General features: G+C 63.7%; 59 protein-coding genes and 2 pseudogenes (1 of these 61 running past the window's edge). 28 read left to right on the top strand and 33 right to left on the bottom strand.

The features are described 5' to 3' along the window. Positions 1 to 256: the 3' portion of a DUF922 domain-containing Zn-dependent protease gene (locus NKJ91_RS22565; protein WP_352457340.1), read on the top strand. The gene continues 335 nt to the left of window position 1, outside the view; the window shows 256 of its 591 coding nt (coding positions 336-591); its start codon lies beyond the left edge, outside the window; it ends in the stop codon at positions 254 to 256. 43 nt (positions 257 to 299) lie between these two features. Here the strand turns inward: NKJ91_RS22565 and NKJ91_RS22560 are convergent, their stop codons facing one another. Continuing rightward, positions 300 to 1043, bottom strand: a complete 744-nt coding sequence (locus NKJ91_RS22560) for an SDR family oxidoreductase (RefSeq protein ID WP_352457339.1) — start codon at positions 1041 to 1043, stop codon at positions 300 to 302. Positions 1044 to 1386: 343 nt separating this feature from the next. Here NKJ91_RS22560 and NKJ91_RS22555 point away from each other — a divergent pair, with 343 nt between their 5' ends. The 8 genes and pseudogenes from NKJ91_RS22555 to NKJ91_RS22520 all read left to right on the top strand — a co-directional run bounded on the left by NKJ91_RS22555 (position 1387) and on the right by NKJ91_RS22520 (position 8752). Next, on the top strand, positions 1387 to 2010 hold the full coding sequence (locus NKJ91_RS22555) for an NAD(P)H-dependent oxidoreductase (protein ID WP_352457338.1): 624 nt from the start codon (positions 1387 to 1389) through the stop codon (positions 2008 to 2010). A gap of 134 nt (positions 2011 to 2144) precedes the next feature. Then, positions 2145 to 4154, top strand: coding sequence for a tetratricopeptide repeat protein (locus tag NKJ91_RS22550; RefSeq protein WP_352457337.1), 2010 nt, complete (start codon positions 2145 to 2147; stop codon positions 4152 to 4154). Between the two features lie 99 nt (positions 4155 to 4253). Then, positions 4254 to 4586, top strand: coding sequence for an ArsR/SmtB family transcription factor (locus NKJ91_RS22545; RefSeq protein WP_352457336.1), 333 nt, complete (start codon positions 4254 to 4256; stop codon positions 4584 to 4586). A 12-nt stretch (positions 4587 to 4598) separates the two neighbouring features. Beyond that, on the top strand, positions 4599 to 5285 hold the full coding sequence (locus NKJ91_RS22540) for an aquaporin (RefSeq protein ID WP_352457335.1): 687 nt from the start codon (positions 4599 to 4601) through the stop codon (positions 5283 to 5285). Continuing rightward, on the top strand, positions 5282 to 5704 hold the full coding sequence (arsC, locus tag NKJ91_RS22535; RefSeq protein WP_352457334.1) for an arsenate reductase (glutaredoxin): 423 nt from the start codon (positions 5282 to 5284) through the stop codon (positions 5702 to 5704). Before NKJ91_RS22540 ends, arsC begins: the two co-directional genes overlap by 4 nt. 69 nt (positions 5705 to 5773) lie before the next feature. Further along, on the top strand, positions 5774 to 6106 hold the full coding sequence (locus NKJ91_RS22530; RefSeq protein ID WP_352457333.1) for an ArsR/SmtB family transcription factor: 333 nt from the start codon (positions 5774 to 5776) through the stop codon (positions 6104 to 6106). Between the two features lie 50 nt (positions 6107 to 6156). Further along, entirely contained in the window at positions 6157 to 7533 is a 1377-nt protein-coding gene (locus NKJ91_RS22525; RefSeq protein WP_502903628.1) for an NAD(P)-binding domain-containing protein, read from the top strand. Beyond that, a pseudogene (locus NKJ91_RS22520) lies at positions 7530 to 8752 on the top strand (MFS transporter). Before NKJ91_RS22525 ends, NKJ91_RS22520 begins: the two are co-directional and overlap by 4 nt. A gap of 24 nt (positions 8753 to 8776) precedes the next feature. Here the strand turns inward: NKJ91_RS22520 and NKJ91_RS22510 are convergent. Further along, complete coding sequence (locus NKJ91_RS22510; protein WP_031213090.1) at positions 8777 to 9001, bottom strand: hypothetical protein; 225 nt, start codon at positions 8999 to 9001, stop codon at positions 8777 to 8779. Between the two features lie 230 nt (positions 9002 to 9231). Further along, the gene (locus NKJ91_RS22505; protein WP_023680367.1) at positions 9232 to 9597 is read right to left on the bottom strand and encodes a VOC family protein; all 366 of its coding nucleotides are present in this window, start codon (positions 9595 to 9597) and stop codon (positions 9232 to 9234) included. Positions 9598 to 9741: 144 nt separating this feature from the next. Between NKJ91_RS22505 and NKJ91_RS22500 the strand changes: the two genes are divergently transcribed. Beyond that, positions 9742 to 10053: a hypothetical protein gene (locus tag NKJ91_RS22500; RefSeq protein ID WP_352457329.1), complete on the top strand. Its 312-nt coding sequence runs from the start codon at positions 9742 to 9744 to the stop codon at positions 10051 to 10053. Between the two features lie 44 nt (positions 10054 to 10097). Beyond that, entirely contained in the window at positions 10098 to 10973 is an 876-nt protein-coding gene (locus tag NKJ91_RS22495; RefSeq protein ID WP_352457328.1) for a sigma-70 family RNA polymerase sigma factor, read from the top strand. Positions 10974 to 11161: 188 nt separating this feature from the next. Here the strand turns inward: NKJ91_RS22495 and NKJ91_RS22490 are convergent, their stop codons facing one another. The 6 genes from NKJ91_RS22490 to NKJ91_RS22465 all read right to left on the bottom strand — a co-directional run bounded on the left by NKJ91_RS22490 (position 11162) and on the right by NKJ91_RS22465 (position 16663). Beyond that, positions 11162 to 12319: a sulfite oxidase gene (locus NKJ91_RS22490; RefSeq protein ID WP_352457327.1), complete on the bottom strand. Its 1158-nt coding sequence runs from the start codon at positions 12317 to 12319 to the stop codon at positions 11162 to 11164. 608 nt (positions 12320 to 12927) lie between these two features. Continuing rightward, positions 12928 to 13572, bottom strand: coding sequence for a hypothetical protein (locus NKJ91_RS22485; protein WP_352457326.1), 645 nt, complete (start codon positions 13570 to 13572; stop codon positions 12928 to 12930). 170 nt (positions 13573 to 13742) lie between these two features. After that, positions 13743 to 14984 (bottom strand): DNA polymerase IV, encoded by a 1242-nt coding sequence (gene dinB, locus NKJ91_RS22480; protein WP_352457325.1) that lies wholly within the window; start codon positions 14982 to 14984, stop codon positions 13743 to 13745. A 131-nt stretch (positions 14985 to 15115) separates the two neighbouring features. After that, positions 15116 to 15664: a riboflavin biosynthesis intermediates N-glycosidase gene (gene ybiA / locus NKJ91_RS22475; protein WP_352457324.1), complete on the bottom strand. Its 549-nt coding sequence runs from the start codon at positions 15662 to 15664 to the stop codon at positions 15116 to 15118. Positions 15665 to 15762: 98 nt separating this feature from the next. After that, positions 15763 to 16221 (bottom strand): GNAT family N-acetyltransferase, encoded by a 459-nt coding sequence (locus NKJ91_RS22470; protein WP_352457323.1) that lies wholly within the window; start codon positions 16219 to 16221, stop codon positions 15763 to 15765. 73 nt (positions 16222 to 16294) lie between these two features. Then, positions 16295 to 16663 (bottom strand): hypothetical protein, encoded by a 369-nt coding sequence (locus NKJ91_RS22465; RefSeq protein ID WP_352457322.1) that lies wholly within the window; start codon positions 16661 to 16663, stop codon positions 16295 to 16297. 180 nt (positions 16664 to 16843) lie between these two features. On the opposite strand from NKJ91_RS22465, the gene NKJ91_RS22460 reads away from it, so the two are divergent. Next, on the top strand, positions 16844 to 17149 hold the full coding sequence (locus NKJ91_RS22460) for a hypothetical protein (RefSeq protein ID WP_352457321.1): 306 nt from the start codon (positions 16844 to 16846) through the stop codon (positions 17147 to 17149). 225 nt (positions 17150 to 17374) lie between these two features. Here the strand turns inward: NKJ91_RS22460 and NKJ91_RS22455 are convergent, their stop codons facing one another. After that, on the bottom strand, positions 17375 to 18070 hold the full coding sequence (locus NKJ91_RS22455) for an XRE family transcriptional regulator (RefSeq protein WP_352457320.1): 696 nt from the start codon (positions 18068 to 18070) through the stop codon (positions 17375 to 17377). A gap of 82 nt (positions 18071 to 18152) precedes the next feature. Here NKJ91_RS22455 and NKJ91_RS22450 point away from each other — a divergent pair, with 82 nt between their 5' ends. The 3 genes from NKJ91_RS22450 to NKJ91_RS22440 all read left to right on the top strand — a co-directional run bounded on the left by NKJ91_RS22450 (position 18153) and on the right by NKJ91_RS22440 (position 19912). After that, positions 18153 to 18551 carry a hypothetical protein gene (locus tag NKJ91_RS22450; RefSeq protein WP_352457319.1) on the top strand — a complete coding sequence of 133 codons (399 nt, stop codon included), beginning with the start codon at positions 18153 to 18155 and terminating at the stop codon, positions 18549 to 18551. Positions 18552 to 18620: 69 nt separating this feature from the next. Next, the gene (locus NKJ91_RS22445) at positions 18621 to 19241 is read left to right on the top strand and encodes a GcrA cell cycle regulator (RefSeq protein ID WP_352457318.1); all 621 of its coding nucleotides are present in this window, start codon (positions 18621 to 18623) and stop codon (positions 19239 to 19241) included. 65 nt (positions 19242 to 19306) lie between these two features. Then, a complete protein-coding gene (locus NKJ91_RS22440) occupies positions 19307 to 19912 on the top strand; it encodes a DUF6456 domain-containing protein (RefSeq protein WP_352457317.1) in 606 nt (201 codons plus the stop codon). Between the two features lie 43 nt (positions 19913 to 19955). Here NKJ91_RS22440 and NKJ91_RS22435 read toward each other — a convergent pair whose 3' ends face one another. Both NKJ91_RS22435 and NKJ91_RS22430 read right to left on the bottom strand, forming a co-directional pair. Then, entirely contained in the window at positions 19956 to 20258 is a 303-nt protein-coding gene (locus NKJ91_RS22435) for a hypothetical protein (RefSeq protein ID WP_352457316.1), read from the bottom strand. Between the two features lie 224 nt (positions 20259 to 20482). Beyond that, positions 20483 to 20800 carry a hypothetical protein gene (locus tag NKJ91_RS22430; protein WP_352457315.1) on the bottom strand — a complete coding sequence of 106 codons (318 nt, stop codon included), beginning with the start codon at positions 20798 to 20800 and terminating at the stop codon, positions 20483 to 20485. A 219-nt stretch (positions 20801 to 21019) separates the two neighbouring features. On the opposite strand from NKJ91_RS22430, the gene NKJ91_RS22425 reads away from it, so the two are divergent. Continuing rightward, a complete protein-coding gene (locus tag NKJ91_RS22425; RefSeq protein ID WP_352457314.1) occupies positions 21020 to 21298 on the top strand; it encodes a hypothetical protein in 279 nt (92 codons plus the stop codon). Positions 21299 to 21527: 229 nt separating this feature from the next. Here NKJ91_RS22425 and NKJ91_RS22420 read toward each other — a convergent pair whose 3' ends face one another. The 3 genes from NKJ91_RS22420 to NKJ91_RS22410 form a co-directional block, all read right to left on the bottom strand. Further along, positions 21528 to 23498, bottom strand: coding sequence for an acyltransferase family protein (locus tag NKJ91_RS22420; protein ID WP_352457313.1), 1971 nt, complete (start codon positions 23496 to 23498; stop codon positions 21528 to 21530). Between the two features lie 192 nt (positions 23499 to 23690). Continuing rightward, positions 23691 to 23912 (bottom strand): alkylphosphonate utilization protein, encoded by a 222-nt coding sequence (locus tag NKJ91_RS22415; RefSeq protein ID WP_023675660.1) that lies wholly within the window; start codon positions 23910 to 23912, stop codon positions 23691 to 23693. Between the two features lie 383 nt (positions 23913 to 24295). Next, positions 24296 to 24592: a hypothetical protein gene (locus NKJ91_RS22410; protein WP_023675661.1), complete on the bottom strand. Its 297-nt coding sequence runs from the start codon at positions 24590 to 24592 to the stop codon at positions 24296 to 24298. A gap of 233 nt (positions 24593 to 24825) precedes the next feature. On the opposite strand from NKJ91_RS22410, the gene NKJ91_RS22405 reads away from it, so the two are divergent. Beyond that, complete coding sequence (locus NKJ91_RS22405) at positions 24826 to 26850, top strand: AI-2E family transporter (protein ID WP_502903626.1); 2025 nt, start codon at positions 24826 to 24828, stop codon at positions 26848 to 26850. Positions 26851 to 26974: 124 nt separating this feature from the next. Here the strand turns inward: NKJ91_RS22405 and NKJ91_RS22400 are convergent, their stop codons facing one another. From NKJ91_RS22400 to NKJ91_RS22360, 9 genes are all read right to left on the bottom strand, one after another. Further along, positions 26975 to 27910 (bottom strand): phosphatidate cytidylyltransferase, encoded by a 936-nt coding sequence (locus NKJ91_RS22400; RefSeq protein WP_023675663.1) that lies wholly within the window; start codon positions 27908 to 27910, stop codon positions 26975 to 26977. Between the two features lie 22 nt (positions 27911 to 27932). Next, a complete protein-coding gene (locus NKJ91_RS22395; protein ID WP_031211476.1) occupies positions 27933 to 28595 on the bottom strand; it encodes a lysophospholipid acyltransferase family protein in 663 nt (220 codons plus the stop codon). Between the two features lie 8 nt (positions 28596 to 28603). Then, positions 28604 to 29032, bottom strand: coding sequence for a hypothetical protein (locus NKJ91_RS22390; RefSeq protein ID WP_352457312.1), 429 nt, complete (start codon positions 29030 to 29032; stop codon positions 28604 to 28606). Further along, positions 29029 to 30330 (bottom strand): phosphatase PAP2/dual specificity phosphatase family protein, encoded by a 1302-nt coding sequence (locus NKJ91_RS22385; protein WP_502903627.1) that lies wholly within the window; start codon positions 30328 to 30330, stop codon positions 29029 to 29031. Before NKJ91_RS22385 ends, NKJ91_RS22390 begins: the two co-directional genes overlap by 4 nt. 44 nt (positions 30331 to 30374) lie before the next feature. Next, positions 30375 to 32162, bottom strand: coding sequence for a bifunctional alpha/beta hydrolase/class I SAM-dependent methyltransferase (locus NKJ91_RS22380; protein WP_352457310.1), 1788 nt, complete (start codon positions 32160 to 32162; stop codon positions 30375 to 30377). 26 nt (positions 32163 to 32188) lie between these two features. Continuing rightward, positions 32189 to 32791 (bottom strand): CDP-alcohol phosphatidyltransferase family protein, encoded by a 603-nt coding sequence (locus NKJ91_RS22375; protein WP_352457309.1) that lies wholly within the window; start codon positions 32789 to 32791, stop codon positions 32189 to 32191. Between the two features lie 106 nt (positions 32792 to 32897). Next, entirely contained in the window at positions 32898 to 33578 is a 681-nt protein-coding gene (locus NKJ91_RS22370; protein WP_352457308.1) for a hypothetical protein, read from the bottom strand. A 63-nt stretch (positions 33579 to 33641) separates the two neighbouring features. Beyond that, on the bottom strand, positions 33642 to 34163 hold the full coding sequence (locus tag NKJ91_RS22365; protein WP_352457307.1) for an Hsp20/alpha crystallin family protein: 522 nt from the start codon (positions 34161 to 34163) through the stop codon (positions 33642 to 33644). Between the two features lie 29 nt (positions 34164 to 34192). Continuing rightward, positions 34193 to 34669 (bottom strand): Hsp20 family protein, encoded by a 477-nt coding sequence (locus NKJ91_RS22360; RefSeq protein ID WP_352457306.1) that lies wholly within the window; start codon positions 34667 to 34669, stop codon positions 34193 to 34195. A gap of 349 nt (positions 34670 to 35018) precedes the next feature. On the opposite strand from NKJ91_RS22360, the gene NKJ91_RS22355 reads away from it, so the two are divergent. Both NKJ91_RS22355 and NKJ91_RS22350 read left to right on the top strand, forming a co-directional pair. After that, positions 35019 to 35231 (top strand): hypothetical protein, encoded by a 213-nt coding sequence (locus NKJ91_RS22355; protein ID WP_245274651.1) that lies wholly within the window; start codon positions 35019 to 35021, stop codon positions 35229 to 35231. A gap of 138 nt (positions 35232 to 35369) precedes the next feature. Continuing rightward, a complete protein-coding gene (locus NKJ91_RS22350) occupies positions 35370 to 35639 on the top strand; it encodes a DUF982 domain-containing protein (RefSeq protein WP_352457305.1) in 270 nt (89 codons plus the stop codon). Between the two features lie 109 nt (positions 35640 to 35748). Here NKJ91_RS22350 and NKJ91_RS22345 read toward each other — a convergent pair whose 3' ends face one another. Beyond that, positions 35749 to 36018, bottom strand: coding sequence for an usg protein (locus tag NKJ91_RS22345; protein WP_352457304.1), 270 nt, complete (start codon positions 36016 to 36018; stop codon positions 35749 to 35751). A 338-nt stretch (positions 36019 to 36356) separates the two neighbouring features. On the opposite strand from NKJ91_RS22345, the gene NKJ91_RS22340 reads away from it, so the two are divergent. Beyond that, positions 36357 to 36671: a co-chaperone GroES gene (locus NKJ91_RS22340; RefSeq protein ID WP_352457303.1), complete on the top strand. Its 315-nt coding sequence runs from the start codon at positions 36357 to 36359 to the stop codon at positions 36669 to 36671. A 57-nt stretch (positions 36672 to 36728) separates the two neighbouring features. Further along, the gene (gene groL, locus NKJ91_RS22335) at positions 36729 to 38360 is read left to right on the top strand and encodes a chaperonin GroEL (RefSeq protein WP_352457302.1); all 1632 of its coding nucleotides are present in this window, start codon (positions 36729 to 36731) and stop codon (positions 38358 to 38360) included. 381 nt (positions 38361 to 38741) lie between these two features. On the opposite strand, the gene NKJ91_RS22330 is transcribed toward groL, so the two are convergent. From NKJ91_RS22330 to NKJ91_RS22305, 6 genes are all read right to left on the bottom strand, one after another. Continuing rightward, positions 38742 to 39239 (bottom strand): GNAT family N-acetyltransferase, encoded by a 498-nt coding sequence (locus NKJ91_RS22330; RefSeq protein ID WP_352457301.1) that lies wholly within the window; start codon positions 39237 to 39239, stop codon positions 38742 to 38744. A gap of 90 nt (positions 39240 to 39329) precedes the next feature. Next, entirely contained in the window at positions 39330 to 39698 is a 369-nt protein-coding gene (locus tag NKJ91_RS22325; RefSeq protein WP_352457300.1) for an endonuclease domain-containing protein, read from the bottom strand. A 228-nt stretch (positions 39699 to 39926) separates the two neighbouring features. Further along, on the bottom strand, positions 39927 to 40943 hold the full coding sequence (locus NKJ91_RS22320; protein WP_352453856.1) for an ABC transporter permease: 1017 nt from the start codon (positions 40941 to 40943) through the stop codon (positions 39927 to 39929). Continuing rightward, on the bottom strand, positions 40940 to 42526 hold the full coding sequence (locus NKJ91_RS22315) for a sugar ABC transporter ATP-binding protein (protein ID WP_352457299.1): 1587 nt from the start codon (positions 42524 to 42526) through the stop codon (positions 40940 to 40942). The genes NKJ91_RS22320 and NKJ91_RS22315 overlap by 4 nt, the downstream gene beginning before the upstream one ends. A 216-nt stretch (positions 42527 to 42742) precedes the next feature. Continuing rightward, the gene (locus NKJ91_RS22310) at positions 42743 to 43693 is read right to left on the bottom strand and encodes a substrate-binding domain-containing protein (RefSeq protein ID WP_352457347.1); all 951 of its coding nucleotides are present in this window, start codon (positions 43691 to 43693) and stop codon (positions 42743 to 42745) included. Positions 43694 to 43921: 228 nt separating this feature from the next. Continuing rightward, positions 43922 to 44929, bottom strand: coding sequence for an aldo/keto reductase (locus NKJ91_RS22305; protein WP_352457298.1), 1008 nt, complete (start codon positions 44927 to 44929; stop codon positions 43922 to 43924). 183 nt (positions 44930 to 45112) lie between these two features. Here NKJ91_RS22305 and NKJ91_RS22300 point away from each other — a divergent pair, with 183 nt between their 5' ends. Next, the gene (locus tag NKJ91_RS22300) at positions 45113 to 45337 is read left to right on the top strand and encodes a hypothetical protein (protein ID WP_023675682.1); all 225 of its coding nucleotides are present in this window, start codon (positions 45113 to 45115) and stop codon (positions 45335 to 45337) included. Positions 45338 to 45492: 155 nt separating this feature from the next. Next, positions 45493 to 47994, top strand: a complete 2502-nt coding sequence (gene ligD, locus NKJ91_RS22295) for a DNA ligase D (protein WP_352457297.1) — start codon at positions 45493 to 45495, stop codon at positions 47992 to 47994. An 8-nt stretch (positions 47995 to 48002) separates the two neighbouring features. Here ligD and NKJ91_RS22290 read toward each other — a convergent pair whose 3' ends face one another. Then, positions 48003 to 49190, bottom strand: coding sequence for a Fic family protein (locus tag NKJ91_RS22290; RefSeq protein WP_352457296.1), 1188 nt, complete (start codon positions 49188 to 49190; stop codon positions 48003 to 48005). A gap of 470 nt (positions 49191 to 49660) precedes the next feature. Here NKJ91_RS22290 and ku point away from each other — a divergent pair, with 470 nt between their 5' ends. The 4 genes from ku (at position 49661) to NKJ91_RS22270 (ending at position 53270) form a co-directional block, all read left to right on the top strand. Then, a complete protein-coding gene (gene ku / locus NKJ91_RS22285; protein WP_352457295.1) occupies positions 49661 to 50572 on the top strand; it encodes a non-homologous end joining protein Ku in 912 nt (303 codons plus the stop codon). 59 nt (positions 50573 to 50631) lie between these two features. Further along, a complete protein-coding gene (locus tag NKJ91_RS22280) occupies positions 50632 to 51663 on the top strand; it encodes a tetratricopeptide repeat protein (protein WP_352457346.1) in 1032 nt (343 codons plus the stop codon). A 182-nt stretch (positions 51664 to 51845) separates the two neighbouring features. Then, on the top strand, positions 51846 to 52490 hold the full coding sequence (locus tag NKJ91_RS22275; RefSeq protein ID WP_352457294.1) for an alpha/beta hydrolase family protein: 645 nt from the start codon (positions 51846 to 51848) through the stop codon (positions 52488 to 52490). A 9-nt stretch (positions 52491 to 52499) separates the two neighbouring features. Then, a complete protein-coding gene (locus NKJ91_RS22270; RefSeq protein WP_352457293.1) occupies positions 52500 to 53270 on the top strand; it encodes an exodeoxyribonuclease III in 771 nt (256 codons plus the stop codon). A gap of 39 nt (positions 53271 to 53309) precedes the next feature. On the opposite strand, the gene NKJ91_RS22265 is transcribed toward NKJ91_RS22270, so the two are convergent. Further along, entirely contained in the window at positions 53310 to 53774 is a 465-nt protein-coding gene (locus tag NKJ91_RS22265; RefSeq protein ID WP_352457292.1) for a GFA family protein, read from the bottom strand. 234 nt (positions 53775 to 54008) lie between these two features. Between NKJ91_RS22265 and NKJ91_RS22260 the strand changes: the two are divergent. Next, positions 54009 to 54488: pseudogene (locus NKJ91_RS22260) on the top strand (LysR substrate-binding domain-containing protein); the annotation flags it as partial. Positions 54489 to 54992 lie beyond the last annotated feature (504 nt).

The following is a 54992-nucleotide window of genomic DNA, read 5'->3' as shown; positions in this document are numbered from 1 at the left end:
CGCAGCCGGCCTCGCCGCCCACGAGAAGGTGCACGGCGCCAGCATCGTCGACATGGTGCACGAGATCGAGGCGGCCACCATTGGCCTGACCGTCGCCGATGACCGTGGCTGCAGCAAGATCAGGATCGAAGTGACGAGACGGCTCGCCGGAATCTCGCAGGCACAACGGCAGGCGAGCCGCGATTTCGACCGGGTCGAATTCGGCCCGGGCGGCAAGTTGCGGCAGCTTGTGTTCACGCTGATGATCGGCGGATGATGCTGCAGGGCTGCGGGGGCGCAGGGTACCACCTTTGCGGCCCTCACGCCTGCTCGGTCGGATAGAGCGTCAGGATGTTGACGTTGACCCGTGGCGGCTGGCTCACCGCATACAGGATGGCGGCGGCGATGTCCTCGCTTTCCAGCTGCTCCATGTCGCCCAGCCTTTGCTCGACCGCCTGGCGCACATCGGCGCGCATATTCTGGGTGAACTCGGTCTTGACGGCGCCAGGCTCGATGCAGGTGACGCGGATGCCATCCTTGCCGATCTCGCGGCGCAGCGATTCCGCCATCGCGCTCACCGCGTGCTTGGTGCCGGAATAGACCACCGAAGGGTGGATGTAACGGCCGGTGCCGGACGAGACCACGACGATGTGGCCGGCGCCTTGCCGCTGCATCGACGGCAGTGCCGCATGGATCGGATAAAGCAGGCCCAGGATGTTGACGTCGACCATCCGGCGGTATTCTTCCGGCGTCGTGTTGCGGAACGGCGCGGCGACGCCGACGCCGGCAACCGCAAGCAGCATGTCGAGCCGGCCGTACTCCTGCTGGACCCGCTCGACCATCGCCGTGGCTTGCGTTTCGTCGGTGACGTCGACGGCAATCGGCAGTGCCGCGCTGCCGGTCTCACGGATCCGCCTCGCCAGGTCGTCTAGGCGCTCGGCGCGCCGCGCGGCAATCACCAGCGTGGCGCCCTCGGCCGCCAGCGCCAAGGCGGTGGCCTCGCCGATGCCGGAAGAGGCGCCCGTCACTAAGGCGATCTTGCCGCTCAGTTTTCCTGTGTGCATGTTTTCTCTCCTGACGCTTTGGACACGCCGTGAAGCTAGGGCGCAGGCTTTCGGGCAACAATGCTGATCGAAAACCGAATCCACTGTTGGAGTTCCTGGGCGCAATACGCGGCAGCGCCCGTTTCTCGCAGAGTACCGCAAGGCATGCGGGACAGTGCCCGCCGGCAAGCCCATGTGCGCGCAATTTCCTTTGAGCTGACGAGCGGGCCTTGACGTGACTGGAGCTGTTGCGTCTTGATACGGGGGCTGCGGGGCTTCGCATGAAAACAGCTGATCGACTACGTCTGCGGGTGGCTTGTTTGCATGCGACGCGCTTGCATGCAGTCTCGCGACCGAGCGCAAGATGAAGGTCCTCGTCGTCTATTGCCATCCCTGCACCGACAGCTTCAACGGCGCCGTGCGCGACGCGGTGCTGGAGACGCTTGCCGAAAGCGGCCATCAGGTCCACCTGCTCGACCTCTATGCGACCGGCTTCGATCCAGTCATGCGCACGCGGGAATGGCGCGGTTACCACGACAAGGCGGCGGACCTGCAACCGGTGCACGAACATGCGCAGGAGCTGCTCTGGGCGGAGGCGGTCGTCTTCATCTATCCGACCTGGTGGTATGGCCTGCCGGCGATGCTGAAAGGCTGGCTGGAGCGTGTGCTGGTGCCGGGCTTCGCTTTCGAGATGCCGACGGCACGACGCGGCCCGCGGCCCAAATTGCGGCACATACGCCGGGTGATGGCAATGACCACATGTGGCGCCACGCCGCTGATGTCGTGGATCATGGGACAGCCCGGCCGGCGGACCCTGCTGCGCGGCTTCCGCTCCGTCTGCCATCCGCTGTGCCGGACCAAATTCCTGGCGCTCTACCGGATGGACAGCGTCTCGGCCGCCGGACGCCAGGCGCATCTGCAGCGGGTCAGAAAAGCGGTTGCCGGCCTTGGTCGCGCTGATGCGGTCGCCGCCACAGTGCTTGGCTGATTTGGACCAGGCGAGCCGCCGCTGTCTCCGCCGAATGTCGCGGGCGGGCGTCGGTTTGGCAAAGGTCAAAAAAATCAAGTCTCACCTTGACCCAAGAATGGTTGCAGTGTTGGGTTGCAAAGATCAAGGCCTTCTTGATCAAGCGCACTGCGATGCAAATAAACGACATGATCCGTGAGCCGATGATTCGAAAATGGCATAGGTCTTTTTGTCGGTCGCTGCTGCGTGGGCTCGTGGTCTTGTTTGCCCTGAGCGGCCCAGCTTTGGCTGCCAGCAGCGATTGTGTCGGGGACGACGAGGCCGACACGGCTCGGCGAATTGCCGCTTGTACACTCATGATAGAGGATGTGACGGAGCCCGCCAGCAGCCGTTTGACGGCCTATTTCAAGCGCGGCGTCGCCTGGGCGAGGCAGAATGATTATGATCGCGCCATTGCCGATTTCGATAAGGCGATCAGCCTCGATCCGGAAGATGCCAGTGCTTATTACTACCGAGGCATCACCTGGGCACTCAAGAGCGACGCTGATCGCGCTATCGCCGATTTCGACCAGGCGATCAGCCTCGACCCGAAGAGCGATGCATACCGCATCCGAGGCTCTGCCTGGCTCGACAAAGGCGACAACGACCGAGCTATTGTCGACTACGATCAGGCCATCAGCCTCGAGCCCCGGAATGCCGGAGCTTATGGCGACCGGGGCCTGGCCTGGGCACGCAAGGGCGACAACGACCGCGCTATCGCCGATTTCGGCCAAGCGATCAGCCTCGATCCCCGCGATGGCCGAACTTATAACAACCGAGGTCTCGTGTGGAAAAGGAAGCGGGACTACGACCGTGCCATCGCCGATTATGACCAGGCGATCAGCCTCGATCCGAAGGAAGCCAGCGCCTACGACAATCGGGGCATGGCGTGGCTACTCAAGGGCGACTATGACCATGCCATTTCCGATTTCGGACAGGCGATCAGCCTCGATCCGAATGTCGCCGGAGTCCATCATCATCGAGGCATGGCCTGGTCACTCAGAGGCGATTCTGATTACGCCATTGCCGACTACGATCAGGAAATCAGCCTCAATCCGAAGAACGCCCGTGCCTACCTCGATAGAGGCCTGACTTGGACAATCAAAGGCGATTACAATCGTGCGATCGCCGACTACGACCAAGCGATAAGCCTCGACCCGAAAGACGCCAATGCCTATGGCAATCGAAGCCGGGCCTGGAAATATAAGGGCGACTACGACCGCGCCATCGCCGACGCCGACCAGGCGATCAGTCTCGATCCGGAACGCGCCAGTGCCTTCTACAACAGAGGCAACGTTTGGGCTGACAAAGGCGACTATGACCGCGCCATCGCCGACTTTGACCAGGCGATCGGCCTCGATTCGAAAGACCCCAATGCTTACGACGATCGAGGTACGGCTTGGGCACACAAAGGCGATGACGACCGCGCGATTGCCGACTTCGATCAGGCAATCCTGCTCGACCCGAAACACGCCAGTGCCTACAGGAAGCGCGGCTGGATATGGGACAAGAATGGCGAATACGACCGCGCCCTCGAGGACTATGGCAAAGCAATTGGGCTCGATCCGAAATATGCCCATGCTTATCTCAGCAGAGGTCTCGTCTGGTCAATAAAAGGCGAATACGTACGTGCAACGGCAGATTACGACCAGGCAATCAGCCTCGATCCGACGATTGTCTACGCCTATTTGGGCCGGGGTATCGTCCATTTCTACTCCGGTGCGATGGAGAAAGCCCAAGCCGATTTCGCGCAAGCCGCCACAGTCAAACCAGAGGATGCGTATGTTGCGATCTGGCTCGATTTTGCCGAGCGTCGCAATGGCGCAGCAGGGCATTTGCAGGAAGCGACCAAGAAGCTCGACATGACGCGATGGCCGGCGCCGGCTGTTCGAATGCTGCTTGGCGAGCAGACTCTCGCCGCGACAATTGCAGAAGCCGACGACCCTGATGCGATAAAGAAACGCGGAAACCTGTGCGAGACAAATATGTTCAGCGCCGAGCTGAGCCGACTGCAGGGGCACAGCGATGAAGCTTTGCGGCTCTATCGGCTCGCCGCCAGCGATTGCCCCAAAAACTCCTACGAATTTGTTGCCGCCAACGCAGCCCTGCGCGAGCTGTCGCCTTAGCTGCCGCCGCTACGGACTTCCCCGCCTTCGGTGAGATTTCGTTGCTCAACACAGTCTTCGCGCGTTGACTCTATTCCCCATTTCTGGAAATCTGGAAACATGGATAAGACGCTCGCCCTTTCGGCACTTGCCGCGCTCGGCCAGGAGACCCGGCTGGACGTTTTTCGCCTTTTGGTGCGGGCCGGCGCCGAGGGCGTGGCTGCGGGCGAGATCGCCTCACGGCTCGCCGCGTTCCCGAATACGATGTCGGCCCATCTCAAGATCCTGTCGCATGCCGGCCTGGTGCGGACCGAACGAGAGGGCCGCAGCGTGCGCTACTTCGCCGACATGACCAGGTTTCGCGATCTGCTGGCCTACCTCATGGAGGATTGCTGCAATGGCGCGCCGGAACTTTGCCAGCCTGTCATCCAGGCTGTGACCTGCAACTGCTAGGGGAGGTTCGTCTTGGCCAACCTCTCCCGGCGCCTTGTTGCCGAGGCCCTCGGCACAGCTCTGCTGGTCGCCACCGTGGTCGGTTCCGGCATCATGGCTGACAGGCTGAGCAATGATGTCGCCGTCTCCCTGCTCGGCAACACCTTGCCGACCGGGGCGATCCTGGTCGTGCTCATCACCATATTCAGGCCGATATCCGGAGCGCACTTCAACCCGGCGGTGACGCTGGTATTCGCGCTTCGACGCGAGATCGAAACGAACGCAGCGCTGGCTTACGTCGCCGCCCAGATTGCCGGCGGCATCGCTGGAACATTCCTGGCGCATGCAATGTTCGAATTGCCGATCCTGCAAGTCTCGGCGACGGTGCGGACCGGAAGCGGACAATGGATTGCGGAGCTGGTCGCCGCCTTCGGGCTGGTCTTCACCATCCTCGCCGGCCTGCGTTCCCGTCCGGATTCGATCCCCTGGCTGGTCGGGCTCTATATCACCGCCGCCTACTGGTTCACCGCATCGACATCCTTCGCCAATCCGGCCGTCGCCATCGCCCGTGCGTTCTCCAACACTTTTGCCGGGATCCGCCCCGCCGATCTGCCGGGCTTCATCGGCGCCGAACTTTTGGGCGCGTTGCTCGCCATGGCATTGGCAGGGTGGCTGCTCGCCCAACCGAAACCAGCCGGACAGATGAAAGCTGCGCAATGACCATCACCATCTATCACAACCCCGATTGCGGCACCTCGCGCAACACGCTGGCCATGATCAGGCAGTCCGGCGAGGAGCCTGAGGTGGTCGAATATCTGAAAAATCCGCCGTCGCGCGAAAAGCTCGTCGAGCTGATCGCAGCGATGGGCATGACGCCGCGCCAATTGCTGCGCGAAAAGGGCACGCCCTATGCCGAACCTGGCCTGGGCGAGCCGCAGTGGAGCGACGACGAGATCCTCGATTTCATGCTGGCGCATCCGATCCTGATCAACCGGCCGATCGTGGTGACGCCGCTCGGCACCATGCTCGCCCGACCCTCCGAAGCCGTGCTCGATATCCTGCCCAATCCGGATATCGGCCCGTTCACCAAGGAGGACGGCGAGGTGGTCATCGACGCCAGCGGCAAGCGCGTCGTCTAGATATCGTCTTATTTCGATCTTTGTCGAAATTCTCTTGACGTGCAGCGATTCTGGAAATAGCTTATTTCCATGAAACTCGAAAAAGCAGCCTCGCAACTTGAAGCCCTCGGCAGCCCGACGCGGTTGCAGCTCTATCGGACGCTGGTGCGGGCGGGCGATGAGGGGCTGCCGGTCGGGCGTATCCAGGACAGATTGGGCATCGCTGCCTCGACGCTGTCGCATCACCTCAAGCGGCTGGTCGACACCGGCCTGGTGACACAGGAGCGCCAGGCGACCACGCTGATCTGCCGGGCCAACTATCCCGCCATGAACGGGCTAATCGGATACCTCGCAGACGAATGCTGCGCCGACGCCACGTGTGCGCCGGCATCGGCGGACGCGGCCGCCAAAACGGCGGCATGATTTTTTTGCCATTATAATTCGAAATTACCGGAAGGATGGAAGACATGGAGATGATCGAAAAACTCCCCGTTGCGGTGATCGGCGCCGGGCCGGTCGGTCTGGCGGCAGCGGTCCACCTGATCGCGCGGGGCATTCCTGTCAAAGTCTACGAAGCCGGCAATGCGGTTGCATCCAATCTCAGGGATTGGGGCCATGTCCGTGTGTTCACGCCCTGGCGCTATTGCGTCGATCTGGCGGCTAGAAACCTGCTCGAGGTGCATGGCTGGCGGATGCCTGAGCCCGAGGCATTCCCGACCGCGGACGACCTCGTCGCGGATTATCTCGAGCCTCTGGCAAAGCTTCCGCAATTGTCGCCGTCGATCGAAACCGGCGCCCGCGTCGTCGGCATTTCGCGCTGGGGCGCCGACAAGGTCTCGAGCAAGGAACGCGAAACCCGGCCCTTCATGCTGGTGGTCGAAACCGCCAGCGGCACCAGGCGCGATAGCGTCCGCGCCGTCATCGATGCTTCGGGAACCTGGCAGATGCCGAACCCGCTCGGCGCCGGCGGAATTCATGCCGAAGGCGAAGCCGAGTTTGCCGACCGCATCGCCTACGGCATACCCGATATTCTCGGCCGCGACCGCAGCCTTTATGCCGGCAATACGACGCTGGTCGCCGGCTCCGGCCATTCGGCCGCCAATGCCTTGCTGGATCTCGCCAGCCTGGCGGAGGTGGAGCCCGGCACGGCTTTCATCTGGACGACGCGCGGCACCGACCTGGTGCGCATCTATGGCGGCGGCGATGCCGACCAATTGCCGGCGCGCGGCGAACTCGGCGCCGAAGTGCGGGAACTGGTGGAAAGCGGCGGCGTCAGACTGGTGAAGGGCTTTGCGGCTGTTTCGATCCGCGATGCCGACGGACGGCTGGTCGTCGAAGGCCAGACCAAGGACGGCTTGCAGGCGCTGGGTCCGGTCGACCGTATCATCGCCGCGACCGGACAGCGCCCGGATCTGTCGCTGACCCGTGAGCTTCGGCTCGAGCTCGATCCATGGCTGGAAAGCGTCAAGGCACTGGGACCGTTGATCGATCCCAACGAGCACTCCTGCGGCGACGTGCCGCCGCACGGCCACCGTGAGCTCAGCCATCCAGAGGAAGGGTTCTACACAGTCGGCATCAAGAGCTATGGTCGCGCGCCGACCTTCCTGCTGCTGACCGGCTATGAGCAGGTCCGCTCGGTCGCGGCGGCGATCGCCGGAGACATGGTGGCGGCCGACAATGTCCAGCTCGTGCTGCCCGAGACCGGCGTCTGCACCGTGCCGCGGATCGGCGTGGCCGACAAGGGGTGCTGCGGCGGTCCGGCGCCGGCAGCGGTGGATGCGTGCTGTGTCGCCGACGCCAAGGCGAAGGCGGTCGGCAAAGGCGGCTGTGGCTGCAGCGTCGCGGCATGAGTCTTTCGCCGCCTTCGCCGGCCATCCTGCGCAGCCGCGGCGCGATCATCACCGCGCTTGGCCTGACGCAGATCATGGCGTGGGGTTCTTCCTACTATCTTCCCGCGGTCATCGCGCCGGCAGTCTCCTCCGATACCGGCTGGCCGCTGGCATGGGTTGTCGGCGGCCTGTCCCTCGGCTTGCTCGCGGCAGGATTGATCTCTCCGCGCGTCGGGTCGTCGATCGAGCGGCATGGCGGCCGCAACGTTCTGGCGTTCAGCGCCGGATGCATCGGGCTCGGCCAGATCGGGCTGGCTCTTGCCCCTAATCTTGCGGCCTATATCGCTGCCTGGCTGGTCATCGGCCTGGGCATGGGGGCGGGGCTCTACGATGCCGCTTTCGCAACGCTTGGCCGCCACTATGGCCACGGCGCGCGCTCCGCCATCACCATGCTGACGCTGTTCGGCGGCCTTGCGAGCACCATCTGCTGGCCGATCTCAGCCTTGCTGCTGGGGGAGGTCGGCTGGCGCGGCACCTGCCTGGTCTACGCCGCCTTTCAGCTGGCAATTGCGCTTCCGCTCTATCTGGTGATCCTGCCCCGGGAGCCGCCGCAACCGGCAATCAAACCGGGAGTGAAGGAGGCGGCACCCATTCTCGACAACGAAGCCGATCCGTCGATCATGATCGTTCTGGCCGCGACCCTGACACTCGCCGCGGTGATCTCGTCGACACTGTCGGTGCATCTGCTCACAATCCTGCAAGGCAGCGGCATGGCGCTTGCCGCAGCCGTCGGGTTCGGCGTGCTGGTTGGTCCATCACAGGTGGCGGCCCGCGCGATCGAGATGATGATCGCGCGCTACCACCATCCGATTTTCACCAAGTTTGCCTCGGTTGCATTTGTGGCGATCGGCGTTTCGACGCTCTGGGCCGGCATGCCGATCATCCCGCTGGCGCTCGGTTCTACGGCGCGGGCATCGGCCTCGAATCCATCGCCCGGGGAACGCTGCCGCTCGCGCTGTTCGGCTCGAACGGCTACGCGAGACTGATGGGCCGCCTCGCCATGCCGAGCCTGATCGCCCAGGCGGCGGCACCCTCGGCCGGCGCATTGCTGCTGGATCGCTTCGGCCCGCACGGGACGTTGGCCGCGCTTTCCGGCCTGGCGCTGGCCAACGTCATCCTCGCATGCGGCTTGGGCTGGCGGATGCTCCGCCGGCGGCAATCGCAGGTTCAAACCCGATAGGATTTCGACCTGCGTTCAGCGCCTTCAACTGGAGAGCGGGAGATCTTCCAAGGGATCGACAAGGAAAGACGCGGCGATCAGATCGTCCGCATCGAGGCGCAGTGAGCCTTTGGCGCCGCCCATAATGGCGGCAACCTTTTGAAATGTCTTGATCTCATGCTCGGTAATCTGGGCACTTTGCATTCTGGATTTGAGGTCAGCGACGCGTAGCCCCAAACTGTGGGACATTCCGATTTTACGGTTCGACATGGTAAGATGCTCCTCCCCGGCCCATGTTTGTTTTGCCACCCGCCCTTATTCGTATTTCCTCCGCCTGCCTAAATATGAGGCATCGCGATACAGCGCCCGAACGCCCGATGCAAGGGAAGGTTCCGGCGCGCAGAGGTCACGAAATAATAATACGAAGGAAGTACGGCCGATGGTCCGGCCGGAGGTAGGACTTAGGTACGACGCCCCGCCGGACAGAGGGCTCCGGTGCCTTATCGGCTGGCGAGGACCATGCGGTTGCCTTCGCTGTCGCGAAATTCCGCCACCGTGCGCCCCGGCTGCCACGGCGCCTCATGCGCTTCGGTGATGATCTCGACGCCGCCCGCTTTCATGGCCGCGATCATTGCCCCGACATTTTCGTCGACCAGCACCAATACCGGCTCCGCGCCGGGTGCGTCGTCGGCGCGCCTGACAAAATGCAGGTTCGTCACGGCATGCGGAAATGCCAGCTCGATCCAGCGCCAGCCGCCATCACCCATCTTCTGGTCGGCCATGACCTGGCAGGCGAGATGCCTGGTGTAGAACGCCTTGGCGCGGTCCTGCTCGAACACCGGAAGCTCGGCAAACTGGATATGCATGATCGTCTCTCCTGCTTGATGGCTGCCGCGCAGCCGCCCACGCGGGAAAGACGATGCGGGCAACCGAAAAGATTCTTCGGCAAGGAGAATCTTTTCAGCGCAGCCGGTCGTCCTTCGTTCATACCAACCAGTCAGGAGACGACGATGAACTACGCGCTCATTCGATACGGTGTGAACCAAGCCGACCTGGAAGATAACCGCGCGCTGGTCGAAAAAGTGTTCGAAGCGCTGGGCGAGGCGGCACCGCCGACGGTGCGTTATCTCGTGCTCGAGCTGGACGACGGCTCGTTCGTCCACATCGTCGGCCAGGACGGCGATTCGTCGGCGCTGACCGGGCTTGCGGCCTTCAAGGCGTTTACGGAAAACCACGCCGAGCGCCGTTCGACCCCGGCATTGCGATCGCCTGTCAAAGTCATCGGCAATTACCGTATGCTGGCGGATCAGAAAGCCGGGTAGCGCCTGCCATGCCGCTCGCGCAGAAATGGGACGCTACGCCGAAAATGAACAGGGCGACTTTGGAGGTGATGCTCGTCGGGTTGCGGCCAAGGCTGCATCGCTACTGCGCGCGTATGGCCGGCTCGGTGATCGACGGCGAGGACATCGTCCAGGAGGTCCTGATCAAGGCGCTGCAGGCGATCGACGGGGGTGCGATCGTCGAACGTCCCGAGCAATGGCTGTTTCGCATCGCCCACAATGCCGCGCAGGATCACCTGCGGCGGCGCAATCGGAAAAGGTCGCGCATGACCGAGGCCGACATGAGCGTCATCGAGGATCCCTCCGGCAGCGCCGACAGCCGGCTCGCCGCCCAGACCGGCCTGCGCTCCTTCATGCAGCTTTCGGTGCCGCAGCGCAGCGCTGTGATCCTGGTCGACGTGCTCGGCCTCAGCCTGCATGAGACCTGCGAAGTGACCGGCGCGACGCTCGCCGCCACCAAGGCCGCGCTGCATCGCGGGCGGGCGCAGCTCAAGCTGCTGGCGCTGCAGCCCGAACAGGCGCTGGCGCCGAGGCTCGACGCCGATGACGAGCGCCGGCTGCGGCGCTATGTCGACCTGTTCAACGCGCGCGACTTCGACGCGGTCAGGGCACTGATCGCCGAGGACGTCCGGCTCGATGTCGTCAACCGCGTCCGCCTGCGCGGCAAGGCCGAGGTTTCGACCTATTTCGGCAATTATGCCCGTATCAGCGACTGGACATTGTCGCTCGGCTTCGTCGACGGCAGGCCGGCGATCCTCATCCGCCACCCGCAGGCGGCCGACGGCGCCGTGCGCGGCTTCATGCTGGTCGAGTGGCGGAACGATCAGGTCATCCAGATCCGCGACTTCCGCTACGCGCCCTGGTGCCTGGTCGACGCGGAGATCAGGGCCGTGGAGGGGTGAGGAGAGCGCTGGAAATGGTGCGAAATGGCGATCAGGCAGCCTCCTCCTGTTTGACCCAAACGCAATTGCCACATGGCAGCACGTTCTTGGAGCGGTTCCGGTTCTCTTGGAACCGGTAACTCGCTCTAACTGTCAGTTTTGCCGCATTTATGCGGACGCCAAATGACTCCATTTGGCGGCAGAATCCTCTAGCCGATACGCACGCGGCGCGTCACCTGGCCATTGCTTTCCCAGTATGTGTGTTTCTTGGCTATCAAGGGATCGTCCATCGCCGGTTGAATTTGTCCTGTGGTGCTGACCGCGCGCGAGGTCACCGTGTGTTCTCCAGGAGAGGGATTTGCCCAAGCCAGGGACCAGATTTTCCAAGCGTGTTCTGCCTCCTCACTGTGGTCAATGGTCGCTGGTGTCCAAGGCCCTTGATCGATTTGCACTTCGACCCGGTCGATCGGCGCCCCCCAGGCTGCCCCAACGATGCGGTAATCTGAATCTTTCCGGGTAACCTTCGCAGGCGCGGACTTTATCAGCGCTCGCCCGACTGACGTCTCGGCCCATACGGTCTCGCCGTTGTGGTCCTCCTCCCGGATGGTGACATAGTCACGGGCCATCAGAAGGCTCATGAACCGCGTATCGCGAACCTCGATGCGCTTTAGCCACTTGACGTTGGCGATCCCGTACCAGCCTGGCGCAATGAGCCGTACCGGGAAGCCATTGGGCGCCGGCAAGGCGGCCCCGTTCATTTCATAGCAGAGGAGATTATCGGGGTTCATCGCGTCGGCGAGCGACATGCTACGAGCGAAGTTCTGCTGCATCTTGACGTCGCGTATCGGGACCTCGCCTGTGTCGGTACCGAAAAAGACGACCTCGATGCCCTTCTCCATAACGCCGGCTTCCTCGAGGATCGGGGCGAGCGGCGTCCCTGCCCAGCGAGCATTGCCGATGCCCCCGGTGAAAAAGGGAAACCCGTGGTTGCCCGAGCATTCCACTGTGAAAACGACCTCCTGCCTCGGTCGCGCCCTGATGTCGGCGAGCGTTAACTCCAGGGGCTTCTTAACCAGGCCTCCGATCTCCATCGACCAAGTCTTCTCGTCGATCGTTGGTCGGTTGAAATGCGAGATGCTGAAGAACTTGTCGTTTGGCGTTATCCAGCTATCCAAATCCTCCCAGACAAGCTGCTTCTGGATACCCGCCGGATCGGGATTTTCGGTCGGCTGATCCAGCCACGGAATAACTTCCTCGTTCGGCCGTGTTGGAAAAGCGTAAGCCCGGCGCGAGGTATAGAGAGCAGCAATTGCGGCAAGAGCCGCACTTCCTTGAACAAGAAGTTCTCTGCGCTGAAAATCAGGCATGTTGTTTACCTCCCAGTTGATCCGGAACGGGCTGCAACGTGCCTTAGGCCGTAGCCTGATCACGGATAGGCGACACAATGTGAGGTCTGCCCACCCGGAAGTATCCGGGTAGGTCAGATAATCACCGACGCAAGTCAAGCATGTGAAGCGTTGCACGAAACGCTAGCTCGCGTTTCGCATGCTAAGAGTGCGCCTTTGAGAAGGAACTGTCCACAACTTGGACGGGACATGATGATGATTGCAGCATTCCATACCGATTTCCGGTCCTGCCAAAATCGTTGCTGCTCGGATCGCTGCCGACCGCCCGCTTCTGGGTCATTTCCGGACCTTCGCGGGTTCTCGTTGAACCGGTGTTTCCTGCCGGCCCGTGGGTTGGCCGTGCGGCCGGCACCGCCCTGATCGCTTGGGGCGGCGCAACGCTTTGGTCTGACGACCAGGGCTGCCTCGAATGTCGCATTTGCAGGTGGAGGGCGGGCCCGGGCGGAGGGCGGGCCCGGGCGGCACATCAGAACCAATCTGCATAACGAGGTGGCCAGCAACCAGGCCGCCTGGCTCGGGCGCGGCAGATCATTCACACGTGAACCATTCGCCAACCGAGCGGGGACACCCTAATTGGTGGTGACTTGCGTCACCGCCACGCCGGTTATCCTGCCGTTCCCGGCTGTGTAGGTGAGTGTCTGCGTGACCGTGGCGTCCTTCTGGTCGGGAGACGAAGGAGGATAAGAGGCGGCGAAGCCGAAATGGCCGTAACGATCGGGCTTGGCGGCGCCAAATTTCGCGGCCACGTCGCTCAGCGGCGCTCCGACGCCGGGCGTATCGAGTTCAATAGCTGTCAGGCTGGCAGGCGCGCCGGCGCATCCTTCCGGCACCTTGCCTTCCGGGTTCGGCTGCAGGGCGACGGACAGGACACCGTGGTCGGAGCCGCCCATCTCGCCGGATACGAACCAGAAGATCGACGGCGATCCGCCGGCGTCGGGGCCGGCATAGCAAAGCCAGTGGCGTGAATCTCCGGCGTCACCTTCATCGTGCATCGCTCCGCCGAAGGCTTTTTCGACATCGGCAAGCGTGGTTTCCTCAAGCTTTATCTCCAGCGGCCCAGCCTTGACCTGCTTGAATAGCGGGCTGGCCAGCGGCGAGTTGATATCGCCCAGGGATGGAATCGCCCGGTCCGGGTTGAGCGGCTTGGCCAGCGTCGTTGCATTGGTCACCAGTCCGGCAACGATGAGTGCGAAATATCCGGCGTTCTGTCCCATGCCGATCTCCTGTCGTTCGAAATGAAGGTGCGGAAGGATTTGCGGGCGGGTGCTACCCTGTCTGGCTGATGCCCAAACCGGTGCACGACCAACTGGACCGAAGATAAATTCACAAGTCCGCAGCCTTCAACGTCATTCCGGCGACTTGGCAACCAAAGTGTAATCGAGGCTCACAATTCCTTCTCGGCCAGCTCCCGAAATGCGTCGGGAACCGACCGCTGTAGCCCGAGCGCGACCGAGGCGTAGCCGACCGCCTCCCAGCCGAAGCGGTCGCGGATCTTGTCGACGGCGCGGTCGGCGGTCCAGCGCGCCGCGCCCTTCCGGGTGCCGGGGCGGCGGCGGTCGTCGTCGAGCCCGAGCGGCAGTTCCAGTTGCAGGCCGGCATGCTGCTCCAGGTGCGATACGGCGATCGCCAGCAGCGAGATTGTCTTTTCGTGCGGATGGTCGATGAGCACCTTGCGCACCAGCGCCTCGGCGATCTCGGCCAGCATGGCGGTTGCCGAAATCGGCTGGTCGAGCGTGATCGAGCGCGTCACCGAGCGCAAATCGGCAAAGCGGACGCGAACCGTCACCGTGCGGCCGGGCCGGGATTTCGCCCGCAATCCTGTGGCGACCCTGTCGGCCAGATGCAGCAAAGCCGGCACGAAGACCTGCTCCTCGGCGGGTTTCTGGCCGAGCGCCGATTGCGCGCCGGCCGAGCGCGCCCGGCGCTGCGTCTCGAGCTTGCGCGGATCGCGGTTCCACGCCAGCGCGTTGAGTTTTTCTCCGGCCGCCGGCCCGAGCAGGCGCTCAAGCGCCCCACCATTGGTCTTCGCCAGCTCGCCGATGGTGTTGACGCCGATGCCGGCCAGCCGCTGCCTGGTGACCGGGCCGACGCCCCACATCAGCTCGACCGGCAGGTGGTGCAGGAACTCCAGCTCGCGGCGCGGATCGACCACCACCAGCCCGTCCGGTTTTGCGACCTGTGACGCGATCTTGGCCAGATGCTTGGTGCGGGCTACGCCGACCGAGATCGGCAGGCCGAGCTCGGCCCGCACGCGGCGGCGGATCTTGCCGGCGATCTCGGCCGGCGAGCCGAACAAATGGGTGCAGCCGGCGACGTCGGCAAAGGCCTCGTCGATTGAAATCCGCTCGACCACCGGCGTGAAATCGCCGAGCACCTTGATTGCCGCATCGCCCAGCCGCTGATAGTCCTTGAAATGGCCGCCGACGAAGATGAGTTGCGGGCAGAGTTCCCGCGCCCGCCGTCCCGGCATACCGCCGCGCACGCCGAACGCCTTGGCTTCATAGGATGCGGCAAGCACTACCCCGCCGCCGACGGCAATCGGCTTGCCGCGCAAGGCCGGGTCGAGCAACTGTTCGACCGAGGCATAGAAGGCATCCAGATCCGCGTGGAGGATGTTGGCTTCCATCCGGCCCGTTCGCCCGCGGCGGTTCGAACGCCGCATTGTCTCGAGTTTTGATGAGAACATAAAGAGAACATTATGGGTGGATTGTCAAGCAGCGCGGAGGCTGCCGCAGATGGCGAGCGCACGGCAAATGTTCAGCCGCGCAGCCGATCGCGGGCCTGCATCAGCGCGAATCCCAACAGGTTCTCGCCGCGCCACAGCAGCGGGTTCACCGCCCTCTCGTCATCCGCCGCAAGGCCGATACCCCACACCCGGTCGACAGGGCTCGCCTCGACCAGCACCCGGTCATGCGTCGACAGCAGATATTCGCGCAGCGCCGCGTTCTGACGGAACTTCTGAAAGCTCCCTTCAGTCACGATGCGATATTTGTCTGCATCCCATTTGGTGCCATCGAAGCCGCTCACCTGGCGGCCAAGCTGCTTTGCCTGCTTGGGGCTCGCCGCCCTGAGGATTTGTGTTGCCGTCGGAGCATCACCGAACAGTCGTGCCTTCTCGGCCATCATCCAGTGTTCGGCAGTCGGATAGCTCAGGCCATCGACGGTAAAGGGCGCATGCCACCACTGGCTGAAGCACGACGTGGTTATGCGGCCGTCCTTAGACGGCTGATGGCCCCAGAAGAACAGGAACTTCTGCCGGGGCTTTGCGCGAAAGGTTTTCTCAAGCCAGGTTCGGTCGTAAATCATGGGCGGATGGAGCAGGGCGAAAGGCCGGCTTGTCAATGCTCCATCCAGAGCGGGTAGCGAAGATGAGCGGTCCGCGCTGAATGCGATGAAATGCTGATCTACAGCGCCATCTTGTAGCCGAGATGACTGGCGGTGAAGCCGAGGCGCTCGTAAAAAGCGTGCGCCTCCCGTCGACCTTTGTCCGTGGTGAGCTGGACGAAGCTGCAATTGCGCGAACGGCATGTTTCAATCGCCCATTCGATCATCAGCTTGCCGACGCCGCGAGAGCGCCATTGCCGGGCGACGCGAACGCCTTCGATCTGGCCGCGCCAGGCGCCTTTTCTCGAAATGCCTGGAAGGAAGCTGAGCTGCAGCGTTCCGACCACTTGCCCGGCGTTGACGGCGACGCCCAGCAACTGGTTGGGATCGGTATCGATTGCGCTGAAGGCATCGAGATAGGATGGCGCAAGCGGCGTGGACGGGTCTTCCCGGTCTGCGCCGAGCACATCGTCGGCAAGCATTGCAACGATCGCCGGCAGGTCGGGCGCCTGCGCGCGACGGAATTCGATCTCGCTCATCGCGCGGAGACATACGGCGCGGTGTCAGCGATCGCAATATCCGTTTTGACTTGCAAGGGAGGCCCGCGCGGCTTCAGGTGGCCTCGAGCGCCCAGAGGCGGTGGCCGTAGCGGCGGAAGAAGCGGGCGAAGAGGCGCTGCTGCCTGGCGCGGGTGAGGTCGGCGGCGCGCCTTTCCTGTCGCCAGTGCGGCATGTTGCGGAACATCGACAGGAAGCGGGCGGCATCCTCGAGTGCCTCCTCGGCTGACTGCGCCGGGCGGATCGCCGCCAGGAACAGAGTGCGGCTCGGCTTCATCAGGTCAATCGCCGCCATGCGCTGGCGATGGCTCTGGCGTGCCTTGCGGATGCCGTCTTGGCGGATGGCCGCGAAAGCGGCAAGCATGGCCGGGCTGTCGCCGCTATAGCCGCAAGCATGGGCGAACTGGGCTGGGTCCATCGTCATTCCCTTGCTGCCGGCCGGACGGAGCGGGCGCGGTTCTGTTGCTCGCGCCGATTCAAGCCTGCTCGAGATAAAAGCATAACTCAAATAATCGAACAAGTGAAACTTTCACGTTGATGTAAGCGGAACCGACTCGACTCCGCTCCAAAAACCGATAATGTTGCGAACAAAGCAGGAACAACGATGGGGATGACCATGGCATTGGCAGGCAAGGAAGCGACGATCGCCGATGTTGTCTCGATTGCCGTCGAATGCATCGACTGCGGCCGCAACAGGTGGTGGAAGCCGGCCGAGCTCAAGCGGCATGGGGTGAGGCCGGAGACGCCGCTGGCCGCACTTTCGGGGCGCCTCATCTGCAAGACCTGCCGTGCCGACGGCCTGCCGGGCGCCGCCGTCTCGATCCAGGCCGCCTTCATCGACGACCGGCAACGGACCCGCGCCGAGGCGCGCCTGCTCAACGGTCGAGAGCTGCAGTCGAGGCGGGCTTGAGGGGGCGGGCGTGCTGCTCTTCCCTTCTCCCCTTGTGGGAGAAGGTGGCCGAGCGAAGCTCGGTCGGATGAGGGGTGTTGGACGGATCGCTACCTTGATGGCGTAAGTGCTTAAAAACCGCTTCTACATTTCCTCCGCCGCGTTCCTTCCAGCACCCCTCATCCGGCTCGGCGCTGTGCGCCGATCCACCTTCTCCCACAAGGGGAGAAGGCAACAAGCGCCCCGTCAATACCCCAGCAGTTCCTTGAGCGGGATGACGCGGAAGACGTTCTTGATGGCGTAGCGGTTGAAGGACAGCGTCTTGGGCGGGTTGTACTGTTCGACGATCAGCTCGGCGGCGGTGCGCTTGACCAGCTTCTTGATGAAGGCCTTGCCGTTTTGCTCGTTCTCCTCGGGCAGGGTCTCGATCACCACATGGTCGCCGGGCAACGCTTCGCGGCCTCCGCAATAGATCATCTCGCCGGGCTCGTAGCGCGGCACCATCGAATCGCTCAGCACGTGCAGCGCAAACACATTGCGCAGATGCCGGATCCCCGGCGGCCGCTGGACATAGCCGGCCGGCTGGCCGTTGAAGGTGAAGTCGCCATCGTCGCCGCCGACGGCGGTGCCGAGAAGCTGGATGTCCATCGGCCCGGCGGGCAGGGGGCCGGGATCGGTGACGATCTCGGCATCGGCGACCGGTCCGGCATCTTCGAGGAAAACGACCTCGCCCTTGCCGAGTGCCACCGGGTCGACGCGCAGGAAAGCGGCGGTCTTCAAAAGGTTCTCGGTCTTGGGCAGGTTGCGCCCGGTTTCCCAATTGCCGACGGCAGCGACGTCGGTGTCGTTGTGCTCGGCAATGTGGCGCATCACCAGGCCGCGCTGCTTGCGTGCCCGGCGGATCGCCGCTCCGACCTTGATCGACAGTGCAGTTTTCGCCATGGCTCCATCTGAGGCATAAGAATCGGTTTCGTCTATGCAAGAATCGCTTGCATAATTGATTGAGTTATGCTCTTATACGGTCATGCACAAGTCGCTTCACCAGCTTTCGGTCCTCGAATCCGCCCTTCAGCGCGCCGGCAGCGCTCGCCTGGAGGCGGTACCACAACCGGTCGCCAAGGCCATGCATGTGCCAACCCTGTCCCCTTCGTCGCGGCTGTCCTCCTCCCCGGCCGGGACGATGCCCGAGGCTCGCGCCTCGGATCCGGCAGCGCAAGCGGCCGGAACGGCCGGAGCCGTTCCCCTCACGGCTCCGGCCACGAATTACCTGCCGGCCGGCAATGCGGATGCCGCGGTTTCCTGCATCCGCACCGAAGACGGCACGGTCATCGCCTTCGACAAGCGGACGGGCAAGGCAGTGTCCGGCGCAACAAGGCAGGCGGCCGAGATGAAGCTCGATCGCAGCAGACCACGCGAAGGCTGACCGGCTTTCGAGCCTGAGGCCGGCGAAGCCGGCGCCGCACACAACCATTTTTGCAGGGAATGAAACATCATGGCCGCCCGCTATTCCGCCTCGGAACTGGAACAAATCGAGAACTGGCTGATGAGCGGACTGTCGGCCGCGAAGATCGCCACCCGGTTGACCGCGCTGCGCGGCCGCCCGGCCTCGCGTGCAGCCATCATCGGCATCGTCCACCGCACCGCCCGTTTGCGCACCATCGGCCTTGCCAGATCCAAGGGCTGGTGTGGCGGACGGCATGGAAAATCGGCGCCAGAGCCGTCGAACCCCGCCGGCCAAGCAGGGGCGGTACCGGCCGAGCATCACTGCCGCCCGGCAAGGCTGTCGGCCAGGCTGGCGCCGCCGGCCTGGCAGCCGGGTCCGACTCGGATCACCGGGTCCGATGGCGCGCCGCTCGAAATGCCGGCGCCGCGCCCGATCGCCGCCGGCGGTCGCCAGCCGCATTTCGCCGCCATGCGCTTCATCGATTGCCTGTTCGAGCGCTGCCGCGCGCCGCTCGACACGACGCTGCAGGAGGATGCGGAAAACGACGCCCCCGGCAGCCGGCCAGGTTTGGACATGCTGTGCTGCGGAATGCGCACGAACCCATCGAAAAGCTATTGCGCCTATCACGCTGCGCGCTTCCTGCGCACGCTGCCGGCCGAAGCGATTTGAGCCCGCTGCAATGAGGCTGGAAGTTCGCCAGAGCCCGACGACCAAAACCCAGGAGGACCGAGCCGATGAGCACCAAAACCGCCCAAAAGGCCAAAGCCAGGCCACCGAGATTGCCGAAAGGCGAGGCCGAGCAGGTGCGCATCCGCAAGGAGATCGGCCATGATTTCGCACTGAAGGACGACCGGTTCGGCCGCAAGCGGCTGGCGAAGGGGACGCAGGAGGGAGCGCGCCTCTATGAGGTCTCCAATGACGGCCACACAGCGACCGGCGGCATCGTGCGGGTGCGCAACGTCGACCCGCTGAGCGGCCTCACCTCGCTGTCGCGCCAGCAGCGCGAGGCGGGCATGCGCTACCGCCAGGACTTCCGCAACTCGTCGGAGGCAACCGCCAAGCCGATGGCTTGGGCCGAGCGCGTCGACGGCGGCCGCACCGGCAGCGGCGTCGCAGAACACATCCTGTCCGCCGGCCGCGACCATGCCGAGGCCACCAGGGCGCTTGCCCATTGGGAGATCGCCGGCATCGTGCAAAAGGTCTGCTGTGCCGACGCAACGGTCAAGAGCCTGGCCGAACAGGCCGGCGAGCCGCGCGACGTGGTGGTGAAACTACTCAAAATCGGGCTCGACATATTGGCCGTGCATTACGGCATGATGCTGATGCGCAAGCCGAGGTGAGGAGCCCGCCGATCCGGCCGGCTCTACCGGCCGGATCGATCCGTCAACGACGGCAGACACGGATTCTTTCGATAACCCGGTGGTGATGACGCCAGTGCTTGACGACTTCGGTGTGGCAGCGCCGGTGGTACCGATAGCGCGGCCTGTAGTCCTCGTCGTAGACATCATAGCGGTAACGGGGGACGTACTCATCGTCGTAATCGGAATACCGATGGTGGCGATAATAATAGTCGTCGTCATAGCCGTTGCCGATGCCGATCGTGACGCTGCCGCCGGCATTCGCCGGGCCGATCACGGAAGCCGCCGAGGCGATGGCGATCACCGAGGCAAGCAGGAGCTTCTTCATAGCTACCTCCTTCTTTAACGTCCCTCTAATAGAAAAACCCCCGAGGGGCAGCCTCGTTCCATAGATTGGCAAGATGTAACGAACGGACGAGCCCGAAGTTTAGGCGCCTGCTGGCGCGAAAACACCGCTTGCTGCGCCGGGGTCGGATCGTCGACGCAGCGTGGCTGCTCCTCTCATCAAACAGCGGCAATCGCGCGTCAGTCCCGTCTTTTGCCGACGTCTGCCTACAGAACATGGCCCAATTCCAGCAAAACGAACGCGGTCGCACCCAGCACAGCGAGGGCGTAGGCCGCATAAAGAACAAGCAGCATTACCTCAAAGTCCCGGGCGAAGCTTGCGGCAATCCTGGTCTCCTTAGGCTCCGCTTTCTCGATGCGGTCGGTTTCCAGCTGCTCCGTTGCCACGACGAGGCAGACAATCCTGTCGTTGTCGGCCGCCTGTAATATCCGTTCCGTCAAATCGACTGCAATCACTGGATCATCGGCCAACTGATCCCGCGATAGCCGGCTTTCAGTGACGGTCTGGATTTCACGCTTTCTCACGCACGCATAATTGCGTCGACTAAATTAGGTTCCACTAAAATACATGGAATGCATCGACCCGATCACGACGTGGTGAGGCGTGAGCCCAGCTGGGCGGGGAACCCCCGCCCGAGGTCCGCATTTGTCGACTGTCGGGGCGAATCGCGATCCGCATCCTCCGATCAAAGGGCGCGGGCTTCTTCATAGGCTGCTACGGTGCGCCATTGCTGGTAGGTCGCAATGCCAAAGCAGCCAAACTCTCATATCGCGAACGCAGCGCCGACGTCTTCGGTGCCGACCGGTTATGACGAGGATCGCATGCTTACTTATATCCGGCTGCTCGACGCGTCGGCTGAAGGGACCGATTGGCGTGAGGTCGCCCGCATCGTCCTGCACATTGATCCGGAGCAGGAGCCAGACAGGGCTTTCCGGGCGTGGGCGACACATCTGGCGCGTGCACGATGGATGACCAGGAAGCGGAACGAGCTGCGCCAATTGCATGATGAGTGGTGGGGATGAGCACCATCTAAGCGGAACTGCCGTCTGGTCTGGCCGTTGAGGGAGGAGGCCAACATGGAAAAGCGACCAATGACTTCTTGGCGAGCCAATACTTTCGAGCTGTGCTGCCTTCTTGCAGTTCCGCTCTCGCTTATCCTTACAGTTTTACTGGCTGGTCTTATCCTTAGCTGACCCCCTGCATGGTTGCTTGGCGAGGGGCTGGGTCGTGATCCGACAAGATCCGGAACCGTTACTTTACAGCCGCCGCCATCACATCCGAAAACAGCGCCCGCTCCACTGCCGGTTCCAGCGTTTCGGCGAAGGGCGTCGCCAAGTGGTGGCGGTCGCGGAAGGCTAGTTTGCCATCGATGAAGACATGGCAGGTGGTCTGGTCGCAAAAGCGGTCGGTCATGTCGATGTAAGCAGCGTTCGGTGTCGAGCGCACGATATCGCGCTCGATGGTGGCGATGTCGTCGTTTGCCGCCATGATTCTCGGCGTGTCGCATGTCGCGGGCGTCTGGCCCCGCCACAGCGCGCGCGCCACGCATTTGTCGGCGTAGCTTGCATTGTAGGGAACGTCCCTGATGACCGCGACCTTGATGCCGGCCTGGCTGAAGGCTTGAAGCGTCCAGTTGAGGCCCGTCCGCCACTGCGCTTGCCAATCGGCGTGCTTCAACTCCTCGGGCGATTCTTTCATCACATTGCCGATCGAGAACTCCGAGATCACCACCAGTTGCGGGTGGAGCGCGATGATGTCCTTGACCGACTGCTCGCGCCATTGATCGCATTCGGTGTAGTCGCGCTTCAGCCGCCAGTTCCAGGTCGTCACCCGCGAAGCCCGGCAGGAAGATTTGAGAAAGGTGACGACGCGAAAATTGTTCTTCTCGGCCGCCTTGATCAGCGGCGTCGACCAATGGTCGGCATGCGAGTCGCCGAACAGCACGACCGAGCGCTGGGCATCCTTGCGGCCGAACATGCAGGGCTTAGGCTTGACGGTCTCGAAATCGAGCACGCAGCCGCCATTGCTCGCGCGCACGGTGGAGAGCTGGGCGGCGCTGTCGGCGATGACGTGCTGTTCGGGGCTGAGATTGTGCTCGGCAAAGCGCGCATTGCCATAGGCCGCGACCACGCCGGCGCCGGTCAGCGCGACGGCGGGCACCAGCGCCCGCGCTGCTCCGGCCATCAGCCAGCCGTTGCGGCGGATCGGGTTCTCGATGAAATGATAGGTGAACATCGATAGAAGCAGCGTCAGCGCCGCGCAGGCAAGGCGGTCCAGGATGGACAGGCTGGGAACCACCATCGCCGCATAGACGATGACCGGCCAGTGCCAGAGATAGAGCGAATAGGACAGCCCGCCCAACCATTGCATGGGCGGCAGCGCCAGCACGGCGCTCGGCAGATTGCGGCCGCCGCTGCCGCTGAGCAGCAGCAGCACGGTGCCGGCAACAGGCGCCAGCGCATTCACCCCGGGAAACGGCGAGTCTTCGTCCAGCATCAGATAGGCCCAGGCGATCAGCGCCAGACCGAGGCATGCCTGGAGCGTGGCCAGCAGCGGCCGGTCGCGCCAGATCTTTGCCGGCGCCATGGTCGCGAGGCCGCCGGCGGCGAATTCCCAGGCCCTGAGCGGCGAGAAATAGAAGGCCCAGGGCTGCGACACTTCCGTCAGCCAGGCGCAGGCGGCGAAGGAGGCCGCGCCGGCGACGCCGATGACGATTATAGCGGCGCGCTTGCCGGGACGCAGCCAAGCGGCGGCAAGAAGCAGCGCCGGCCATGCCAAATAGAACTGTTCCTCGACCGAGAGCGACCAGAAGTGGATGAACGGGTTGTTGGTGGCGTCGGCGGCGAAATAGTCGAACGACCAGCGGATCAGCCAAAGGTTGATCATGTAGGCGGAGGCGAACATGGCGCCTTTCGAATAAAGCGCCTGCTCCTCCGGCGACAGGATGAAATAACCAGCAAACAGCGTGGCGAGGATGACGAACAGTGCCGCCGGCAACAGGCGCCGGGCGCGCCGGGCGTAGAAGCGCCAGAGGTTCAGCCGCCCGGTCTCGGTGATTTCCGTAACCAGGTGACGGGTGATCAGATAGCCGGAGATGACGAAGAAGATGTCGACGCCGGCAAAGCCGCCGGGCAGGCCGGACAGACCAAAATGGAAGGCGATGACACCCGCCACCGCCAGCGCGCGCAGCCCTTCGATGTCAGGCCGAAATGATGCCGACACAATCACCTCATGCAAGGAATGCCCACCTCGCAGAGGCTCGACCCGATGCGACGATATTGCAATGCAACAAATCTAACGCAGTGCAACATAGGGGGAGGGCGCGGCTCCTCCAGTTCCTCGCGTGGGCGATTCACTCACATGAGCGATTCGAGAGCGACTGATATGGAAGCGAAGCGAACGGTGCCGAGGCGATCACGCCTTTTTCAAAAACTCGGTCTTCAGCACCAGGCCCTTCACCTGCCTGGTGCTGCATTCGATCTCGCCGGGATTGCCGGTGAGGCGAATATTCTTCACCAGCGTGCCGCGCTTGATCGTCTCCGACGTGCCTTTGACCTTGAGATCCTTGATCAGGGTCACCGAGTCGCCCTCGTGCAGCGCCGTGCCATTGCTGTCTCTTATGATCGCGTCGGTCATGGCAGGTCTTTCGTGGGACTCCGGTGCGGAGGTGGTTGGCTCATTACCCGGCCTATCCCACGGTTGGCGGCGAGGTCAAGCGTGCCGGGGGCAGCGTGCCGGTAATCAAGCGTGCCGGCCGCTAATGCCAGGCGGACGGCCGACCGGAAAACCCGGATTATGAGCAGACTGGGACCCCCTGGGCGGTAGTGGCATTGCCGCTTCGCGACATGCGCTCCGGCCAAGCCATGCCAATGGCGCCACGGCAATCGAAGTCGTGGCCTTTTACGCGGATATTCCGGCACGAGTTCAAATAGATGAGCGCCCGCCCGTGCGGAAGGAAGGTCGCACAGTGACAGACCTGCCCGCCCTTTCGCTTGGTGCGTTATTTCAATTGGCAACGATCACTTGTTGGCGCCACCGAGCTGGTTGGCCATCTTGCAGAAGTCGGCATGCATCGTGGCAATGCCTGCGTCGCTGCATTCCTTCAACATCATGGCCCGGTCGCTCGTGGACATGGCCATCCATGCCGCCTTGAATTCGGCTTCCGACTTCATGGTCTTCATGCCGGCGTCGGTGAAGAAGGGGTTCATTTTCTGCGGATCGTCGAGCGCCGAAGTGCCAGTGGCACCGGCGGCAAGCGCTGCGCCGGTCATCATCGAAAGCGCCATCGCGCCCATGCAAAGCGTCTTGATGTTCATGATCATTCCTCCTGAGCTGCTGCTTTGAGGTTGTCCATCAGCGATCTACGAAGGAACGGTGTTTTGATCCAAAAGTTCCACGTTCTGGCGCAGACATGGAACAGGATTGCCCGTGACGTCATTAATGCAAAAAATTCTACCATGACTGAATTTGCGGCGCTGCCGACCAGGGCAATCGGCGTCCAGCTGGGTGAGACGCTGCGAAGTTGCACGCCGGCTCAATATGCCCGATCATGGCGACGGCGGGGCGGAGGTATCAAGTGGTGGCAAATCGTCGAAACGACGCGCACCTGTCGGAGCCCCGGCGGGCGGGTATTGTTTCCGCGGCCAGGGCGCTTCCGCGCACATCGTTGCCCAGCGTAGCGTCGGTCGTGACGGCCGTCGCGGCGCTCTATTTCGGGCGCGAGGTCTTTCTGCCGATCGCAATCGCGCTGCTGCTTACCTTTGCGCTCGTGCCGATGGTGTCGGCACTCAAGCGAGCCGGCATTCCGCGTCTTCCTGCCGTGATCGCCAGTGTGCTCGGCGCATTCACGGTGCTGGCTCTGTTCTCCTTCATCGTCGCCACACAGGTCAGTGAACTGGCGCAGAACATTCCGCTTTACCAGGCGAATATCCTGACCAAGGTCCGGTCGCTCAAGGAAACCGGCGTCGGCGGCGGCATCGTTTCCAGATTGAGCCGGGTGATCGAACGCGTCGGCCAGGAGCTCGACAGACCCGAACCCGCACAACCCGCCGCCGATCAGCCTCCGCGGGAACCGATCCCGGTCGAAATCGTCGCGCGCGAACGACCGCTCGAGGTTCTCCAGAATCTGATCGGCCCGCTGCTGAGCCCGCTGGCATCGGCCGGACTGATCGTCGTGGTCGTCATATTCATGCTGCTCGAGCGGGAGGACCTGCGCGATCGTTTCATACGCCTCGTCGGCTACGGCGATCTGCACCGAACCACCGAGGCGCTGCAGGATGCCGGCAAGCGCGTCGGCCGCTATCTGCTCATGCAACTGGTCGTGAACATCGTCTATGCCGTCCCGATTGCCATCGGACTTTGGCTGCTGGGCATACCCAATCCATTGCTGTGGGGCTTGCTGGCGCTGGCGCTGCGCTTCGTTCCCTATATCGGCCCGGTCATCGCGACGTTGTTGCCTCTGTTCCTGGCGCTGGCCGTGGCGCCCGGCTGGTCGCTCGTGCTATGGACCGCAGGGCTTTTCGTCGTGGTGGAACTGATCACCGGCAACGTGATCGAACCTTGGCTCTACGGCTCGCGCACCGGGCTGTCGCCATTGGCCATCATCGTTGCGGCGATCTTCTGGACCTGGCTTTGGGGGCCATTGGGCCTGGTTCTGTCGACGCCGCTCACGGTCTGCCTCGTCGTGCTCGGCCGGCATGTGCCGCAGTTCGAATTCCTCGACGTTCTGTTCGGCAACGAACCCGTGCTCGAACCGCACGCCCGGCTTTACCAGCGGCTGTTGGCCGGCGATCCCGAGGAAGCGACGGACCATGCCGAGGAGATGCTGGAGGAAGAATATCTGGTCGAGTTCTACGACAAGGTTGCGATTCCCGCACTTCTGCTCGGCGAGCAGGACCGGGTGCGTGGTGTGTTGAGCGATGAGCAAAGACAGCAGGTCGCGGGCAGCGCGCTGACGATGGTGGCGAACCTCGACGACAGCGCGCAGGAGGAGGCGGAAGCGGACGACACGGCCGCGGCCGAGGACAACGGCTCACGCGAGGACAAGCACGTTCAGGGGGAGGTTCAGGGCGAGGAAGACACCGAACTGCCGGGTGGCACGGGCATGTCGGTGCTGTGCGGCGGAGGGCGCGGCGAACTCGACGACGCGGCTGCCGCCATGCTGGCGCAGGTGCTCGAAGTCCAGGGCGCTACGGTGTTGAGAGCGAGCTTCGCCGAGATGGAACCGGGGAGCATTCGCCGCCTTGAGCTCGACGCCGTCGATACTGTCGTCGTCGGATTTTTGAACCGGGATTCCGTCAAGCACGGGCGGTTCCTGGTCCGTCGGCTGAAACGCGCCAAACCAAGGTTGCGAGTGGGCATCGTGTTGTGGTCGGAAGCCGACAGCGACAACCAGGAGGCAGATGCCAGATTGGCCAACGAGATCAACGCCGATTTCGTCGCACATGGCATGGTAGGCGCGGTGCTCGGTGCGTTGTCCAGCGCTCCGCCGGTGGCGCTGAAGACCACCGCCAAACGCCGCATGCGCCGCCTGACGCCGGCGCGCAAGAAAGAGCCGCTCGCCGCGGCAAAATGAGCGCGGCGAAGACCGCGGCAGGTCGGGTTATTACCGCTTTCGCGAAAGTGGTAATAACGAAACGGATCAGGTTATCTTCGCAAGATCGCGCTGAACCGTCCGCCGCGGCAAACGGCGCCAACCTTCATACAGTCCAGAAATAGCGCACCGTATGGAAGAAGACCGGGGCGGCGAAGACCAGGCTGTCGGCACGGTCCATCATGCCGCCATGGCCTTCGATCAGATGGCCCCAGTCCTTGACGCCTTGATCGCGCTTGATGGCGGAGGCGACCAGCCCGCCAAGGAAGCCCATCAGGCAGGCGATGAAGGCGACGCCGGCTGCCTGCAGCGGCGAGAACGGCGTCAGGAACGACAGCAGCGCGCCGAGCAGGCTCGATGCCGCCAGCCCGCCGACCAGCCCCTCCCAAGTCTTCGACGGCGAGACCGTCGGCGCCAGGAGATGCCGGCCGAACAGCTTGCCGAAAATATATTGCAGCACGTCGCTGCCTTGCACGGTGATGATCAGGAAAGCGATCAGCAACAGGTTGCGGCCTTCGAAGCCTGGCACCTCGAGCGTCAGCAGCGCCGGCACGTGGCTGACGCAGTAGACCGAAATCATGACCGCCCATTGCTGCGCCGAGACGCGCTCGAGAAAGCGTTCGGTGTCGCCGTGCAGCGCGGTGATCGCCGGCATCAGCAGGAAGCAGTAGACCGGGATGAAGATGGTGAACAGGCCGTACCAGGCGGTCCACACCAACCAGTACTGGAACGGGATGACGATGCCGAACATGCCGAGCAGCACCCAGTGGTCGCTGCGGCGGCTGTGCGTCAGCGTCACGAATTCGCGCAACGCGGCGAACGAAATCAGCGCGAACAGGATGGTCATGCCGGGGCGGCCGAAGAAGAAGGCAACGGTGATCGCCACCACCATCACCCACCAGGCATTGATGCGCTGGGTGAGGTTGACCAGCGTCGGCGACAACGGCTTTGGCGCGCGCCATGACAAGACGCCGGCGACGACGCTGGCACTGATCAGCACCGCCAGCAGGCCGACAATCAGAATGAGGGTTTCGTGCATCATCGGCAGCATTTTGCCTTGGTCCTCAATCGTCTCGCTGCGGCCGGGGGTTGAGCGCCAGCAGCGTTTCGCGGGCGCGGTCAAGAAAGGCGCGGCGTTCCTCACCCGGTTGAATGGCGATCGGCGCGCCGAAGACGACACGGCAAAGCAGCGGCACCGGCACGAATTGCCCCTTGGGCAGCACCCGCGACATGTTCTCGATCCAGCACGGGATGAGTTCGACATCGGGCCGCGCCATCGAAAGATTGTAGAGGCCGGAGCGGAACGGCAGGAGCGGTTCGTCGGTCATGTTGCGCGTGCCTTCGGGAAACAGGATCAGCGAATGGCCCTGGTCGAGCACCGACAGCATGATCGAGATCGGGTGCTGCGTTTCATCCGTCCACTGCCGGTGGATCAGCACGGAAGACAGCATGTCCTCGGCAATGAAACGGCGCAGCCGCGTCTTGCTCCAATAATCGGCGGCCGCCACCGCATGGGTACGGGCGCGCTCCTTCTCGCTGAGGCAGGCCGACAGCAGGATGAAATCGCCGTGGCTGGCATGGTTGGCGAAGTAGATACGCTGCCGGTCCGATGGCTGGCTGCCGTTCCAGATCGGCCGCACTCCGGTGACCACCCAGGCCAGTGCCGACAGGCCGACCGAGGTCACCGTCTGCAGCAGGGTATAGGTGCTGACGCGAAGCTTTGTCATGGACGGGCTCAAAAGAATGCCGCGACGACCGAGGCCGCCGCGAACAGGCTGAAGGCGATACGCTGCTTGGCGAGCAGACGGCGCGTGCCGGCCATCCGCTGGTCGAGCGAGCGGCCACCGGCCGCCGTGGGTTTCAGCCGCATGCGCGCCAGCACGTCGTCGATCGCCGCAGCGCCGCCTGCTTCGCTGGCGTGGCTGGCCATCAGCCGGAACAGCAGCGCGTCGAACAAAAGCAGGGCCGAGAGAATAATTGTGGCTATGGCACCCGCGGCGGCGATCAGCCAGGCCGCCGCGGATAGCGACGATGTTTGCGGCGCAGCCGCCAGGCCGATGACCGGCGCCGCCAGCAAGGCAGCAGCAATCAACAGCAGCGGCCACGCCACCTGCACCATCAGTCCGGCGGCGAACGTCTCGGCCTTATCTCGAAAGGCGGTCATGTCGCCGCGTCCATGCCAAGATGCACAGGCCGGCCCGCGGCGGCGAGCTGGCCTCGCGCCTGATCCGGCGTGGCGGCCCGGCCGCTGGCGACCAGCCATTCGGCGACGACGGCGGCGCTGCGTTGGAAGCCGAGCGCACAGCAGACCAGCACCGTGCCCTGGCTCTGCGCCGTCTCGATCGCCGCCACCGCTTGCGCACGCGCCTCGCGAGACGGCGGCAAAAGGTCGACCATGGGCAGGCTCAACCAGCGGATCGAGGCGCCACGCGGCCTTTCCAATTCGCCGGCAAGGTCGATCACCGTGCCGAAGGCGTCGGCCTCGGCGGCGGTCGGAAAACGGCCAAGGGAAACACCGTCGGCGATGACGATCTGCGCCGGAAGCTTTCGCGTCCATGCCCACACATTGACCTTGGCGGCAACCCGGTAGGGCCACAGCAGAAGACGGCTGGCCAGCGACACGCGGCCATCGGCTGTTTTCTGGAACACCTTGGCGCCGGCGCCGGCATAGGCGAAAGCGACTATGGCCAGCGCCAGTGCCGGCCACAACAGGATGAGCCACAGCGCCGAGGCCAATGCGCCGGCAGCAGCGCCGGCCAGCGCAAAGGCTGCGCCAAGCGCATAGAACAGCGCCAGAAGCCGCGCTTTCGGGGCCGCGGTCAGGCGGAAGCCGGCGAAAGGCAAGGCGCCGTCGCGCGGAAACAGCCACAGCGCGAAAAGGCCGAGCAGCGCGCCGGTCGGAATGTCGATGAAATGGTGCTGCCACGTCGTCAGCACCGAGGCGCCGATCAGGAAACACCAGGCATGCCAGGCGACGCCGGCGATGCCGGTCAATCTGTGACGCCAATGGTCCCAGATGATGACCAGCAGCGCGATATGCAGCGACGGCGCCTGGTTGAAGGGTTTGTCGAAGCCGCCGAGCACGGCGAACATGAAGCCGGGCAGGCCGCTCGTCTGCGGGCGCACGAACGTCGCAGTCAGCGGGAACAGGATGAAGCAGGCGACGGCGACGATCTGTGCCGTCAGATAGCGGCCGGCGAGGCGGTCGACGCCGCTCTTCGAATTGTTCAACAGCAACGACAAGCCATAGAACAGGTTGATCGACCAGTAGGGCACGATCGTCCAGGCAAGGAACGGGATGCCATGCTCCCAGCCGAACACGATGCTGCCGATATCGTCGCGCCGCGACGCCAGCCAATTGGCGAAGCCGTAGGTGGCGTAGAAGAACGGCGCCAGAAATGACAGCCACAGCGCGGCGCGCAGGACTATTCCGGCATACGGCTCGTGCGGCAAGGCCGGCAGGGCAGGGGCATCGCGAGGAACGGCAGAAGCAGGCAAGTACATGCTCAGACGCGCCGCGCGACCGAAACGGTGAAGATGCCCCACTGGTCGATGCGCTGGTCGAGTTTCTCGAAACCGGCGGCCGCCACCAGTTGGTCCATCTCGGCCTGCGTGCGGCGGCGCATCACCCAGGCCTGGCCGCCGCGGTGCGAGGTCAGGCTGCGCGCGATCATCTCGAGCTGCGGATGCCAAGGCTGGTTGGTGTAGACGAGCAGGCTTCCGGGCTGCATGGCGCTGGCCAGTCCACCGAGCGAGCGGGCGATCATGGCATTGTCGGAAAACAATTCGTAGAGCCCCGAGACGATGGCGAGATCCGGCGCCGGGTCGAGCCCGGCCAGCATCGTGGCGTCGAAGGCGTCACCTTGATGGAACGAGACGGTCGCCGGCAGCTTGCGCTCGGCGATCAGCTTGCGGCCGAGCGAGACGTTGAGCTCGGAGAAATCCTGCAGCCGCACGCTTGCCGGCGGCGCGGCGCCTTTCTGCACGGCATCGAGCACATAGCGGCCATGGCCGGCGGCGATATCGACGATATGGACCGGCCGGCCGGCGGCCTTGAGCGAGGCGGCGGCGCTGCCGATCAGCTCTTCCAGATGCAGCTTGCGCTGGCGGATGCCGCGCCAGCCGATGGCATCGAGAAAGGTGCGGTCGATCATGCGGCCAATGGGGCTGTTGCCGCGCGCCTCGTACTCATAGACATAGTCGAGCGTCGAGCCGGAATCGAAGCCGGTGGCAATCCCCGTCTTCATGCCGGATGACAGCCAGGCCCCCATGCGGATCGAGGCGCGGCTGATTGCCCAGTAGAGCCCCCTGGGAGACAGCAGCGGCAGCGGCGAGGCCAGCCGGTCGGCCTCGTCGCGTGTGTAGCCGGCACGGTCGGCCTCGGTCAGGTCGACCGGCTTTTCCGGCGCTGTGAACTGCCTTTCGAGGAAAGGCCTGATCAGGTCGAGTGCCTTGTGGCGGTCGCGCTCGCCCAGCGTGTCGTGAAAGAAGCCGGGCAAAATATGCCGCTCCTTCGCCGGGCTCGCCAGATTGACGAAAAATTCGTGCTGCGGTCCATGCCGCACCACCCAGTCGCTGCCGGAGATCAGAAGCTGTGTCGGCACGGTGATGGCGCGGCCGTCGGCGACGATGCGCGCGGCATGGTCGTAGAGCTCGACCAGGATGTTGGAGGCGATCGGCCGGGTGATCAGCGGGTCGGCGTCGAAGGAGGCGATGCGCTCGGGGTCATGCGTCAGGAATTTCGCCTTGACGTAGGAATTGACGAAGAAGCGGCCCTTCAGCTTCTGCCACAACGCAATGCCTTGCTTGGCGAAGGGCACGTAGAGCTTGACCGAGAAGGCCGGCGAGGCCAGCACCAGGGCGCGAATGTCGGGCGCGTAATCGTGCACCCAGGCGGCGGCAAGCACGGCGCCGAAGGATTGCGCGATCAGCGCGATGTCGCGCCGGGCAAAGCCGTCGCTGCCAATCTCGCGCACGAAACAATCGATGTCGCGCACCAGCGCCGCAAACGACGGCGCATAGCCGCGTTCGCCGGCGGAGCGGCCATTGCCGCGCGCATCCCAGGCATAGAAGGCGTGGTCGGGCATCTCGAACTCGTCGACCAGATGCGCCATGCGGCCGCCATGCTCGTGGCCGCGGTGGAACAGCAGGATGGCGCCCTTGCGGTTTTCCGACAGAGCCGGCCAATAGCGATAGAAGATCTCGGTGCCGTCATGGCTCTTGAAGCTGCGCTCCTGCGCCACCCGCTCGATATTGGCTGAAGCCACTGCGGCAACCGTCTGTTGGTGAAGCATGTTGTTCTCCCTGGCGAGACCGGAATTCAGCTGCCGCTCCCGTTAAGGCCGCTGCGTATCCGATTGATGGCGGTCGCCAGCGAGAGTGTAGCCATGGCCGGAAACACGAGCGGCGTGAGCGCCGGGAGCCACAGGCCGGACGCGACAAGCACGGCGAGGATGCCGAGCGCCAGCGCCCGGTCGCTTTTGCCGAACGGGCCGGCATAGCTGCGCCCCGCTCCGGCCGCGATGCCGAGCACGCCGGCGAATTCCGCAATCACCGCCGCGATAGCGAATGCAACGACGCCCCAGACAGGAAAAATGACGGCAAAGGCCAGGATCAAAGCGAGATCGGAGATAACATCGCAGAGCTCGTTGAGATACATGCCGAGCTTCGAGGCCTGGCCATGTTCCCTCGCGAGCATACCGTCGATCGCATTCAGCGCCATTCGCGTAAACAGCACGAGCGGCATCAGCAGAAAGACCACGCGGTGGCCGGCAAGGGCTGCCACCACAAGGCCGGTGGCGAGCGAGAGGGCAGCGGCCAGCAACGTGATCTGGTTGGCGGTGACGCCGGCTCTGGCCAGTCCGTCGGCAAGCGGCCGCAACCTGGCCTGGAAGGCCGGTTTCAGCGCATAAAGCGTCGGCATGTGCGAACCCCCCGGCCGCGGTGCAAAGTGATGTTGGCGAGGATGGTCAATTGGCGCGCAAGGCGCAAGGGCGGCGCCCATCACTTTCCGCAAACTTGCCGGACGGCTATGTCCTCGCTTTGACCGTGTCGCCCGGGAACAGGGCGGGCAAACTTTGTTCGGCCGCCGCCCAGGCGCGACTATGGTAACGCCGCAGGATGAGAATGCATGCGGCGAAGACCAGCAGCCCGCAAATCACGCCGGGCGTCATGCCCCCGCCAAACGCAGACTTTACAACGATGCCGGTGAAGACGCCGGCAATGGCGCCATTGATCGTGCCCACCATCCCCGCGGTGGTCATGAAATATTGCAGCGGCGAGGGTCTGAGACCTTTGTCGACCAGCACCGCCGAGGGGTCGTCATGCGTGGAATTGACGAGGTATCTTTGCAGGACGGGCGCCAGTTCGACGAAATAGTGGCGGATCCTGGCCATGCCGCGGGCATGCACCATGTCCTCGATGGCAACCTGCACCGCGCGCACGAAGGTGACCAGTCCGATGAAGAAAAGGCAAGGCAGCAAGATCAGGCTGAACAACACGAACGGCCTGCCCATCTCCGTGACCTGCGCGACGAAGGACAAGGCAATCGTTGCGCTCGAGACCGAGGTCAGGAACAGATCGGCTCTCTGGTTCGCTTCCTGAATGGTCGCGGCGCGAGCGTTTTGCAGGACGAAATGCTCGGTCGTCAGGCACTGCAGGGCGTGCTGCGCCTGGTCAGGCGGAACCGGAGCGTCGGGAGAACGGGTCATCGACATTTGCCCGCTTCTGCCCGCCGGAACCGGCAGGCAGAAGGGGTGTCGTCCTACGAGCCGTCAGGACTTGCCGTCGCCGCCGCTGATGGCGATACGCTTGGCCTTGGCCTGGGCGCGCTCCGTCTTGGGCAGCGTCACGCTGAGCACACCGTTCCGGAACGCGGCGTTCACCTTGTCTTCGTCGACTTCGTAGCCGAGCGGGATACGCCGCTCGAAACGGCCATAGAAGCGTTCGGAGAACTGCCTGTCCTTGTCCTCGGTCTCTTCGCGCTTCTCGCCGCGCAGCGTCAGCACGCCGTCATCGAGCAGCAGCTCGACGTCCTTCGCGTCCATGCCGGGGATCTCGGCGGTGACGCGGATCTCCTTTTCGCCATCGGCGATGTCGATACTGGGCCAGCTGACGCGGGCAGCGGAGAAGCCACCGAGCGACGGCAGCCGCGTGTCGAAGCCGCGGAACGCCTCGTCGAACAAGCGGTTCATTTCGCGATGCAGCGTCAGGAAGGGATCGCGATCGCCGTTGCGGAACAGGCTGGGGGCCTGATTGTTCTCCCGGCCCCAGGGAATGAGATCACGAATAGCCATTGCATAGTCTCCTTTCTCGACTGGTGCATTCAGGCAGCCTGCTTGTTTGCTTCGACCTGCGCGACCTTCGGCCCGGTCTTCGGCGAGGCGACATCGGTCGCGATGGCGATGCGCCGAGGCTTCACCTCCTCGGGCACCTCACGTACCAGATCGATGCTGAGCAGGCCGTTGTCGAGCGAGGCGCCTGCGACCTTGACGTGATCGGCAAGCTCGAAACGGCGGGTAAAGGGCCGTGCGGCGAGGCCACGATGCAGATACTCCGCGTTATCCGGCTCCTTGTGCTGGCCGGAGACAATCAGGAGGTTGGGTTCATGGGTGATTTCGAGGTCGTCCTCGGAAAAGCCAGCGACGGCGATGGTGACGCGGTAGTTGTTCTCGCCGCTGCGCGCGATGTCATAGGGCGGCCAGGCGTCGAAAGCCTGCGGAGCATTTTCCAGCAGGTTGAAGACGCGGTCGAAGCCGATGCTCGACCGATAGAGCGGGGACAAGTCGAATGCGGTTCTCATAGCTACATCCTCCATCGAGCAACATAGATACGAGGAGCGCCAAAGAGCTGGCGCTCCCTGGTTTCGCCGGCCCCATTTCGGCGACCGGTGCCTTCGATCTGGTTATTGTCCGCCGCAAGTCAAGACCCGGTGGCTTTCGCTTTGCCGGTTTTTCGGGCCGGTTTTCGGTCGGCTCGGCGAGGCTGCCAATCCCCCTTTTTGTTTGCGGCGAGATGTCCGGCAGGAGATTGCCTGTTTGGTTTCAATTGCCAACGCTGACTTCCCCGGCCGGTTATTGTCTGCAGCAGGTCAAGACCCAGATTTCTTGTGTTGCCGGGCCCGTTCCCGGCACTCGCAGATGGAGCTGACCATGACACGCGACGAGATCATTTCTGTGTTGGGCCCGGTCGACGAAGCCGTGATCGCCGACATTGCGGCGACGGACGGGACGGTCCAGGAATTGCGCGAGGCCCTGGCCTGGATCGCCGCCGACGAGGCGTTGGTGAACGAGGGCCGACCGCTGCCGACGGCAAGAGTAGCGACGCTGATCGAACTGCTTCAAGGGCCCGACGAGGAGGAATAACCGGCTATTGCCGCGATGCTCTTGAACCGCGCAGAGAGACGAACCATGTCCTTCAGCGGCGCCGGCCGGCCGCCGGTGCCTGCCAGCATAACGTTGCTTGCTCAAACAAGAAGACGATCAGAAAACAAGGAGGAAGTGATGGACGACGTCCGCTTTGCCGAGCCAATCACGTTGAAATTCCAATCCAGCGAGCGCAAGGTCGCCAGCAGTTGGGAAGCCATCGAATGCATGCGCCAGCAGTGGCCGGACCGTGCACGCGGCCGGAGCTGGCGCGCCGCCTATCGGACCTGCCTCGACGCGCTCGACGGCTGGCGCACCGCGCGTGATGCGCGCAAGCCCTTTGTCAGGGCGGCGCGCAAGGCTGGATTGCTCGCATCGGCCCGCAAGCCTGTCGACCACGCCGGCTAGTCCGGACGCCCTCCGATATTGTGAGATCCAAAACAAGTGGGGAGAGGCAACTGCCTTTCTCCACCTCGAGAGACTTTGTTTGCTGTCTGGCGGCAGGTCGGCTTGCTCCTCAGTGGACGGTGATAATGCCGTTTACGGCCCGCCATTCGGACGGTTGGATCAGACGGTGATGAGCCACGCGCACCGAATGCAGCGGGCCTTCGATCTCGCGCTCCCAGAAATCGAGGAAATGCTTCAGCGTCGGGAAATCAGGGGCGATATCGTATTCCTGCCAGATGTAGAGCTGCAGCAGACTCCGATGATCGGGCAGGCGGTAGTGGATCTCCGCCGTGGTGAGGCCAAACCCTTGCATCTGGAGCTGAAAGTCCCTGCTGGTCATGCAATCCTTCCTTTCCCAATGAACCTCCGTCTGCAAAACGCCTCGCCTTCCACATAGGTTCCAGCCGCCGCAAGCGGCTCAGGAGACGGACAGATTTGGAAATCCGGCCGGGTCATCGCGCCGGAAACGGCGAATGTGCGAACAATTACAGCGTATTGGCACTCTCAGGTGTCGAGTGCTAAAATTTTTGCGTGATCCTCTTGAAAGCTGAAAAAAGCGCGACTAGTTCGTATGCGCGCGATGCCTGATGAAGGGGTCGCGCACCCCGTGCCGGGCCGATATTGCCGGTCCGGTCAGGAGGATGTTCGAAAATCTGTTTGTCCAGAGAGGAGAACAACATGGCGTTCCGTCCATTGCATGACCGCATCCTGGTCCGCCGCATCGAGGTCGACGAAAAGACCGCGGGCGGCATCATCATCCCCGACACCGCCAAGGAGAAGCCGCAGGAGGGCGAGGTCATCGCCGCCGGCCCCGGCGCGCGCGACGACAGCGGCCAGTTGCAGCCGCTCGACGTCAAGGTCGGCGACCGCATTCTGTTCGGCAAATGGTCCGGCACCGAGATCAAACTCAATGGCGAGGATCTGCTCATCATGAAAGAGAGCGACGTGCTGGGTGTGATCGAGGCCACGGGCGAGATGAAGAAGGCTGCCTGAGGGGGGCCTGAACAAGCATTCCAGTCAACGAAAAGCTGCCTATCGAGGAGTGTTCCAATGGCTGCCAAAGATGTGAAATTTCATACCGAAGCGCGCGAGAAGATGTTGCGCGGCGTCGATATCCTCGCCAATGCGGTGAAGGTGACGCTCGGTCCCAAGGGCCGCAACGTTGTCTTGGACAAATCGTTCGGCGCGCCGCGCATCACCAAGGACGGCGTGACGGTGGCGAAAGAGATCGAGCTTGAGGACAAGTTCGAGAACATGGGCGCGCAGATGGTGCGCGAGGTCGCCTCGAAGACCAGCGATACCGCCGGCGACGGCACCACGACCGCGACGATTCTTGCTCAGGCCATCGTCAGGGAAGGGGCCAAGGCCGTCGCTGCCGGCATGAACCCGATGGACCTGAAACGCGGCATCGACAAGGCGGTCGACGCCGTCGTCGCCGACCTGAAATCCAATGCCCGCAAGGTGACCAGGAACGACGAAATCGCCCAGGTCGGCGCCATCTCTGCCAATGGCGATGCCGAGATCGGCCGCTTCCTTGCCGAAGCGATGGAAAGGGTTGGCAATGAGGGCGTCATCACTGTCGAAGAAGCCAAGACCGCCGAGACCGAGTTGGAAGTGGTCGAAGGCATGCAGTTCGACCGTGGCTATCTCTCGCCTTATTTCATCACCAACCAGGACAAGATGCGCGTCGAACTCGAAGAACCCTATGTGCTGATCCACGAGAAGAAGCTCTCCAACCTCCAGGCCATGCTTCCCGTGCTCGAAGCCGCCGTGCAATCCGGCAAGCCGCTGTTGATCATTGCCGAGGACGTCGAAGGCGAGGCGCTGGCGACGCTGGTCGTCAACAAATTGCGGGGCGGCCTGAAGGTTGCGGCCGTCAAGGCGCCGGGCTTCGGTGATCGCCGCAAGGCCATGCTCGAAGACATTGCCATCCTGACCGGCGGCACGGCGATCTCGGAAGACCTCGGCATCAAGCTCGAGAACGTCACACTGGAGATGCTCGGCCGCGCCAAGAAGGTGCTGATCGAGAAGGAAAACACCACCATCGTCGACGGCGCCGGCCGCAAGGATGAAATCCATGCGCGCGTCAGCCAGATCAAGGCGCAGGTCGAGGAAACCACCTCCGACTACGACCGCGAGAAGCTGCAGGAGCGGTTGGCCAAGCTCGCTGGTGGTGTCGCCGTCATCCGTGTCGGCGGCTCGACCGAAATCGAGGTCAAGGAGCGCAAGGATCGCGTCGACGATGCAATGCACGCCACACGCGCGGCGGTCGAGGAGGGTATCCTGCCCGGCGGTGGCGTGGCGCTGCTGAGAGCGGCGAAGGCGCTCGACAATATCGAGGTCGACAATCCCGACCAGAAGATCGGCGTCGAGATCGTGCGTCGCGCGATCGAGGCCCCGGTCCGCCAGATCGCCGAGAATGCCGGCGCCGAAGGTTCGATCATCGTCGGCAAGCTGCGCGAGACGGGCGAGTTCGGCTATGGCTGGAATGCGCAGACCAACGAGTTCGGCGACCTCTACAGTCAAGGCGTCATCGACCCGGCCAAGGTCGTGCGTACTGCTCTCCAGGGCGCCGCCTCTGTTGCCGGCCTGCTGGTGACGACCGAGGCCATGGTGGCCGAGAAGCCGAAGAAGGAAACGCCCATGCCTCCGATGCCCGGCGGTGGCGGCATGGACTTCTAAGGCCAGGCTTCCAAAGCGCGACTTCGAAACGGCAGATGGACCGTGTCCGCCTTCGTCGCCCTCGCCCGCCGCAACGACCTGCTTGCGCCGCAGACGAGCGGGATGGTTGCCGGCGAGAGCGTTGCTGGCGCGACGGTTGCCGACTCTGGGCAACGCGCGCACAGCGCGTCAACGCCCCGGTCTGAGCGGTCGGAGAAGTCGCCAATCTCCCCCCTTGAGGGGGAGATGTCGCCGAAGGCGACAGAGAGGGTCGGTACGTCCTGGCGCGACGCCCTGTGGGACGAAAGAGAAGGTTGGCGCTTCACGCGAGGCGCCCCCCTCTGTCCTGCCGGACATCTCCCCCTCAAGGGGGGAGATTACGCGCTCAGCCGCTTTCGCTTGCTAAGCCATCGGTAGCAGCCGGCGCATGATCAGCGAGGCGTGGCCGCCCACGCCGTGTGCAGCCGGCCGGCGCTCGACGACCTCGAAGCCGTGCTTGCGATAGAAGGCGATTGCGCGGTCGTTGCCCTCGATCACTTCCAGGGCGATGCTGGGAATACCCGCATGCGCGGCAAGAACGGCATGCAGCAGGTCGGCGGCAAGGCCGGTGCCGTACTCGCTTTTGTCTATATGGAGCCGCTCGAGCATGACCTCGCCTTTGTCGTCCATCGCGGCCATCGCATAACCGGCGAGCGAGCCGTCAGCCCGCTCGGCGACGAAGGACATCTTGCTGTCGTCCCTGAGCTCGGCCGCCAGCCGCTCCGGCGCGTGCCTCTCATCCGACAGCCGCGCCGTGGTCTCGGCACCCAGGATCGGCGAATAGGTGTGTCGCCAGGACCCTCCAAGCAGCCGCGACACCGCCGGAACGTCCTGTTCGGTCATGGTTCTTATCTGGGTCATTGGCACCTCGCCTCAGAAACCTGCCCCTTTTGAGCGGAGATGTCCCGCAAGACAGAGAGGTGCTGTCCCGCCGACCCTGCACGGCTGAGTTCAGCGCACATCCGCGCCGGCCACCATGACTATGTGCTGGCAGACATTATCGATATCGCGAATGACGTCGTCGTTCCAGAACCGCAGGATAGTCCAGCCCAGCGCTTCAAGCCGTGCGCTTCTGGTAGCGTCCCATATTGAGGCATCGGCCCGGGCATGCTGGGAGCCATCCAGTTCGACAATCAGCTTTTTGTCCGGGCAGGCAAAATCGACAATATGGCCTGCAATTGGCATCTGCCGCCGAAATGCCAGCCCCATGAGTCGATGCGCCCTGACCTCATTCCAGAGCTTCAGCTCGGCATCCGTCATGGCCTTGCGCATCTTGCGCGCATTGCCGCGGCTACGGGGAGGTACGGGATAGTGATTCACTACTTCTATTCCTCAGCGCGAAACTTGCCCATCTTCTCTATGCTGCGCTTGAACACCCCCCTCTGTCCTGCCGGACATCTCCCCTCAAGGAGGGAGATTGGCAGCTTCGCCGAAAGTTCTCCCTTCTTTAAGCTGGAGCGACATCCAATCTCCCCCCTTGAGGGGGAGATGTCCGGCAGGACAGAGGGGGGTGCTGGCCCGTCGACCTGGATAGGTATGGCACCTGTATCACCGCCTCACCCGCGATTTCAGCCAGCGATCGAAGGCCACCGCGAGGATGAGGATCAGGCCGATGACGATGCTTTGCGTGTAGGACGAGACGTTGTTGAACTGCAGCCCGTTCTGCAAGACGCCGATCAGTCCTGCACCGACCACCGTGCCGCCGACGCTGCCGATGCCGCCGAACAGCGAGGTGCCGCCGATGACGACCGCCGAGATCACCGTCAGCTCGTAGCCGATGCCGGCCACGGCTTCGGAGGAGTTGAGCCGCGCCGACAAAACGAAGGCGGCAAGGCCGGCGAAGAAGCCGACGATGATGTAGACCGAGATCAGGATGCGGTCGACACGCAGGCCGGAGAGCCGTGCCGCCTCGGCATTGCCGCCGACGGCATAGACCGCGCGGCCGTAACGGGTGTAGCGCAGCACGATGTGGCACAGGATGGCGGCAATCGCGAAGATGATTGCCGGCACCGGAACCGGGCCGATCAGGCCGGTACCGAACCAGCGCATCGAGGCGTCGAAGCCGGAGATCGGGCCGCCATTGGAAATCGTCAAGGTCAGGCCGCGAAACACGGTGAGGCCGCCAAGCGTGACGACGAAGGGCGGCACTTTCAGCCTGGTGATGGCAAAGCCCTGGACGCCGCCGGCCACGGCACCGACGACGACGGCGGCGAGAAGGGCGGCGAACCAGCCGTAGCCTTGCGTGCCAGACGTCGACAGCGACAGCGTGTTGGCGGTGCCGCCTTTGGCCACCACCGCCGCGACCATACCGCAGAAGGCGAGCAGCGAGCCAACCGACAGGTCGATGCCGGCGGTGAGGATGACGAAGGTCATGCCGAGCGCGATCAGGCCGGTGATCGAGATCTGGCGCATGATGTTGAACAGGTTGATCGGGTCGATGAAGCTCGGCTTCAGCACGGTGAAGACGACGATCAGCAACGCCAGGAACATCAGCGGGCCGAAGCTCATCAGCAGGCGCGCAATATTGACGCCGCCGCGCTGGCTCCGTTCGGTCGTACTGGTCATTGCGTTGCTTCCTGCTTCTGGTCGAGCGCCATCAGTTCCATCAGTTTCTCCTCGGTCGCCTCGACGCCGGGCATCTCGCCGGTAATGCGCCCGCGCCGCATGGTGACGATCCTGTCCGACACCGCAAGCACTTCGGGCAGCTCGGACGAGATCATCATGATGGCGATGCCGCGCGCCGCGAGCTCTACCAGGATCTGGTGCACCTCCGCCTTGGCGCCGACATCGACACCACGCGTCGGTTCATCGACGATCAGCACCTTGGGATCGCGTGCCAGCCAGCGGGCAAGGATGACCTTCTGCTGGTTGCCACCGGACAGTCCCTCGATCGCCTGCTCGGGCGAGGCCATGCGGATCGACAGCGTCTTCCTATAGTTCGCCAACGCCTCGCGCTCTCGCCGCTCGGCCATGAAACCGACATTGGAGTAGCGGTCGAGCGCGGCGATCGAGAAATTGGTGAGGATGGCGAGTGCTGCGAAGATTGCCTGGTGCTTGCGGTCTTCCGGAACCAGCCCGATGCCGAGCTCGATGGCGTCGGCGGGTGAGGCGGGCGCGATCGGCTTGCCGTCGAGCATGATGGTGCCGGCTGCAATGCGGTCGGCGCCGAAGATGGCGCGGGCGAGCTCGGTGCGGCCGGAGCCGACGAGCCCGGCGACGCCGAGGATTTCGCCCGCCTTGAGGTCGAGATCGACGCCTTCGAGCACGATGGCGTGCGGCGCCTGCGGATCGCGCACCGTGCGCAGGCCGCGCACCGAGAGCCGGACGTCGCCGGCGACGTCGCGCTGCGTCGGCCTGGCATAGAGCTCGGAAGCGGCGCGGCCGACCATCTTCTCGATGATCTTCGGCAGTTTGATCGGCCCGCCTTCGCGGTCGAGATGGCCGGCCAGCCTGCCGTCGCGCAGCACCGTCATGCCGTCGCAGATCGCCGAGGCCTCCTCCAGCCGGTGGGTGACGAACATGATGGCGACGCCATCCCTGCGCAGCCGGCCCATAATCGCCATCAGCTTCTGCACTTCGGTTTCGGTCAGCGCCGAGGTGGGCTCGTCCATGATGATCAAGCGGCTCTTCAGCGATAGCGCGCGGGCGATCTCGACCAGCTGCTGCTCGGCCACCGACAGCGCCGACACCGGCGTCGCCGGGTCGAGGTCGAGGCCGACGCGAGCGATGATCGCGCGTGAGTCTTCCACCATCTTTCGCCAGCTGACCAGCCCGAACCGGCCGAGCGGCGCGCGACCGATGAAGATGTTCTCCGCTACCGTCAGCGTCGGGATCAGGCTCAGTTCCTGGTAGATGGTGACGATGCCGAGGCGTTTCGCATCCTGCGGATTGTGCGGGCTGAATTCGACGCCGTCGAAGACGATGCGGCCGCTGGTTGGCGGCATCACGCCGGACAGGATCTTGAGCAGCGTCGATTTGCCGGCTCCGTTCTCGCCGAGCAGGCCGAGGATCTCGCCGGGGCGGACTTCGAGCGAAACGTCGTTCAGCGCGGTGACGCCGGCAAAGCGCTTGGTCACGCCCTCGACGGTGAGCAGTGCGGGAGAGGGCGCGATGGCGGCTGCCTTGGGCAAAGTTTGCTCCTCGATCATTCGGTTGTCACGCAAGGCTGGCGGGGCAGCGCCCGGGGGCAGCGCCCCCCTCTGGCCTGCCGGCCATCTCCCCCTCAAGTGGGGAGATTGCAGCTTCATTGGCTTCGCCTCTTCTGCAAGATCGAAAACTAGCGAAAGCCGACGTGACATCCAATCTCCCCCTTAAGGGGGAGATGGCCGGCAGGCCAGAGGGGGGTGCTGTCCCGTCGGCTTCGCCTACTTCGTCTCGCCCAGCCTCTCCGCCTTGTCGAGATTGTCCTTGCCGATGACGATCGGCGTCAAAAGCACCAGCTTTTCCTTCGGCTCGGTTTTGTCCCTGGCGTAGGCGACGGCGATCTGCACGGCGGTGCGCGACTGCTCGCCGGGGAACTGCTCGACCGTGCCGGCCAGCTTGCCGTCGCGCACGGCGACCAGCGCTTCGGGAAGCGCGTCGAAGCCATAGATCTTGACGTCGGTGAAGTTGCGCGCCGCGCAGGCTTCAACCGCGCCAAGTGCCATGTCGTCATTGGCGCAGATGATCGCGTCGGGCTTGCCGTTGGCGGCGAGGCCGGCCTCGGTGACGGAGAGCGCCTCGGCGCGGGCGAAGTTGGCGGTCTGTTCGAAGACGATCTGGTACTTGTCCTTCATCGGATCGAGGACGTTGTGCACACCCTTGTTACGGTCGATCGCCGGGCCGGCGCCGGGCTGGCCCTGCAGATGGAAGATCTTGGCGCCGTTCGGAAACGCCGCCACCATGGCCCTCGCCTCGGCCTCGCCGCCCTTGACATTGTCGGCGCCGACATGGGCGAGGATGCCCTCGACGCCCTCGACGCGGCGATCAATGGTGACGACGGGAACGCCGGCCTTGACCGCTTCCTCGATGGCCGGGGCCAGCGCGTTGACGTCGAGCGGCGAGATGACGATGGCGTTGATCTTCTGCACCAGCGCCGCCTCGATGTCGGCCGTCTGCTTAGGTGCCGAGTTCTGGCCGTCGCTCTCGATCAGGTTGACGCCTTGCGCCTGGGCCTCAGCCTTGATCTGGTTCAGCATGTGCACGAAGAACGGAAAGCCGAGGCTCGGCACCGAACCAAGGATGGTCAGCTTGTCCTGGGCAAAAGCCAGTTGCGGAGCGGCCAGCGCCAAAGCGCCCATCGCCGCCGACGACAGCAGGAATTCACGTCTGTTGATCAATTTAGTCTCCTCCCAGATGAGCGCACGACCCGAAACCGGAATGGGTTTTCCGGAAGGTTCCTTGCGTCGATTCAAAAATGGAGTGTCCTTCGAGCGCCCAACTCGTGTTTGAAGGGACGCAACGGCGCTCCAGCCGGTCCACCGCGACGTTCTCCTCCGCTCGGTGCCTGCCGGCGGATGCTAGCCAAGGCCGGAGCTTTGCGCAAGAACGGGAGCAGGCAAGACCTACCGATCGATCATCACCATGGTGCGCTCGCCGTAGCGCGGCCCGGCGACCTTTCCCGGCGCCAGCGCGTCGTCGAGCACTTGCATCTCGGCTGGGTCCAGCCTGATCGAAGCGGCGGCGACGTTCTCCTCGAGGTATTTTCTGCGCTTGGTGCCGGGGATCGGGACGATGTCGATGCCGAAGTCGCTCCCCTTGTGGAGCAGCCAGGCCAGCGCGATCTGACCTGGCTTGACGGGCTTCGCCGCGGCGATGTCGAGTACCGTGGCCGCCGCCTGCATGTTGGCGTCATAGTTGGCGCCCTGGTAGCGCGGATCGCCGCGCCGGTAATCGCCCTCCGGATAGTCTTCGGCGCGCCTGACATCGCCGGTGAGAAAACCGCGGCCGAGCGGCGAGAACGGCACCAGGCCGATGCCGAGCTCCTTCAGCAGCGTAATGATTTCCGGCTCCAGATTGCGCTCCCACAGCGAATATTCGCTCTGCACGGCCGACACCGGATGCACGGCATGCGCCCGGCGGATATTGGCGGCGCCGGCTTCAGAGAGGCCGAAGAAGCGGACCTTGCCCTGAGCGATCAGCTCGCCGACGGCGCCCGCCACATCCTCGATCGGCACCGCCGGATCGACGCGGTGCTGATAGAGGAGGTCGACGTGGTCGGTGGCGAGCCTCCTCAGCGAACCTTCCAAAGCCTCGCGGATATGTTCGGGCCGGCTGTCGCGCTCGGTGCCGACTTGCTTGCCGTTTTCAATGCGGAAGCCGAATTTCGTCGCGATCGTCACCTCATCGCGCCGGCCCTTCAGCGCGCGGCCGAGCAGTTCCTCGTTGGTGAACGGCCCGTACACTTCCGCGGTGTCGAGGAAGGTGCAGCCGAGTTCGATGGCACGGTGCAGCGTGGCGGTCGATTCCGCCTCGTCGGCCGGGCCATAGGACTGGCTCATGCCCATGCAGCCGAGACCGATTGCCGAGACTTGCAGCCCCTGGCTGCCGAGTTTGCGCATCGTCAATGTCATGTGAAGCTCTCCGGATCAGCATCGCGTTCCAAGCCGCCAGGGCAATATAGCGCACCGGCTCGGTTTCCACAGAGCGGGAGGCGCTACCGCGCGCGGCTCACTGCGGCCGCCAAATTGACAGCCGAGCCGCTCTCGGCCATCCTTAAGGCACGCCGCCTTGCGGCTTGTGCGTGAGTAACCAGCATGGCCAGTTCCGTCGCCAGTCAGAAATCCAAGCGCGCCGCGGTGCGGAACGCGCTCGACCGCCACAAGGTGTACATCACTGCGCAGCGTTTTTCGGCCGGCAGCTACAGCGCGCGCGTGCTGGTCGACGGCGAGGCCTATTGGGTCGACGAATTCCGACTCAGCCAGCTGCAGCAGGGCCTGTCGCCGGCCGAACTCGAATTGACGCCGGCCACCGACGATTGAGCGGCGTGACCTGCCATCCTTCGTCATCCCAGGGCGGAGCAGGAGCTAAGCGACGTCGCGGAGACCCTGGGATCCATGCCGTGACATTGGAGCGCCGCTGCGATGGGATTTTGATGCCGCGCTCGTTGCTTTTGCCCACCACCCGCGCCTAGTCCATGCCAGCTCCTTCGAAGCTCAAGGCCTATCGCGCCAAGCGCGAGTTCACGAGGACGCCGGAACCCGCCGGCGGGCTGGTTGCGGGGGAAGGCAACCGCTTCGTCGTTCACAAGCACCACGCCACCGCCGACCACTACGACCTTCGCCTGCAGGTCGGCGACGTGCTGAAGAGCTGGGCGGTGCCGCGCGGCCCGTCGCTCAATCCGGCCGATAAAAGGCTGGCGGTCGAGACCGAGGACCATCCGCTCGAATATATCGACTTCGAAGGTGTCATTCCCGAGGGCGAATATGGCGGCGGGCCGATGATCGTCTGGGACACCGGCATCTGGGCGCCGATGGATGACGTCGAGAAGAGCCTGCGCACCGGCTCCTTCAAGTTCCGGCTCGCCGGCGAGAAGCTCAATGGCGGCTGGATGCTGGCGCGGCTGAAGCCCAAGCCCGGCGAGGATGAGGGCAAGAAGAACTGGCTGCTGTTCAAGGAGCGTGATCTGGCCGCCGACGCCAAGCTCGACATACTGGAAGCCCGCCCGGAAAGCGTCAAATCCGGACGCCGCATCGAGGAACTGGTGGCAACGCCGAAGCCGGCCGCCAAGCCTGCCAAGCCGGTGGTGTTGAAACCCGGTGCTTTGCCGGGCGCCGTCAAGGCGCCGCCGCCCACCCGCATCGTGCCGCAGCTGACTACGCAGGTTTCGAAACCGCCGGGCGGCGATGACCCAGCGGCCCGAACGGGCGAAGTCTGGCTGCACGAGATCAAATTCGATGGCTACCGCACCATGGCGCATCTCGCTAACGGCGCAGTCAGGCTGATCACCCGCGCCGGCCTCGACTGGACGAAGCGCTATGGCGACCTGCCGCTTGCATTCGCCAGGCTGCCGTGCCGCGAGGCGATCATCGACGGCGAGGTCGTCGCGCTCGACGCCAAGGGCATCAGCCGCTTTGCCCTTTTGCAGGATGCGCTGGCCGAAGGCGCCGGCAACAAGCTCCACTTCTATGCCTTCGACCTTCTCTATCTCGACGGCTGGGACCTGAGGCAAGTGCCGCTCCGCCGGCGCAAGACGCTGCTTTCGCAGCTGCTGTCCGGTCTCGGCGCCAACTCCGCCATCCAGTACAGCGATCACGCCGAGGGCGACGGCCAGGCGCTTTATGACCAGGCATCGGAAATGGGGCTGGAGGGCGTCGTCTCGAAACGTGCTACGGCGGTCTACCAGAGCGGCCGCACCAAGACCTGGACCAAGACCAAGGCGCTTCAGACCGGCGATTTCGTTATCGCCGGCTACACAGTCTCCGATGCGGCCGAGGGGCTGGCCGCACTCGGCCTCGGCGAATTCGAGGATGGCGAATTGCACTATCGCGGCAAGGTCGGCACCGGCTTCGACGCCGCCACCGCCGGCGAGTTGCTGGCGCGGCTGGAGCCGTTGCGCGCCGGGGCATCCGCGCCCGAAGGGGTTCCCCGCGAAATCATGCGCGAGATGAACTGGGTGCGGCCGCTGCTTTCGGCGCATATCCACTACGCCAACCGGACCACCGACAATGCGCTGCGCCATGCCGTGTTCCGCGGCCTGCGCGACGTCGGCCTGTCGACGCCGGTTTCGGCCAAGCGCAAGCGGCTGATCGCCGAGGCCGACCTCGCCACCATCTGGGTGACCAACCCGACGCGACGGCTGTTCGGCAAGACCGGCCCGACCAAGCTCGACATTGCCGTCTATTACGCGCTGGTCGGCGATTTCATGCTGCCGCACATTCTCGGCCGGCCGGTGTCGCTGGTGCGCTGCCCGACCGGCAGGCCGCAGGACTGTTTCTTCCAGCGCCACGCCTTCACCGGCATGCCGTCCTCTGTGGCGACTTTCGAAGCGACCAATTCGGAGGGCGAGACCAAATCCTATCTCTCGGTGGAAGACGCCAAGGGCTATCTGGCGCTGGCGCAGTTCGGTGTCGTCGAGTTCCACACCTGGGGCACCCATCGCACGCGGCTCGACAAGCCGGACCTGGTCGTTTTCGACCTCGACCCGGGAGAGGGGATCGCCTGGCGCGAGGTGGTTGAGGCGGCGGTGCACATTAAGGGCGAGCTGGAAGCGCTAGGGCTGGTGCCGTTCGCCAAGACGTCCGGCGGCCACGGCATCCACATATCAGTACCGGTGACGCAAAAGCAGAACTGGAAGAAATTGCACCAGGCGACCAGCGCCATCTCGACGCATCTTGCCGCCACCGCGCCCGACACTTTCACCACCATCATGGGCAAGGATAACCGCAAGCGGCGCATCTTCATCGATTATCACCGCAATGCGCGCGGCCACACTTCTGCGGCTCCCTATTCGCTGCGCGCCCGCACCAATTTGCCGGCCTCGACACCGGTGAGCTGGAGCGACCTGGAATCCATCGACGCCCCGCAGGATCTGAATTATTCGTCGCTGCCGGGCCTGCTGGCGACGTCAGGCGATCCCTGGGCCGACATGGAAGATTTCGCCAGGGATTTGCCGCCGGTTGGACCTGAGGCTGGCTGACTGTTGATTCATGTTTCGGGAAACAGCCTCGGGAACAGCGTGTCCAAGGCCTTGGCGGGAAAGCGCAGGGATACCGGCCCTTTGGGCGTTTCGGATTCCAGCAGCCCAAGCGAAATGACATCATTGAAAACCCGCCGCGCGGTCCGCTCGGGCAGTCCGGTAATGCGCGAGATTTCGCCTCGCTCGAATTCGCCGCGTATCAGCGCCTCTTCCAGCAGACGGCTGGCTTCCGGCTTCAACTCGCTGCTTGTAGCGTAGGCGCGAAGACGCTTTGCCAGCGTGGCGAGATCAAAAAGGCCGGACATGAAGGTCACTTGGTCAACACAGACGCGCAGGAACCACAGGGTGAAATCCGCTAGCGCGCGCTGTGAGAGATTGCCTCTGCCGTCGAGATCGCCCTGGCGCGGCATGTCGGCATGATCCATCATGGTCTTGTAGTCTTTGCGACTCTTCAGCCCTCGCGCCAGTCCACGTGAAATCGACCACAATCCATGAGCGGCGATACCTGCCTCATGTGCCATCGCATGGCTCATCAAGCGGCTGACGCGCCCGTTGCCGTCGGGAAATGGATGGATGAAATTGAAGCGATGATGCGCAGCAGGAATGGCGAGTATCCGGCCTGCCTTGCCGAGCTTTGCGAAGCCGTAGCGCGTTTCGAAATAGCACATGAAATCGTCGACGCGGACGCTGGATGGCGGTTGATGCCTGCCGACCGCAACATCGTGCTCAAGTTTCGATCGCCATTTCCCGGGCACCATGAGAAATTCGCGCCCTGCACCCTTGACACGCAGCATGAGTTCCTCGGCATCCCGATAGAATTCCTGATGCAGCCACAGGATGAAGTCGCGGGAAGCCGGATCAGGTAATCGGCCCCGCGCAGCCATCCGGTCGATCTCGGCCTGGAGCCTGACGTGAGTGGCGGCTTCAAGTTGCAGGTTCCGCCGTTCCTCATCCTTGTCGAAATTTCCTGCCAGCGCGCGCTCGATGTCGCGCGGACGCGTGTCATGGCCCTCTATGAGGTTGCTGTAATAGGTATTCATGATGCGCACGAGATCGGCGAGGTTGGCAGCTGTACGGGGATGAAGGCTGCCGCCCAACGTAGCGGACGCCGCCGACAATTCCGCCAGGGCATCCGAGATTTCCTCGGATACCTCCTCCAGACGGGCCGGTTCGATCCGCTGTACGCTTTCTTCCACGGTACGGCTGCCTCCAATTTTTGGCCGATCTTCAGAATTAATAAGTACATAATCATAAATGGTTTTTTCTAGATTAATAGAAAAATTGGCCGATCATTTGGCCGATTGTCTGCCAGCCGGCCGGCGATCGGTCATGGCCGATCGCAAACGGCGTTATCAGATTGAAACTCCAGCATCAAAGCGGGTCGAGGCACAGGTTTGGCCGATCTTTTGGCCGCTGCACAGAGCCGTCCGGTAGAATGGTGACGGCGGTGCGCCGGTCCGATCTGGAATCCATCGACGCTCCGGAAAATTTGAATTATTCTTCCCGCCAGGTCCCACCGCCGACCTCTCAGCCGAGATGGAAGATTTCGCTAGGGATTTGGCGGTATTGTGAGGGGCAATGTAGGATTTCGGCAGCCCCCGTTCGTCCTCCGGACGAATGAACGCTGCGAACAGTTCGACAGCACAAGGCCGCGTAGGAGTATTTCATGGCGCCCAGGGCAAGTTGGAAAGGTTACCTCAAGCTCAGTCTGGTCAGCTGTCCGGTCCGGCTCTATCCGGCGACCAGCGCCAGCGAGCGCATCAGCTTCAACCAGCTGCACAAGAAGACGCACAACCGCATCAACATGAAGCCGGTCGACCCCGAACTCGGGCTGGTCGAGCGTTCAGACCTGGTCAAGGGCTACGAATACGAGGACAAGCAGTACATCATCATCGAGGACTCCGATCTCGATGCGGTACGCATCGAATCCAATCATACGATGAACATAGAGGCCTTTGTCGACGAGCATTCGGTCGACGTCATCTATCAGGACGCGCCCTATTACCTGGCGCCGGACGGCGCAATGGCCGAGGAGACCTTCGTCGTGCTGCGCGAAGCCATGCGCAAATCCGGCAAGCTGGCGATCGCCCGCCTGGTGCTGTCCAGCCGCGAGCGCGTGGTGACGATCGGCGCGCGCGAGAACGGCATGTTCGTCTGCACCTTGAGGAATCCGAACGAAGTGCGTGGCACGGCTGAGTATTTCGGCAATATCCCGGCCGGAAACCCCGATCCCGAAATGCTGCAATTGGCCGAGGCGCTGATCAAGCAGAAGGAAACCACCTTCGAACCGAAGAATTACGAGGACCGCTACGAGATCGCGCTGATGGCGATGATCCGCGAGAAGCTGAAGGGCCATAAGCCGATCATCGCGGCGGCCCCCGAGCGCGGCAATGTCATCAATCTCATGGATGCGCTGAAGGCGAGCCTGTCGCAATCGGCCAAGCCGCCGGCCAAGTCGAAGAGCAAGGCCGATGAGGCGACGAAACCGGCAGCCAAAGCAAAGTCCGCCAAGGGCGGCGCCAAGGAAAACCCGCTCAAGGCCAATCTGCTGCAGGCCGTCGGTAAGAGCAAAGGGTGACGGCGCCCACTGGCACGATCTTCGGCACTATCGGCGCGCTCGCGGCGTTTCCGCTTCGCATGGCGGCGCGCGAGGTCGCGCGCCGGCAGGGCCAATTGCGGCGCGGAGTCACCAGACGGACCACCCATGTGGTATTCGGGCGGACGTTCCTCGCCAAGGCCGATGATGCCGAGATTGAGCGCCGCGTCGTCACCGAGCGCGCGGCCGGGCGCAAGCTGGTCAGCGAGAACGGCTTCCTGCGCCTGCTCGGCCTGATGAAAGCGCCGGAGGCTTCGGCGCTGTCGCGGCAGTCGCTGATCGACCAGTCGCGGCTGACCGGCGAGGATCTCGACCTTTTGTCGCTGTTCGATGCCTTCGAGCATGATTGCGAACCGTATTCCTTTCGCGACCTGATCCTCGCCCGCAAATATGCCGGGCTGGTTGCCGGCGGCGCCTCATGGGGGGCGATTGCGCGCTCGGTGCACCGGTCGGGCCCGGTCGCCTCGCTCACCGCCAAGTCGCTCGCCGTCGGCTCACAGCATGGGCGGGCCGACGCGATCTATCTCGAGGGCGGCCAGAGCGAACTCGACGGCCAGCTGCTGTTCGATCTGGGAACGCAGGATGACGACCCGCTGGAAGAGCTGTTCGCCGATGCCGAGGCGGCGGAAGGGGCTGAAGACCACGAGCAGGCGGCCGCGCTCTACCAGCGCTGCCTGGCCATCGACCCAAGCGATGCCATCGCCGCCTTCAACCGCGCCAACTGCCTGCGCGCCGCCGGCCACGCGGCCGAGGCGGCGCACGACTATGCCCGCGCCATCAAGTGCGACCCCGGCTTCGTCGAGGCCTGGTTCAATCTTGCCGGGCTGATGAGCGAAGAGGGGCGGGTAGCCTCGGCGCGCCGCCATTTGCTGAAGGCGATCGCATTGGACGCTGATTATGCCGATGCGGTATTCAACCTTGCCAGGCTGGAGTTCGACGCCGGCAATCTCGCCGAGGCGCGGCGTCGCTGGGTGCGCTATCTCGAGCTCGACGCCAATTCCGAATGGGCGCGCACGGCCGCCAAGGGGATACAGTTCGTGGATTTGCAGCTGGCGCGGATGTCGGCGGGGTGAGGTAGTAGCGCCTCCTTCTCCCCTTGTGGGAGAAGGTGGATCGGCGCGCAGCGCCGAGACGGTTGAGGGGTGTTGGAAGAAATGAGGCGTCGGCGTTCCCTGGAACACCCCTCATCCGACCGAGCTTCGCTCGGCCACCTTCTCCCACAAGGGGAGAAGGGGTCACCAGCGTTGGAGTCCCCATGACAACCTTCCTCTTCGACGGCCCCGACACCGCCCCAATCACCATCTTGCTCGCCCATGGCGCAGGCGCTCCTATGGACTCCCCCTCGCTGACAGCCACGGCAAAAGCGCTGGCCGAGGCCGGCTTCCGCGTTGCGCGCTTTGAATTCCACTACATGGCGGCTCGCCGCTACGGCCACCGCAAGCCGCCGCCGCGCGCCGAGACGGTTAACCCGGAATACGTCAAGGCGATCGCCGACCTCCGGGCGAAGGGCGTGAAGGGTCCGCTGATCATCGGCGGCAAGTCGATGGGCGGACGCGTCGCTTCGATGATCGCCGACGAGATGTTTTCAAAGGGCGAGATCTCGGGCCTGCTTTGCCTTGGCTATCCCTTCCATCCGCCGGGCAAACCGACGCAGCTTCGGACAAAGCACCTCGCCGATCTCAAGACGCCGACAGTGATCTTCCAAGGCACGCGCGACGAGTTCGGGACCAAAGACGAGGTCGCGACCTATGCTCTGTCCGACGCAATCGAGATTTTCTGGCTGGAAGACGGCGACCATGATCTGAAGCCGCGCAAAAACATCTCCGGCTTCTCCACCGCCGATCATCTGAAGACGCTCGCTGATGCGGTGAAGGCGTGGACCGAACGCATCGTGCGCTGAAGCAGGCCGATGAAGATCGCCACCTTCAACGTCAACAACATCAACAGCCGGCTGCCGAACCTGCTCGCATGGCTGGCCGCCGCCAAACCCGACATCGCCTGCCTGCAGGAGCTCAAGACCAGGCAGACGCAGTTTCCGCGCACTGCGCTGGCGGCCGCCGGCTACGGCGCGGTTTGGGTCGGGCAGCCGACCTGGAACGGCGTCGCCATACTCGCGCGTGGCTCAGAACCCGTTCTGACCCGCGAGGCGCTGCCCGGCGACGACAGCGACCAGCAGGCGCGCTACATCGAGGCAGCGGTCAACGGCATCGTCGTCGCCTGCCTCTACGCGCCGAACGGCAATCCGCAGCCCGGCCCGAAATTCCAGTACAAGCTCAACTGGCACGAAAGGCTGGAGGCGCATGCCGCGCAGTTGCTCGACACCGGCCTGCCGGTGGTGCTGGCCGGCGACTACAACATCGTGCCCGAGCCGCGCGACATCTACCCGACCCGCTCCTATGACGACAACGCGCTGGTCCAGCCGGAAAGCCGCGCATCGTTCCAGCGGCTGCTCGACCAGGGCTGGCTTGACGCGCTGCGCAAGAAGCACCCGAACGAGACGCTCTACACATTCTGGGATTACCGCCGCAACCGCTGGCCGCGCGGTGCCGGCCTGCGCCTCGACCATATCTTGCTCAGCAAGAAGCTGTCGCGCCGGCTGGTAGCGGCGGGCATCGACCGCGACGTGCGCGGCGAGACCGGCGCCAGCGATCACGCGCCGGTCTGGGTGGAGTTGAAGTGAGGCACGGAGGCTGGCGCCGCCTTTCCGGGCGGCAACCAGTCAGGTTGGCCGCGCCGCTTCGCGGGCGAACGCCTCGATCAGAGTTCCGTATCCCTCAAGGTCGGGCTGCGTAGCGAAACTGTGGCTAGCAGCGGTCGAAGCCCAGGGCAGCTTTTCCGAAGTGAAGACTTCGACGAAAGGCACATACCAATGGTGCTCGTCCAGCATGGTCGCACGAACGTTGACGAAAAAGTCCAGTCCATGCGGACGCGTGAACATCCAGTTCTTGCACTGCGGGCAATAGAGCTGGCGATGCGGGCCGTGCAGGCCGCCGACCACCGGCTCGCCTTGCGTTATGGCGAAACCGTCGCTCGGCACGGCGATGGTCAAGGAATACGCGCTGGCGCTCAGCTTCTGGCAGCCGGTGCAGTGACACGCCGTCGTCAGCAAAGGCGGGGCGCTGATGCGAAAGCGTATCCCGCCGCACAGGCAACCGCCGTCCCAAGGTAGTTTCCAATCGTCCATTGCTGGCCTCGAGCGAGATCCTCGGCGAGCGATCTAGCGCACGACCGCCAAGCTGCAATCTCTCCCTTGACGGTCCCTCAAAGAAGGGCATCGGCAGCTTAGCCGTCCCCGAACCCGCGCTCGCTCGCGGCCGCGGTGATCGCAAGTTGAAGCGATCACATAATTGACGAAGCTGTTCGCGCGACTAGCTTTGCCACGTGTGGTGCGCGTGCAATGCGGCGCGATCGGTCGCTTTCCGGCGAACAGGCCGACAGCGACATGATCGTGCGGCGGGTGGCAACATTGCGCGAAGTCACCTGCGCCAGCCCCGCCTATCTCGAAAAGCACGGCATGCCGGCAACCCTCGACGATCTCGAAGGCCATCTGATGGTCGGCTTCCGCTCGTCGCGGACCGGCGAGGTCATGCCGCTCGAATTCACCGTCGGCGGCGCGTTGCGCTATGTCAGCCTGCCCAACCGGGTGACGGTCAACGGCTCCGACACGATGGCGGAGCTGGCGCGTCTCGGCTTCGGCCTGGTGCAGGCGCCGCACTACCGCTTCGCCGGGGATTTCGCACGCGGCATGCTCGTCGAAGTGCTGCCGGATTACCCGCCGTCGCCGACACCGCTGTCGGCGCTCTACCCGCAGAACCGCCAGCTCGCGCCGCGGGTACGCGTGTTCATCGACTGGGTGACCGGGATTTTTGGCGAGGATGGGACATCGGGCCGGGTGTGATCGTCCGGGCCGCCAGCTACTTTGCGAAGGGCGATCGGACGAGATAAACATCGCGCTTGGGTTTAGTGACAAGATCGGGACCAAGACCAAGACCAGCGCAAAGTCCATGTCAACGGCGAGCCTGTCATTATGCATCGGAGCGGCGCGCGCTTCACCGGTAGTGTCCTTGTGCGGGCCGGTGCGACTTGAGGACGGGCGCGCCGCCGGCGTCTATGAGGTGACGGGATCGGGTGAGTGGTCCTGCTGCAACCAACAGTGTTGACCGAATGCAGTAGCCAATAGGGAAGCTCCAGTGAGAAGATTTCATACAGTCGGCGCGATTATGCTCGCAACCTACGGCGCCTCGCACGCCCAGACTGTGGACGAAGGCATCCACCGCGACGCGCAGGGGAGCCTGAGGACCTTGGCCGCCTGAGCACCGTCATGTGTCCGCCGCTCCGCTAAACACGGGGGCTGCGCGGCGGACACGCCGACGTCAACGCAATGCCACGCCATTTTGCAGAA

Origin of the sequence: Mesorhizobium sp. M0040 (genome assembly GCF_040323505.1) — a bacterium.
Taxonomy (GTDB): domain Bacteria; phylum Pseudomonadota; class Alphaproteobacteria; order Rhizobiales; family Rhizobiaceae; genus Mesorhizobium.
The sequence above is the reverse complement of the archived record's forward strand: the minus strand, read 5'-3'. Positions and strand labels throughout refer to the sequence as shown.

Bases quoted from the DNA above. Each gene is read 5' to 3' on its own strand.
- NKJ91_RS22560 (WP_352457339.1), bottom strand. From the start codon at position 1,043: ATGCACACAGGAAAACTGAGCGGCAAGATCGCCTTAGTGACGGGCGCC.
- NKJ91_RS22555 (WP_352457338.1), top strand. From the start codon at position 1,387: ATGAAGGTCCTCGTCGTCTATTGCCATCCCTGCACCGACAGCTTCAAC.
- NKJ91_RS22545 (WP_352457336.1), top strand. From the start codon at position 4,254: ATGGATAAGACGCTCGCCCTTTCGGCACTTGCCGCGCTCGGCCAGGAG.
- arsC (WP_352457334.1), top strand. From the start codon at position 5,282: ATGACCATCACCATCTATCACAACCCCGATTGCGGCACCTCGCGCAAC.
- NKJ91_RS22530 (WP_352457333.1), top strand. From the start codon at position 5,774: ATGAAACTCGAAAAAGCAGCCTCGCAACTTGAAGCCCTCGGCAGCCCG.
- NKJ91_RS22525 (WP_502903628.1), top strand. From the start codon at position 6,157: ATGATCGAAAAACTCCCCGTTGCGGTGATCGGCGCCGGGCCGGTCGGT.
- NKJ91_RS22510 (WP_031213090.1), bottom strand. From the start codon at position 9,001: ATGTCGAACCGTAAAATCGGAATGTCCCACAGTTTGGGGCTACGCGTC.
- NKJ91_RS22505 (WP_023680367.1), bottom strand. From the start codon at position 9,597: ATGCATATCCAGTTTGCCGAGCTTCCGGTGTTCGAGCAGGACCGCGCC.
- NKJ91_RS22500 (WP_352457329.1), top strand. From the start codon at position 9,742: ATGAACTACGCGCTCATTCGATACGGTGTGAACCAAGCCGACCTGGAA.
- NKJ91_RS22495 (WP_352457328.1), top strand. From the start codon at position 10,098: ATGAACAGGGCGACTTTGGAGGTGATGCTCGTCGGGTTGCGGCCAAGG.
- NKJ91_RS22490 (WP_352457327.1), bottom strand. From the start codon at position 12,319: ATGCCTGATTTTCAGCGCAGAGAACTTCTTGTTCAAGGAAGTGCGGCT.
- NKJ91_RS22485 (WP_352457326.1), bottom strand. From the start codon at position 13,572: ATGGGACAGAACGCCGGATATTTCGCACTCATCGTTGCCGGACTGGTG.
- dinB (WP_352457325.1), bottom strand. From the start codon at position 14,984: ATGGAAGCCAACATCCTCCACGCGGATCTGGATGCCTTCTATGCCTCG.
- ybiA (WP_352457324.1), bottom strand. From the start codon at position 15,664: ATGATTTACGACCGAACCTGGCTTGAGAAAACCTTTCGCGCAAAGCCC.
- NKJ91_RS22470 (WP_352457323.1), bottom strand. From the start codon at position 16,221: ATGAGCGAGATCGAATTCCGTCGCGCGCAGGCGCCCGACCTGCCGGCG.
- NKJ91_RS22465 (WP_352457322.1), bottom strand. From the start codon at position 16,663: ATGACGATGGACCCAGCCCAGTTCGCCCATGCTTGCGGCTATAGCGGC.
- NKJ91_RS22460 (WP_352457321.1), top strand. From the start codon at position 16,844: ATGGGGATGACCATGGCATTGGCAGGCAAGGAAGCGACGATCGCCGAT.
- NKJ91_RS22455 (WP_352457320.1), bottom strand. From the start codon at position 18,070: ATGGCGAAAACTGCACTGTCGATCAAGGTCGGAGCGGCGATCCGCCGG.
- NKJ91_RS22450 (WP_352457319.1), top strand. From the start codon at position 18,153: ATGCACAAGTCGCTTCACCAGCTTTCGGTCCTCGAATCCGCCCTTCAG.
- NKJ91_RS22445 (WP_352457318.1), top strand. From the start codon at position 18,621: ATGGCCGCCCGCTATTCCGCCTCGGAACTGGAACAAATCGAGAACTGG.
- NKJ91_RS22440 (WP_352457317.1), top strand. From the start codon at position 19,307: ATGAGCACCAAAACCGCCCAAAAGGCCAAAGCCAGGCCACCGAGATTG.
- NKJ91_RS22435 (WP_352457316.1), bottom strand. From the start codon at position 20,258: ATGAAGAAGCTCCTGCTTGCCTCGGTGATCGCCATCGCCTCGGCGGCT.
- NKJ91_RS22425 (WP_352457314.1), top strand. From the start codon at position 21,020: ATGCCAAAGCAGCCAAACTCTCATATCGCGAACGCAGCGCCGACGTCT.
- NKJ91_RS22415 (WP_023675660.1), bottom strand. From the start codon at position 23,912: ATGACCGACGCGATCATAAGAGACAGCAATGGCACGGCGCTGCACGAG.
- NKJ91_RS22410 (WP_023675661.1), bottom strand. From the start codon at position 24,592: ATGAACATCAAGACGCTTTGCATGGGCGCGATGGCGCTTTCGATGATG.
- NKJ91_RS22405 (WP_502903626.1), top strand. From the start codon at position 24,826: ATGGCGACGGCGGGGCGGAGGTATCAAGTGGTGGCAAATCGTCGAAAC.
- NKJ91_RS22400 (WP_023675663.1), bottom strand. From the start codon at position 27,910: ATGATGCACGAAACCCTCATTCTGATTGTCGGCCTGCTGGCGGTGCTG.
- NKJ91_RS22395 (WP_031211476.1), bottom strand. From the start codon at position 28,595: ATGACAAAGCTTCGCGTCAGCACCTATACCCTGCTGCAGACGGTGACC.
- NKJ91_RS22390 (WP_352457312.1), bottom strand. From the start codon at position 29,032: ATGACCGCCTTTCGAGATAAGGCCGAGACGTTCGCCGCCGGACTGATG.
- NKJ91_RS22380 (WP_352457310.1), bottom strand. From the start codon at position 32,162: ATGCTTCACCAACAGACGGTTGCCGCAGTGGCTTCAGCCAATATCGAG.
- NKJ91_RS22375 (WP_352457309.1), bottom strand. From the start codon at position 32,791: ATGCCGACGCTTTATGCGCTGAAACCGGCCTTCCAGGCCAGGTTGCGG.
- NKJ91_RS22370 (WP_352457308.1), bottom strand. From the start codon at position 33,578: ATGACCCGTTCTCCCGACGCTCCGGTTCCGCCTGACCAGGCGCAGCAC.
- NKJ91_RS22365 (WP_352457307.1), bottom strand. From the start codon at position 34,163: ATGGCTATTCGTGATCTCATTCCCTGGGGCCGGGAGAACAATCAGGCC.
- NKJ91_RS22360 (WP_352457306.1), bottom strand. From the start codon at position 34,669: ATGAGAACCGCATTCGACTTGTCCCCGCTCTATCGGTCGAGCATCGGC.
- NKJ91_RS22355 (WP_245274651.1), top strand. From the start codon at position 35,019: ATGACACGCGACGAGATCATTTCTGTGTTGGGCCCGGTCGACGAAGCC.
- NKJ91_RS22350 (WP_352457305.1), top strand. From the start codon at position 35,370: ATGGACGACGTCCGCTTTGCCGAGCCAATCACGTTGAAATTCCAATCC.
- NKJ91_RS22345 (WP_352457304.1), bottom strand. From the start codon at position 36,018: ATGACCAGCAGGGACTTTCAGCTCCAGATGCAAGGGTTTGGCCTCACC.
- NKJ91_RS22340 (WP_352457303.1), top strand. From the start codon at position 36,357: ATGGCGTTCCGTCCATTGCATGACCGCATCCTGGTCCGCCGCATCGAG.
- groL (WP_352457302.1), top strand. From the start codon at position 36,729: ATGGCTGCCAAAGATGTGAAATTTCATACCGAAGCGCGCGAGAAGATG.
- NKJ91_RS22330 (WP_352457301.1), bottom strand. From the start codon at position 39,239: ATGACCCAGATAAGAACCATGACCGAACAGGACGTTCCGGCGGTGTCG.
- NKJ91_RS22320 (WP_352453856.1), bottom strand. From the start codon at position 40,943: ATGACCAGTACGACCGAACGGAGCCAGCGCGGCGGCGTCAATATTGCG.
- NKJ91_RS22315 (WP_352457299.1), bottom strand. From the start codon at position 42,526: ATGATCGAGGAGCAAACTTTGCCCAAGGCAGCCGCCATCGCGCCCTCT.
- NKJ91_RS22305 (WP_352457298.1), bottom strand. From the start codon at position 44,929: ATGACATTGACGATGCGCAAACTCGGCAGCCAGGGGCTGCAAGTCTCG.
- NKJ91_RS22300 (WP_023675682.1), top strand. From the start codon at position 45,113: ATGGCCAGTTCCGTCGCCAGTCAGAAATCCAAGCGCGCCGCGGTGCGG.
- ligD (WP_352457297.1), top strand. From the start codon at position 45,493: ATGCCAGCTCCTTCGAAGCTCAAGGCCTATCGCGCCAAGCGCGAGTTC.
- ku (WP_352457295.1), top strand. From the start codon at position 49,661: ATGGCGCCCAGGGCAAGTTGGAAAGGTTACCTCAAGCTCAGTCTGGTC.
- NKJ91_RS22280 (WP_352457346.1), top strand. From the start codon at position 50,632: ATGGCGGCGCGCGAGGTCGCGCGCCGGCAGGGCCAATTGCGGCGCGGA.
- NKJ91_RS22275 (WP_352457294.1), top strand. From the start codon at position 51,846: ATGACAACCTTCCTCTTCGACGGCCCCGACACCGCCCCAATCACCATC.
- NKJ91_RS22270 (WP_352457293.1), top strand. From the start codon at position 52,500: ATGAAGATCGCCACCTTCAACGTCAACAACATCAACAGCCGGCTGCCG.
- NKJ91_RS22265 (WP_352457292.1), bottom strand. From the start codon at position 53,774: ATGGACGATTGGAAACTACCTTGGGACGGCGGTTGCCTGTGCGGCGGG.